This window comes from Pseudomonas sp. GW821-FHT10B02, from assembly GCF_059415665.1.
Genome location: NZ_JBWKNR010000008.1, coordinates 54,525 through 109,680, shown reverse-complemented (window position 1 = coordinate 109,680; position 55,156 = coordinate 54,525). Strand labels below are relative to the sequence as shown.

The 55,156-nt window shown below is 59.8% G+C and carries 58 protein-coding genes, 1 tRNA gene and 3 pseudogenes (2 of these 62 only partly in view); 32 read left to right on the top strand and 30 right to left on the bottom strand.

Annotated elements, in window-relative coordinates:
* The 4 genes from AC07OF_RS13995 to AC07OF_RS13980 all read left to right on the top strand — a co-directional run.
* Positions 1-1,453, top strand: partial view of a DUF5666 domain-containing protein gene (locus tag AC07OF_RS13995; protein ID WP_495073018.1) — the 3' portion only. The gene continues 257 nt to the left of window position 1, outside the view; the window shows 1,453 of its 1,710 coding nt (coding positions 258-1,710); the start codon falls outside the window, past its left edge; it ends in the stop codon at positions 1,451-1,453.
* A 91-nt stretch (positions 1,454-1,544) separates the two neighbouring features.
* Positions 1,545-2,294 (top strand): hypothetical protein, encoded by a 750-nt coding sequence (locus AC07OF_RS13990; protein WP_157194194.1) that lies wholly within the window; start codon positions 1,545-1,547, stop codon positions 2,292-2,294.
* Between the two features lie 112 nt (positions 2,295-2,406).
* On the top strand, positions 2,407-3,051 hold the full coding sequence (locus AC07OF_RS13985; protein ID WP_157194192.1) for an MBL fold metallo-hydrolase: 645 nt from the start codon (positions 2,407-2,409) through the stop codon (positions 3,049-3,051).
* A gap of 96 nt (positions 3,052-3,147) precedes the next feature.
* Positions 3,148-3,840 (top strand): YiaD family glycine zipper/OmpA-like lipoprotein, encoded by a 693-nt coding sequence (locus tag AC07OF_RS13980; protein ID WP_157194190.1) that lies wholly within the window; start codon positions 3,148-3,150, stop codon positions 3,838-3,840.
* 81 nt (positions 3,841-3,921) lie between these two features.
* On the opposite strand, the gene AC07OF_RS13975 is transcribed toward AC07OF_RS13980, so the two are convergent.
* From AC07OF_RS13975 to AC07OF_RS13960, 4 genes and pseudogenes are all read right to left on the bottom strand, one after another.
* Positions 3,922-4,506 carry a hypothetical protein gene (locus tag AC07OF_RS13975; protein WP_157194188.1) on the bottom strand — a complete coding sequence of 195 codons (585 nt, stop codon included), beginning with the start codon at positions 4,504-4,506 and terminating at the stop codon, positions 3,922-3,924.
* 153 nt (positions 4,507-4,659) lie between these two features.
* Positions 4,660-5,562, bottom strand: coding sequence for a 1-acylglycerol-3-phosphate O-acyltransferase, YihG family (yihG, locus tag AC07OF_RS13970; protein ID WP_157194186.1), 903 nt, complete (start codon positions 5,560-5,562; stop codon positions 4,660-4,662).
* 2 nt (positions 5,563-5,564) lie between these two features.
* Positions 5,565-7,661 (bottom strand): phosphate acetyltransferase, encoded by a 2,097-nt coding sequence (gene pta / locus AC07OF_RS13965; RefSeq protein WP_191833643.1) that lies wholly within the window; start codon positions 7,659-7,661, stop codon positions 5,565-5,567.
* Between the two features lie 111 nt (positions 7,662-7,772).
* Positions 7,773-7,895: pseudogene (locus AC07OF_RS13960) on the bottom strand (DUF3565 domain-containing protein); the annotation flags it as partial.
* On the opposite strand from AC07OF_RS13960, the gene AC07OF_RS13955 reads away from it, so the two are divergent.
* The 3 genes from AC07OF_RS13955 to AC07OF_RS13945 all read left to right on the top strand — a co-directional run bounded on the left by AC07OF_RS13955 (position 7,864) and on the right by AC07OF_RS13945 (position 10,246).
* Positions 7,864-8,349: an FKBP-type peptidyl-prolyl cis-trans isomerase gene (locus AC07OF_RS13955; protein ID WP_128322723.1), complete on the top strand. Its 486-nt coding sequence runs from the start codon at positions 7,864-7,866 to the stop codon at positions 8,347-8,349. The pseudogene AC07OF_RS13960 and the gene AC07OF_RS13955 sit on opposite strands and share 32 nt — an antisense overlap.
* Positions 8,350-8,503: 154 nt before the next feature.
* Positions 8,504-8,986, top strand: coding sequence for a glutathione peroxidase (locus AC07OF_RS13950; protein WP_157194182.1), 483 nt, complete (start codon positions 8,504-8,506; stop codon positions 8,984-8,986).
* Between the two features lie 156 nt (positions 8,987-9,142).
* On the top strand, positions 9,143-10,246 hold the full coding sequence (locus AC07OF_RS13945) for an NADH:flavin oxidoreductase (protein WP_157194181.1): 1,104 nt from the start codon (positions 9,143-9,145) through the stop codon (positions 10,244-10,246).
* On the opposite strand, the gene AC07OF_RS13940 is transcribed toward AC07OF_RS13945, so the two are convergent.
* A complete protein-coding gene (locus AC07OF_RS13940) occupies positions 10,215-11,432 on the bottom strand; it encodes a glycosyltransferase family 4 protein (RefSeq protein WP_157194179.1) in 1,218 nt (405 codons plus the stop codon). The two genes, AC07OF_RS13945 and AC07OF_RS13940, sit on opposite strands and share 32 nt — an antisense overlap.
* Positions 11,433-11,610: 178 nt before the next feature.
* On the opposite strand from AC07OF_RS13940, the pseudogene AC07OF_RS13935 reads away from it, so the two are divergent.
* Both AC07OF_RS13935 and AC07OF_RS13930 read left to right on the top strand, forming a co-directional pair.
* Positions 11,611-12,381, top strand: a pseudogene (locus tag AC07OF_RS13935) (PAS domain-containing protein); the annotation flags it as partial.
* A gap of 12 nt (positions 12,382-12,393) precedes the next feature.
* The gene (locus AC07OF_RS13930; RefSeq protein WP_371262010.1) at positions 12,394-12,927 is read left to right on the top strand and encodes a methyl-accepting chemotaxis protein; all 534 of its coding nucleotides are present in this window, start codon (positions 12,394-12,396) and stop codon (positions 12,925-12,927) included.
* Between the two features lie 23 nt (positions 12,928-12,950).
* Here the strand turns inward: AC07OF_RS13930 and AC07OF_RS13925 are convergent, their stop codons facing one another.
* Entirely contained in the window at positions 12,951-14,291 is a 1,341-nt protein-coding gene (locus AC07OF_RS13925) for an amidohydrolase (RefSeq protein ID WP_495073017.1), read from the bottom strand.
* 116 nt (positions 14,292-14,407) lie between these two features.
* Between AC07OF_RS13925 and AC07OF_RS13920 the strand changes: the two genes are divergently transcribed.
* The gene (locus AC07OF_RS13920; protein ID WP_495073016.1) at positions 14,408-15,349 is read left to right on the top strand and encodes a LysR family transcriptional regulator; all 942 of its coding nucleotides are present in this window, start codon (positions 14,408-14,410) and stop codon (positions 15,347-15,349) included.
* A 2-nt stretch (positions 15,350-15,351) separates the two neighbouring features.
* On the opposite strand, the gene cysZ is transcribed toward AC07OF_RS13920, so the two are convergent.
* A complete protein-coding gene (gene cysZ, locus AC07OF_RS13915) occupies positions 15,352-16,077 on the bottom strand; it encodes a sulfate transporter CysZ (protein ID WP_342623255.1) in 726 nt (241 codons plus the stop codon).
* Between the two features lie 266 nt (positions 16,078-16,343).
* Here cysZ and AC07OF_RS13910 point away from each other — a divergent pair, with 266 nt between their 5' ends.
* Both AC07OF_RS13910 and trxB read left to right on the top strand, forming a co-directional pair.
* On the top strand, positions 16,344-16,943 hold the full coding sequence (locus AC07OF_RS13910; RefSeq protein ID WP_010223549.1) for a peroxiredoxin: 600 nt from the start codon (positions 16,344-16,346) through the stop codon (positions 16,941-16,943).
* A gap of 135 nt (positions 16,944-17,078) precedes the next feature.
* A complete protein-coding gene (gene trxB, locus AC07OF_RS13905; protein WP_133216765.1) occupies positions 17,079-18,035 on the top strand; it encodes a thioredoxin-disulfide reductase in 957 nt (318 codons plus the stop codon).
* 142 nt (positions 18,036-18,177) lie between these two features.
* Here trxB and hpaA read toward each other — a convergent pair whose 3' ends face one another.
* Both hpaA and hpaR read right to left on the bottom strand, forming a co-directional pair.
* Entirely contained in the window at positions 18,178-19,077 is a 900-nt protein-coding gene (gene hpaA, locus AC07OF_RS13900; protein WP_157192058.1) for a 4-hydroxyphenylacetate catabolism regulatory protein HpaA, read from the bottom strand.
* Positions 19,078-19,103: 26 nt separating this feature from the next.
* Entirely contained in the window at positions 19,104-19,526 is a 423-nt protein-coding gene (gene hpaR / locus AC07OF_RS13895) for a homoprotocatechuate degradation operon regulator HpaR (protein ID WP_157192057.1), read from the bottom strand.
* Between the two features lie 232 nt (positions 19,527-19,758).
* Here hpaR and AC07OF_RS13890 point away from each other — a divergent pair, with 232 nt between their 5' ends.
* The 11 genes from AC07OF_RS13890 to AC07OF_RS13840 all read left to right on the top strand — a co-directional run bounded on the left by AC07OF_RS13890 (position 19,759) and on the right by AC07OF_RS13840 (position 31,545).
* Positions 19,759-20,415 carry a fumarylacetoacetate hydrolase family protein gene (locus AC07OF_RS13890; RefSeq protein ID WP_495073015.1) on the top strand — a complete coding sequence of 219 codons (657 nt, stop codon included), beginning with the start codon at positions 19,759-19,761 and terminating at the stop codon, positions 20,413-20,415.
* A gap of 10 nt (positions 20,416-20,425) precedes the next feature.
* Positions 20,426-21,190 (top strand): fumarylacetoacetate hydrolase family protein, encoded by a 765-nt coding sequence (locus AC07OF_RS13885; RefSeq protein ID WP_157192055.1) that lies wholly within the window; start codon positions 20,426-20,428, stop codon positions 21,188-21,190.
* Between the two features lie 24 nt (positions 21,191-21,214).
* Complete coding sequence (gene hpaE / locus AC07OF_RS13880; protein WP_157192054.1) at positions 21,215-22,675, top strand: 5-carboxymethyl-2-hydroxymuconate semialdehyde dehydrogenase; 1,461 nt, start codon at positions 21,215-21,217, stop codon at positions 22,673-22,675.
* A gap of 117 nt (positions 22,676-22,792) precedes the next feature.
* Positions 22,793-23,716, top strand: coding sequence for a 3,4-dihydroxyphenylacetate 2,3-dioxygenase (gene hpaD, locus AC07OF_RS13875; RefSeq protein ID WP_157192053.1), 924 nt, complete (start codon positions 22,793-22,795; stop codon positions 23,714-23,716).
* Positions 23,717-23,788: 72 nt separating this feature from the next.
* Positions 23,789-24,199 (top strand): 5-carboxymethyl-2-hydroxymuconate isomerase, encoded by a 411-nt coding sequence (locus AC07OF_RS13870; RefSeq protein WP_495073014.1) that lies wholly within the window; start codon positions 23,789-23,791, stop codon positions 24,197-24,199.
* Between the two features lie 8 nt (positions 24,200-24,207).
* Complete coding sequence (gene hpaH / locus AC07OF_RS13865) at positions 24,208-25,011, top strand: 2-oxo-hept-4-ene-1,7-dioate hydratase (protein WP_495073013.1); 804 nt, start codon at positions 24,208-24,210, stop codon at positions 25,009-25,011.
* Positions 25,012-25,034: 23 nt separating this feature from the next.
* Positions 25,035-25,838 carry a 4-hydroxy-2-oxoheptanedioate aldolase gene (hpaI, locus tag AC07OF_RS13860; RefSeq protein ID WP_495073012.1) on the top strand — a complete coding sequence of 268 codons (804 nt, stop codon included), beginning with the start codon at positions 25,035-25,037 and terminating at the stop codon, positions 25,836-25,838.
* Between the two features lie 232 nt (positions 25,839-26,070).
* Complete coding sequence (locus tag AC07OF_RS13855) at positions 26,071-27,006, top strand: cyclase family protein (protein WP_495073011.1); 936 nt, start codon at positions 26,071-26,073, stop codon at positions 27,004-27,006.
* Between the two features lie 230 nt (positions 27,007-27,236).
* Positions 27,237-28,781: a CHASE2 domain-containing protein gene (locus AC07OF_RS13850; RefSeq protein WP_495073010.1), complete on the top strand. Its 1,545-nt coding sequence runs from the start codon at positions 27,237-27,239 to the stop codon at positions 28,779-28,781.
* Between the two features lie 14 nt (positions 28,782-28,795).
* A complete protein-coding gene (locus tag AC07OF_RS13845) occupies positions 28,796-29,725 on the top strand; it encodes a hypothetical protein (RefSeq protein WP_495073009.1) in 930 nt (309 codons plus the stop codon).
* The gene (locus AC07OF_RS13840) at positions 29,722-31,545 is read left to right on the top strand and encodes a caspase family protein (RefSeq protein ID WP_495073008.1); all 1,824 of its coding nucleotides are present in this window, start codon (positions 29,722-29,724) and stop codon (positions 31,543-31,545) included. Before AC07OF_RS13845 ends, AC07OF_RS13840 begins: the two co-directional genes overlap by 4 nt.
* Before the next feature lie 75 nt (positions 31,546-31,620).
* Here the strand turns inward: AC07OF_RS13840 and AC07OF_RS13835 are convergent, their stop codons facing one another.
* Genes AC07OF_RS13835 through AC07OF_RS13825 form a run of 3 tightly spaced genes read right to left on the bottom strand, consistent with a single transcriptional unit; the run spans position 31,621 to position 35,743 of the window.
* On the bottom strand, positions 31,621-32,973 hold the full coding sequence (locus AC07OF_RS13835) for an MFS transporter (protein WP_495073007.1): 1,353 nt from the start codon (positions 32,971-32,973) through the stop codon (positions 31,621-31,623).
* Between the two features lie 53 nt (positions 32,974-33,026).
* Complete coding sequence (locus AC07OF_RS13830) at positions 33,027-34,562, bottom strand: class I adenylate-forming enzyme family protein (RefSeq protein WP_495073006.1); 1,536 nt, start codon at positions 34,560-34,562, stop codon at positions 33,027-33,029.
* Between the two features lie 2 nt (positions 34,563-34,564).
* Complete coding sequence (locus AC07OF_RS13825) at positions 34,565-35,743, bottom strand: acetyl-CoA acetyltransferase (RefSeq protein WP_495073005.1); 1,179 nt, start codon at positions 35,741-35,743, stop codon at positions 34,565-34,567.
* A 149-nt stretch (positions 35,744-35,892) separates the two neighbouring features.
* Here AC07OF_RS13825 and AC07OF_RS13820 point away from each other — a divergent pair, with 149 nt between their 5' ends.
* A complete protein-coding gene (locus AC07OF_RS13820; protein WP_400172364.1) occupies positions 35,893-36,465 on the top strand; it encodes a LuxR C-terminal-related transcriptional regulator in 573 nt (190 codons plus the stop codon).
* A 110-nt stretch (positions 36,466-36,575) separates the two neighbouring features.
* The gene (locus tag AC07OF_RS13815) at positions 36,576-37,256 is read left to right on the top strand and encodes a tetratricopeptide repeat protein (RefSeq protein ID WP_495073004.1); all 681 of its coding nucleotides are present in this window, start codon (positions 36,576-36,578) and stop codon (positions 37,254-37,256) included.
* A 16-nt stretch (positions 37,257-37,272) separates the two neighbouring features.
* On the opposite strand, the gene AC07OF_RS13810 is transcribed toward AC07OF_RS13815, so the two are convergent.
* A complete protein-coding gene (locus AC07OF_RS13810; RefSeq protein ID WP_495073042.1) occupies positions 37,273-37,563 on the bottom strand; it encodes a YdcA family protein in 291 nt (96 codons plus the stop codon).
* 243 nt (positions 37,564-37,806) lie between these two features.
* Between AC07OF_RS13810 and AC07OF_RS13805 the strand changes: the two genes are divergently transcribed.
* The 3 genes from AC07OF_RS13805 to AC07OF_RS13795 all read left to right on the top strand — a co-directional run bounded on the left by AC07OF_RS13805 (position 37,807) and on the right by AC07OF_RS13795 (position 39,833).
* The gene (locus AC07OF_RS13805) at positions 37,807-38,892 is read left to right on the top strand and encodes a PD-(D/E)XK nuclease family protein (RefSeq protein ID WP_495073003.1); all 1,086 of its coding nucleotides are present in this window, start codon (positions 37,807-37,809) and stop codon (positions 38,890-38,892) included.
* 55 nt (positions 38,893-38,947) lie between these two features.
* Positions 38,948-39,370, top strand: a complete 423-nt coding sequence (locus AC07OF_RS13800; RefSeq protein ID WP_495073002.1) for a hypothetical protein — start codon at positions 38,948-38,950, stop codon at positions 39,368-39,370.
* Positions 39,371-39,629: 259 nt separating this feature from the next.
* A complete protein-coding gene (locus AC07OF_RS13795; protein ID WP_495073001.1) occupies positions 39,630-39,833 on the top strand; it encodes a hypothetical protein in 204 nt (67 codons plus the stop codon).
* Here the strand turns inward: AC07OF_RS13795 and AC07OF_RS13790 are convergent.
* Positions 39,784-39,963 (bottom strand): annotated as a pseudogene (locus AC07OF_RS13790) (DUF3077 domain-containing protein); the annotation flags it as partial. The gene AC07OF_RS13795 and the pseudogene AC07OF_RS13790 sit on opposite strands and share 50 nt — an antisense overlap.
* 42 nt (positions 39,964-40,005) lie before the next feature.
* A complete protein-coding gene (locus tag AC07OF_RS13785; protein ID WP_495073000.1) occupies positions 40,006-40,215 on the bottom strand; it encodes a hypothetical protein in 210 nt (69 codons plus the stop codon).
* A gap of 243 nt (positions 40,216-40,458) precedes the next feature.
* Here AC07OF_RS13785 and AC07OF_RS13780 point away from each other — a divergent pair, with 243 nt between their 5' ends.
* Complete coding sequence (locus AC07OF_RS13780; RefSeq protein WP_495072999.1) at positions 40,459-41,421, top strand: bifunctional GNAT family N-acetyltransferase/nucleoside diphosphate kinase regulator; 963 nt, start codon at positions 40,459-40,461, stop codon at positions 41,419-41,421.
* A 114-nt stretch (positions 41,422-41,535) separates the two neighbouring features.
* Here AC07OF_RS13780 and AC07OF_RS13775 read toward each other — a convergent pair whose 3' ends face one another.
* Positions 41,536-41,838 (bottom strand): DUF3077 domain-containing protein, encoded by a 303-nt coding sequence (locus AC07OF_RS13775; RefSeq protein WP_495072998.1) that lies wholly within the window; start codon positions 41,836-41,838, stop codon positions 41,536-41,538.
* 151 nt (positions 41,839-41,989) lie between these two features.
* Positions 41,990-42,217 (bottom strand): hypothetical protein, encoded by a 228-nt coding sequence (locus AC07OF_RS13770; RefSeq protein WP_038609710.1) that lies wholly within the window; start codon positions 42,215-42,217, stop codon positions 41,990-41,992.
* A gap of 546 nt (positions 42,218-42,763) precedes the next feature.
* Here AC07OF_RS13770 and AC07OF_RS13765 point away from each other — a divergent pair.
* Positions 42,764-43,663, top strand: a complete 900-nt coding sequence (locus AC07OF_RS13765) for an HNH endonuclease (RefSeq protein WP_342625019.1) — start codon at positions 42,764-42,766, stop codon at positions 43,661-43,663.
* A gap of 160 nt (positions 43,664-43,823) precedes the next feature.
* Here AC07OF_RS13765 and AC07OF_RS13760 read toward each other — a convergent pair whose 3' ends face one another.
* From AC07OF_RS13760 to thrS, 11 genes are all read right to left on the bottom strand, one after another.
* The gene (locus tag AC07OF_RS13760) at positions 43,824-44,786 is read right to left on the bottom strand and encodes a DNA-processing protein DprA (RefSeq protein ID WP_342625018.1); all 963 of its coding nucleotides are present in this window, start codon (positions 44,784-44,786) and stop codon (positions 43,824-43,826) included.
* A 1-nt stretch (position 44,787) separates the two neighbouring features.
* A complete protein-coding gene (locus AC07OF_RS13755) occupies positions 44,788-45,387 on the bottom strand; it encodes a phosphoribosyltransferase (protein ID WP_495072997.1) in 600 nt (199 codons plus the stop codon).
* Between the two features lie 433 nt (positions 45,388-45,820).
* Positions 45,821-45,897: transfer RNA gene (locus tag AC07OF_RS13750), tRNA-Pro, on the bottom strand.
* 106 nt (positions 45,898-46,003) lie between these two features.
* Positions 46,004-46,360 carry a MerR family transcriptional regulator gene (locus AC07OF_RS13745; protein ID WP_010222411.1) on the bottom strand — a complete coding sequence of 119 codons (357 nt, stop codon included), beginning with the start codon at positions 46,358-46,360 and terminating at the stop codon, positions 46,004-46,006.
* Positions 46,341-46,643: an integration host factor subunit alpha gene (gene ihfA, locus AC07OF_RS13740; protein ID WP_002553164.1), complete on the bottom strand. Its 303-nt coding sequence runs from the start codon at positions 46,641-46,643 to the stop codon at positions 46,341-46,343. Before ihfA ends, AC07OF_RS13745 begins: the two co-directional genes overlap by 20 nt.
* A 3-nt stretch (positions 46,644-46,646) precedes the next feature.
* The gene (gene pheT, locus AC07OF_RS13735; RefSeq protein WP_495072996.1) at positions 46,647-49,022 is read right to left on the bottom strand and encodes a phenylalanine--tRNA ligase subunit beta; all 2,376 of its coding nucleotides are present in this window, start codon (positions 49,020-49,022) and stop codon (positions 46,647-46,649) included.
* A 36-nt stretch (positions 49,023-49,058) separates the two neighbouring features.
* Positions 49,059-50,075 (bottom strand): phenylalanine--tRNA ligase subunit alpha, encoded by a 1,017-nt coding sequence (gene pheS, locus AC07OF_RS13730; RefSeq protein ID WP_038609632.1) that lies wholly within the window; start codon positions 50,073-50,075, stop codon positions 49,059-49,061.
* A 102-nt stretch (positions 50,076-50,177) separates the two neighbouring features.
* Positions 50,178-50,534 (bottom strand): 50S ribosomal protein L20, encoded by a 357-nt coding sequence (rplT, locus tag AC07OF_RS13725; RefSeq protein ID WP_010222414.1) that lies wholly within the window; start codon positions 50,532-50,534, stop codon positions 50,178-50,180.
* Positions 50,535-50,563: 29 nt separating this feature from the next.
* Positions 50,564-50,758, bottom strand: coding sequence for a 50S ribosomal protein L35 (rpmI, locus tag AC07OF_RS13720; protein ID WP_027620572.1), 195 nt, complete (start codon positions 50,756-50,758; stop codon positions 50,564-50,566).
* A gap of 60 nt (positions 50,759-50,818) precedes the next feature.
* Entirely contained in the window at positions 50,819-51,370 is a 552-nt protein-coding gene (infC, locus tag AC07OF_RS13715; protein ID WP_174446961.1) for a translation initiation factor IF-3, read from the bottom strand.
* Entirely contained in the window at positions 51,370-53,292 is a 1,923-nt protein-coding gene (gene thrS / locus AC07OF_RS13710; RefSeq protein WP_495072995.1) for a threonine--tRNA ligase, read from the bottom strand. Before thrS ends, infC begins: the two co-directional genes overlap by 1 nt.
* Positions 53,293-53,610: 318 nt before the next feature.
* Between thrS and AC07OF_RS13705 the strand changes: the two genes are divergently transcribed.
* Together AC07OF_RS13705 and AC07OF_RS13700 are read left to right on the top strand one after the other, a co-directional pair.
* Entirely contained in the window at positions 53,611-53,910 is a 300-nt protein-coding gene (locus AC07OF_RS13705; RefSeq protein ID WP_038609621.1) for a hypothetical protein, read from the top strand.
* Between the two features lie 160 nt (positions 53,911-54,070).
* Positions 54,071-54,283, top strand: a complete 213-nt coding sequence (locus tag AC07OF_RS13700) for a cold-shock protein (protein ID WP_007956027.1) — start codon at positions 54,071-54,073, stop codon at positions 54,281-54,283.
* 150 nt (positions 54,284-54,433) lie between these two features.
* Here AC07OF_RS13700 and AC07OF_RS13695 read toward each other — a convergent pair whose 3' ends face one another.
* Both AC07OF_RS13695 and AC07OF_RS13690 read right to left on the bottom strand, forming a co-directional pair.
* Positions 54,434-54,745 carry an I78 family peptidase inhibitor gene (locus AC07OF_RS13695; protein WP_476445500.1) on the bottom strand — a complete coding sequence of 104 codons (312 nt, stop codon included), beginning with the start codon at positions 54,743-54,745 and terminating at the stop codon, positions 54,434-54,436.
* A gap of 145 nt (positions 54,746-54,890) precedes the next feature.
* Positions 54,891-55,156 carry the 3' portion of a hypothetical protein gene (locus tag AC07OF_RS13690; protein WP_157192033.1) on the bottom strand. 37 nt of this gene lie beyond the right edge of the window, so only the last 266 of its 303 coding nucleotides appear in the window; its start codon lies off the right edge, out of view; its stop codon occupies positions 54,891-54,893.

The window sequence follows — 55,156 nt, the reverse complement described above, 5'->3', positions numbered from 1 at the left end:
CGGTGGAACCGGCGGTACGGGCGCGCCGACCAGAGCGCCGGGCGGTACCGGTGGCACCGGTATCGTCGGCACCATCACCGGGTTTGCCTCGATCTGTGTCAATGGCATGGAAGTGCATTTCGGCAAAGACGTCCCCGTGAGCGAAAACGGCGTTGCCGCCAGCAGCGAGCATCTGGCAATCGGGCAAGTGGTTGCCGTGGAGTCTTACCCCAGCAAGCGAGGCCTGGAAGCCGGGCGTATCGCGATCCTGAACGTCTATGAAGGGCCGCTGACAGCGCTGGCAAATGCCGCGTCGCCACTGCGGGTCATGGGCCAACCGGTGCATCTGGCCAAGGACGCGCGGGTTGCCACAGGGCTGCGCCCGGGCGAACCGGTCAGGGTCAGCGGGCTACGCAACGCCAGTGGTGAGGTGGTGGCCAGCCGCATCGAGCGGGCACCGGAGCTCAAGCAGGCTAGCGCCATTGGTGCGATCGACCGCAGCGGCAGTCTGCAGGGCTTGAAACTGGGGAGCCGGGTGGCGCCTGCGCAGGAAGTGCTTGTCCGTGGTCAGTGGTCCGGTCGCCAGTTGGAAGTCGCCCAGAGCCGGCCTGACCCGAGCCTGCCATTCGCCGGCCGGGTGCGCGAGGTGGTGATCGAAGGCCTGGTGCAAGGCCGGCAGAATCAGCGCCTGGTGGTCGGCGGCTTCAATGTGACGGTGGCGCGCGACACGGTGATTGTCGGCGAGCAGCCTTCCAGGCTGGCACTGGATCAACGCGTACGGGTAAGCGGGGTCCTCAGTGGTGCACGAGAGGTGCGGGCGACCCGGGTCGAACTTCACAGCGAGCGCGTCGATACCTCTGGCAGGGACCATTCAGGACGCAAGAGTGGCTCGCACAATGACAGTGAACTGCGTGAGCACACCTCTGGTAGCTCCAGCGACGACAACAGCGGTCACGGTGGTGAGGTGCGCCGTGACGAGAGCCACGGTGGCGGTCGTGAAGATAGCGGCAAGTCTGAGGCTGTGGATAACTCAGGCAAGTCGGAGCGCGTTGAGAACGTCGAGCAACCCGAGAAAGAGGACAACAGTGGGCGTCCCGATAAGGTCGAGAAAGTAGAGAAAGACGAACGGCCAGAGAAAGTAGAAAAGGCCGAGAAAGCCGAAAAGCCTGAAAAGGTGGAGAAGACCGAGAAAGTCGAAAAGCCTGAAAAAGTGGAGAAGGTCGAGAAAGTCGAACGGCCTGAAAAAGTGGAGAAGGTCGAGAAAGTCGAAAGGCCTGAAAAAGTAGAGAAGGTCGAGAAAGTCGAACGACCTGAAAAAGTGGAGAAGGTCGAGAAAGTCGAAAGGCTTGAAAAAGTGGAGAAGGTCGAGAAAGTCGAAAGGCCTGAGAAAGTAGAGAAGGCCGAGAAAGTGGAAAAGCCTGAGAAAGCAGAGAAGACCGAGAAGGTGGAGCGCCCGGAACGATCCGGTCGTTAGCCGCAAGCCGTGAGGCCAGCCTGCATCCCGCGAATAAACAACTAGGCTGGGAAAGTCCGACAGCGTTTGCCTCCGAGACCTTGAGGTGAAGATGAGACCCACGCTCACTCTGTTTACCGGCCTGCTTGCCAGCCTCTGCGTACCGGCGGTGGCCGACACCTTCAGCACGGCCATTGGCCTCGATTACTCAAGCGGTGACTATGGCACCGGGACCACCTCGGAAATCTGGTACGTGCCAGTGGTGGGCAAGTACGAAACCGGCCCCATGACTTACAAAGTCACCGTGCCCTGGCTGCGCATCACCAACCCTGAAGTCGGGCCGGATGGCGATCCTTTGCCTGGCGGTTGCCGGGATGTGGAAAGCGGCCTGGGCGATACGGTCGCCAGCGCAGGTTATGCGTTGCTCGACGGCAGTGAGGGCGGCGTATTGGTGGATCTGATCGGTAAGGTCAAATTTCCTACCGCGGACGAAGACCAGTGCCTGGGCACCGGCGAAACCGACTATTCCGCCCAGGTTGACCTCGCCAGGACGTTTGGCCCGGTGACCGGTTTCGCTACCCTGGGCTGGAAAAAGTTCGGCGATCCGCCCGATAGCGATTTCGACGACCCGGTATTTGCCAGCCTCGGCTTTGCTACCCCTGTAGCAATACGTACCACGGCAGGTGCGTCCTACGACTGGCGGCAGAAAGTTGTCTCCACTGGATCGCAAATCCAGGAACTCACGCTGTTTGTCACCCATAGGCTCAACCAGCAATGGAAAGTCCAGCTGTACGCGGTCAAGGGCTTTTCCGACGCCAGCCCGGATGCCGAGGGTGGGCTGATGGTCTTTCACGCGTTTTGATCGAATGCAAAGCAAGGATCCACATTGATCTGCGTCAGTTCGCTCGTCGTACTATGCTCGCCCACGTTTACCTGTTGCGCCAGAATGGGCCATCAATCGTCAAGGAACCTCCATGGAACCCGGAAAACCCTCGCTCATCCGCGAAACCTTCCCCGTCGGCCCGTTGCAGTGCAATTGCACCATCATCGGCGACCCGATCAGCAAAAAGGCCATCGTCGTCGATCCGGGTGGTAACCATGAGCAGATCCTCGCCCGCCTGGACGCGCATGGCCTGAAGGTGGTGAGCATCATCCACACCCATGCGCACCTGGATCATTTCCTGGCCTCCGGGCAACTGAAGGAAAAGACCGGTGCCACGCTGCACCTGCACAAGGACGATCAGTTCCTCTGGGACAACCTGGAAATGCAATGCCAGATGTTCGGCGTGCCTTACACGCCTGTACCCTCGCCAGACCGCTGGCTGGCCGATGACGAAGAGCTGGCCTGTGGCTGCGGGGTTGCGCTGCACACGCCGGGGCACACGCCGGGCTCGATGAGCTTCTGGTTTGCCGATGCCAAGCTGCTGATCGCCGGTGACACCCTGTTCCGTCGTGGCATTGGCCGCACTGATTTGTGGGGCGGGGATCAAGCGACCATCGTACGTTCGATCAAACAGCGCCTGTACAGCCTGGATGAAGACGCTACCGTGGTCACCGGGCATGGCCCGGATACCCGTCTGGGCGATGAGATGCGCCAGAACCCCTTCGTGCGCGCCTGAAATTTCAGGGAATTATTTTGCTTTTATGCAATCCAAGCCTGGCACAGAACCGCAGTCGGTCTGCCTGCACTTTCGAATTACAGTAGGAGCTTGTCCATGTTCACCATGCGTCGTTTGATTATCGTCGCTACCGTTGCCACCCTGATGACCGGTTGCGCGGGCCAGAGCCCGTACGACAGCCAGGGCCAGGCGCAACAAGGCTCCACCGGGATGAGCAAAACCGCCAAGTACGGCGGTCTGGGTGCGCTGGCCGGTGCCATTGCCGGTGCGGCCATCGATCACGACAACCGTGGCAAAGGCGCACTGATCGGTGCCGCCGCCGTCGGTGCCGCTGCTGCCGGTTACGGCTACTACGCCGACAAACAGGAAGCCGCCCTGCGTGCGAGCATGGCCAACACCGGTGTCGAAGTACAGCGTGAGGGTGACCAGATCAAGCTGATCATGCCGGGCAACATTACCTTCGCCACCGACTCGGCGAACATCGCCCCAAGCTTCTACTCGCCGCTGAACAACCTGGCCAACTCCTTCAAACAGTACAACCAGAACACCATTGAAGTGGTCGGCTACACCGACAGCACCGGCAGCCGTCAGCACAACATGGACCTGTCGCAGCGTCGTGCACAGTCGGTGGTCTCTTACCTGACTTCCCAGGGCGTCGATGCCAGCCGTGTGAGCGCCCGTGGCCTGGGCCCGGATCAACCGATTGCCAGCAACGCCGATGCCAACGGCCGCGCGCAGAACCGTCGGGTAGAGGTCAACCTCAAGCCGATTCCAGGTCAGCAGTACTGATACGTTTCGACCTACGTTTCGACCGATGTGAAAAGGGGAGCCAGCTGGCTCCCCTTTTTTTGTCGGTTACAACCGGCAGGCTCAGCCTTCGTGGCTGGTAGTGATTTTCAGCACGTCGGTGTAGATCAGATCGACCGTCTGGCCTTCCTTTAGTTTATCCATCTTCTTCTGCAGCTCTGGATCTTCAACCTTCACCACCTTTTGCGGGCCTTCTGGCGGCAGCAGGGTGACTTCGTGGGTTTTCAGGTCGATCTTGGTGATTTTCGAGGTGATCTTGATCTGGCGGAACGCTTCGCCGCCCGGATTGGGGTTGTCTTTGGTGGCGCGAATAACGCCGGCTTCCTTGCTGGCACCCGGTTCACCACCGACGGTGGTATCGAGCACGGTCGCCACCGAGCGGGTGACATGCACGTTGACCCGATCGCCGACTTTCAGGTTATCGAGGGCTTTGGCCTGTTCGGACAGCTGGATAGGCACCTGACTGTCTTTGGGACCGGCGACGGTTACCACGCGCTTGTCTTTATCGATGGCGAGGACGTTGGTGACCACGTCGTCTTCAATGGCGGTGCCACCGATCAGAATGTCTTGCGCCTGTGCCGAGAAACTGGCTGCAGTCATAAGCGAGGCAAGGGTGAAGGCGTGGGTCAGGGTGCGCAGCGGTTTCATAGGCATTCATTCCGTGTGATGACTGATGAGAAACATCGTGGGGAAGAGCATAGATGCTGGCGGGGGATTCGGGGGGCGCTAGGTGATTTTCTGTTGATCTGACTCAGTCCCAAGGAGAAGAAAGTTTCCCCTTGGGTAGAGTTTTTGCATCGATCAGGCCGGCGTGTTGTGTTCAAGACGCTCGAGCAGGGCGTCCTTGTCTTGCCACAACTGGTTGATCCATTGCTGGAAGGCCAGGCGATAGGCTTCATCCTGGTCGTAGTTCTTGCCCAGAAACTCTTGCGGAATCGCCAGTTCTTCCAGGTGCACAACGATGTGCTTCACCCGCCCGCAGAGCAAATCCCAGAACCCTGGCGCACCCGCCGGGTAGTGAAGGGTGACATTGACGATCGACTGCAATTGCTCGCCCATCGCATCAAGTACAAAGGCAATGCCCCCGGCCTTGGGTTTAAGCAGGTGCTTGTAGGGCGATTGCTGCTGGCGATGCTTGGCCGGGGTGAAGCGCGTGCCTTCGGCGAAGTTGAAGATGGCCGTGGGCTTGCCGCGAAACTTCGCACAGGTGCGACGGGTGGTTTCCAGGTCTTTACCGGCTTTTTCCGGGTGTTTGGCCAGGTACGCCTTGGAGTAGCGTTTCATGAACGGAAAGCCCAGCGCCCACCAGGCCAGGCCGATCACCGGTACCCAGATCAGCACCTGCTTGAGGAAGAACTTCAGCGGACGGATACGGCGGTTGAGCACGTACTGCAACACCAGGATATCGACCCAGCTCTGGTGATTGCTGGTGATCAGGTAGCTGTGCTGGTAATCCAGCCCGGCCAGGCCTTCGACCTGCCAGCGCGCCTTGCCCAGCAGGTTGATCCAGGCGTTGTTGTTGCTGATCCAGGCTTCGTGGATATGGCGCATCAGTTCATCGGTGATCCGCTGCGCCGCCGCGAACGGCAGGCACAGCTTGAACAGGCTGACGATGAACAACGGGGTGCAGCAGACAATGGTGTTGAGCCCCAGCAGCAGCGAGGCAATCACCCCGCGCAGTGGCGCGGGTAGCAATCCGAGCATGTTCAGCTATCCAGTGAGCGGTTGGCCTGAATCGCGGTCAGGGCAATGGTGTAGACGATGTCGTCGACCTGGGCGCCGCGCGGCAGGTCGTTGACCGGTTTGCGCAGGCCTTGCAGCATCGGCCCAAGGCTCACGCAATCTGCGCTGCGTTGCACCGCCTTGTGGGTGGTGTTGCCGGTGTTCAGGTCGGGGAATACATAGACGGTCGCGCGCCCTGCCACCTGGCTGTTGGGCGCCAGTTGCCGGGCGATTTCCAGGTTGGCGGCGGTGTCGTACTGCAACGGGCCGTCGATCTGCAGGCTGCGTTGGCTTTCCTGGGCCAGCAGGGTGGCTTCGCGGACTTTCTCCACCTCTTCGCCGCTGGCCGAATCACCGCTGGAATAGCTGATCATCGCCACCCGTGGGGCGATGCCGAAGGCTTCGGCGGAGTCGGCACTTTGCAGGGCGATTTCCGCCAGTTCGCTGGCGGTAGGGTGCGGGTTCATCACGCAGTCGCCGTACACCAGTACCTGTTCGGGGAACAGCATGAAGAACACCGACGACACCAGGCTGCAGCCCGGCGCGGTCTTGATCAGCTGCAGGGCCGGGCGGATGGTGTTGGCAGTGGAGTGGACCAGACCGGAGACCAGGCCATCGACCTCGTCCAGGGCCAGCATCATGGTGCCGATCACCACCGGGTCTTCCAGTTGCTGTTCGGCCATGGGGGCGTTGAGGCTCTTGCTCTTGCGCAGGCTGACCATCGGCTCGACATATCGCTCACGGATCAGGTCCGGATCAAGAATCTCCAGGCCTTCGGGCAAGCTGATGCCCTGGGCGCGGGCCACGGCCTGAACGTCGTCGGGCTTGGCCAGCAGCACACAACGGGCGATGCCGCGGGCCTGGCAGATGGCGGCGGCCTGCACGGTCATCGGCTCGGCGCCTTCAGGCAGGACAATGCGCTTGTTGGCTTGCTGGGCACGCTGGATCAACTGATAGCGGAATACGGCTGGCGACAGGCGCAGCTCGCGCGGGGTACCGCAGCGCTGGTGCAGCCAATCGGCATCCAGGTAGCTGGCGACGAAGTCGGTAATGATTTCCGCGCGTTCGCGGTCATCCACCGGGATTTCCTTGTTCAGCTGGTTCAACTGGTTGGCGGTGTCGTAGGAACCGGTGCTCACCGACAGGATAGGCAAGCCGGCCAGCAACGCGCCTTGGCACAGTTCGAGAATGCGCGGGTCAGGCTTGCTGTCGCTGGTCAGCAGCAGCCCGGCCAGCGGTACGCCATTGATCGCCGCCAGACTCACGGCAAGGATGATGTCGTCGCGGTCGCCCGGGGTTACCACCAGGGTGCCGGGTTTGAGCAGCGGCACGGTGTTGGCCACGGTACGGGCACAGATGATGATCTTGTTCATCCGCCGCTGTTCGTAATCACCGGCGTTGAGCACCTGGGCACCGAGCAGCTCGGCCACATCGCGAGTACGCGGGGCGTTGAGGTCGGCCTGATAGGGGATACAGCCGAGCAGGCGGAAGTCATCGCCGCGCAGCAATGGCGAGTGTTCTTTCAGGCGCTCGGCGAACACGCTCATGCTCTCGTCGGTGCGCACCTTGTTGAGGATCACACCGAGCACTTTCGGGTCTTTCGGGCCGCCGAACAGCTGGGCCTGCAACTCGACCCGGCCGGAGAGCTCGGTGAGCACTTCGTTTTCCGGTGCCGATACCAGGATCACCTCGGCATCCAGGCTCTTGGCCAGGTGCAGGTTGACCCGGGCGGCATAGCTGGCGTGACGGGTCGGGACCATGCCTTCGACAACCACCACGTCTTTGCCGATGCACGCTTGCTGGTACAGGGTGATGATTTCTTCGAGCAGCTCATCGAGCTGGCCATCGCCGAGCATGCGCTCGACATGGGCCAGGCTCAACGGCTTGGGCGGCTTGAGGCCATGGGTGCGGGCGATCAGCTCGGTGGAGCGCTCGGGGCCGGTATCGCCGGGGTGCGGCTGGGCAATCGGCTTGAAGAAGCCGACTTTCAGCCCAGCGCGCTCAAGGGTGCGCACCAGGCCCAGGCTGATGGAGGTCAGGCCGACACCAAAGTCGGTCGGCGCAATGAAAAATGTCTGCATGCGAGCTTCTCGAAATGAGCGGTGCACAAAGAATCAATTGCCAAGGGTATCGCTATCGGCACCCCGAGCGCATCCGCCACAGGTAAAAGCCGGTTTCGGGCAGGCTGGCAAACTGCCCCGTTTGTCCGGGTTGCGTTCGCTTTCAGGCGATGCGTTGGTTACACTTACGGGCTCTACATTCTTATGCAAAAGGTCTCGCCCCATGCTGATCGCCGCCAACAAGGCTGTCTCCATCGACTATACCCTGACCAACGACGCTGGTGAGGTCATCGACAGCTCCGCCGGCGGCGCTCCGCTGGTCTACCTGCATGGCGCAGGCAACATCATTCCAGGCCTGGAAAAAGCCCTGGAAGGCAAAGCTGCCGGCGACGAGCTGGAAGTTGCCATCGAGCCGGAAGACGCTTACGGCGAATACCTGGCCGAACTGGTCAGCACCCTGAACCGCAGCATGTTCGAAGGCGTCGATCAGCTGGAAGTGGGCATGCAGTTCCACGCTTCCGCGCCTGATGGCCAGATGCAGATCGTGACCATCCGCGATCTGGACGGCGACGACGTGACTGTCGACGGCAACCACCCGCTGGCCGGTCAGCGCCTGAACTTCAAGGTCAAGGTCGTCAACATCCGTGACGCCAGCGAAGAAGAAGTAGCCCATGGCCACGTCCATGGCGAAGGTGGCCATCACCACTGATTTTCTGCGCTAAGCTCAGAAAGTCGCGAAGGCGCCCGGGCAAGACCGTCGCATTCCAGTAGGGGAGGACGGCTTGGCAGGGCGCCTTTTTAATGGGCTGGTGTAACTGATTGCAGCCCGCAGCGGCAACCGGGATCTGGAGAGGGAATACGTCATGAGTGCATTTCACGACCTGAAGTTGCAGGCGCTGAATGGCCAGGAGTTGCCTCTGGCGCCGTTCAAGGGCCAGGTGGTGCTGGTGGTCAATGTCGCCTCCAAGTGTGGCCTGACCCCGCAATACGCGGCACTGGAAAATCTGTATCAGCAGTACAAAGGCAAAGGCTTCAGTGTCCTGGGCCTGCCGTGCAATCAGTTTGCCGGGCAGGAGCCGGGCACTGAAGTTGAAATCCAGCAGTTCTGCAGCCTGAACTACGGTGTGACCTTCCCGCTCAGTAGCAAGCTGGAGGTCAACGGTGCCGAGCGTCATCAGCTGTATCGCTTGCTGGCCGGGGAGGGCGCGGAGTTTCCTGGCGACATCACCTGGAACTTCGAGAAGTTTCTGGTCGGCAAGGATGGCCGGGTGCTGGCGCGCTTCTCGCCACGTACTGCGCCGGATGATTCGACCGTGGTGACGGCGATCGAAAAAGCGTTGGCTTGATGGATCTATCGCGGGGCAAGCCCGCTCCCACAGGGTGACCCTGGTGGGAGCGGGCTTGCCCCGCGATGCTGTTAAATCACTCAAATCAATAGTGCTGGGCCACGCTAACGGCTCACCCTATCCTCAGGCGCATTCCTAACTTCCCTGGAGCGCCGCATGTCCGCCACCGCACTGTTCACCCCATTTCAACTGGGCTCCCTTGAGCTGCCAAGCCGTGTGGTCATGGCACCGATGACCCGGACCTTCTGCCCCGGCGGTGTACCGCATGCCAAGGTCGTCGAGTACTACCGTCGCCGTGCCGCCGCAGGTGTCGGCCTGATCATCACCGAAGGCACCACAGTCGATCACAAGGCCGCCAACGGCTATCCGAACGTACCGCGCTTCCATGGCGAAGACGCCCTGGCCGGCTGGAAAAAGGTCGTTGATGCCGTGCATGCCGAAGGCGGTCGCATCGTTCCGCAACTCTGGCATGTCGGCAGCGTGCGCCGCCTGGGTACCGAGCCGGACGCCAGCGTGCCGGGCTATGGTCCCAGCGAGAAGATCAAGGATGGCCAGGTGGCGGTCCACGGCATGAGCCGCGACGATATTCGTGAGGTGATCGAAGCTTTCGCCCAGGCCGCCCGCGATGCTCAGGCGATTGGCATGGATGGGGTGGAGATCCACGGTGCCCACGGTTACCTGATCGATCAGTTCTTCTGGGCGGCCAGCAACCAGCGTACTGACGAATACGGTGGCGATCTGGCCGGACGTTCGCGTTTTGCCATTGAGCTGATCCAGGCTGTGCGCGCCGCGGTCGGCCCGGACTTTCCGATCATCTTCCGCTTCTCACAGTGGAAGCAGCAGGATTACAGCGCTCGTCTGGTGGAGAGTGCCGAGGCGCTGGGCGCGTTCCTGCAGCCGCTGGCCGACGCGGGTGTGGATATCTTCCACTGCTCCACCCGCCGCTTCTGGGAGCCGGAGTTTGAAGGTTCCGAGCTGAACCTGGCCGGCTGGACCCGCCAGCTCACCGGCAAGCCGACCATCACCGTCGGTAGCGTCGGCTTGGACGGGGAGTTCCTGCAGTTCATGGTTGCCACCGACAAGGTGGCGCAGCCGGCCAGCCTGGAGAACCTGCTGACGCGCCTGAACAATGATGAGTTCGATCTGGTGGCCGTGGGCCGCGCGCTGCTGGTCGATGCGGATTGGGCGGCCAAGGTTCGCGATGGTCGTGAACAGGACATCCTGCCGTTCAGCCGCGAGGCGTTGACGACTCTGGTTTGATCGTCAGGGCCGCCGGGGGAAGGCGCGCGATGTTGCTCTGGCCCTGGCGGCAGGCATCCAGCAGGTGGTCTTCGAACTGCTCGACAATCGCTGGCCAGCCTTGGCGGCTGGCGTGTTGACGAGCATTCAGGCGTACCCGCCGCAGCGCCTCGGCGTCTTCCACCAGCCAGTTGCAGGCGTCGATAAACGCGTCCTGGTCACCCGGCATGGCCAGCGCACCGCTGTGACCGTGGCGGATATGCTGGGCCGCGGCGGCTTGATCGTAGGCCACCACGCCCAGCCCTGAGGCCAGTGCTTCGAGCACTACACTGCCGAAGGTTTCGGTCAGGCTGGGGAACAGGAAAATGTCTCCCGAGGCGTAGTGTTCGGCCAGGGCTTCACCCCGTTGCGCACCGCAGAACAGGGCGTCAGGTAACTGTTGCTGGAGTGCGCTGCGCTGTGGGCCGTCGCCGACCACAATCAATTTGATCCGTCGCTGTGGATAGTTTTGTTGCGCAGCCTGCAGACATTGCTGGAGCACGCCGAGGTTCTTTTCCGGCGCCAGGCGTCCGACATGCAGCAGAGCGATATCATCATTTTCCAGCCCCCACTGTTCTCGTAGCGTCTGGCTTCGTCTACCCGGGTTGAACAGTTGACTGTCAACGCCGTGGCCCAGCAGTGTCAGGTTGTCGAACCCGCGCCGTTGCAGTTCAAGGCGCTGGCTGACGCTGGGCACCAGCGTGGTGTGCGTGCGTCGATGAAACCAGCGCAGGTAATGCGTGAGCATCCGAGCCAGCAGCCCGAAGCCGTAGTCGCTGGCGTACTGATGAAAGTTGGTGTGAAAGCCGCTGACCACGGCAATGCCCAATCTGCGTGCTGCCCGCAGCGCGCTCAAGCCCAACGGCCCTTCGGTGGCGATGTACAGCACATCCGGGCGCTGCCGGCGCCAGCGGCGGATCAGCTTGTGCATCGACACCTGCCCCCACTGCAATCCCGGATAACCGGGCAACGGCCAGCCGCGGCACAGCAGCTGCCATTGATTACCGGCACCCAGCGGATCACCAGCCTGACGCGGGCGTACCAGTTCGACCCGATGGCCACGCTGGAGCAAGCCTTCGCTCAAGCGGCCAAGAGTATTGGCCACGCCATTGATCTCGGGTGGAAAGGTATCGCTGATCAGCGTGACATGCAGGGTGGGTGCGCTCATGAACAGCAGTTTCAGCGCCTGCGATTGCGCTGCTGTGACGCATTCGTGACTGATTTGTGACGCCCGATTTACGGCGTCTCTGGATGAAAAATATTTCCCAGGGATGCGCTCAAGAATGTCTGACAATCAGCCGATGCAGAAGCATTCGAATGATTGATTCCGCTCCAGGAGAGCGTTGATGTTCAACAGCAAACTGAAACAAGAAAACCTCCGTCTGCGCGAAGAGCTGCTGTCCATGGAGCAGGTCAAGAGCAGCCTGGACAGCGAGATGCTGGTATTGCAGCTCGACCCCCAGGGGCGGGTCGAATCGGTCAACAGCAACTTCGAAAAGGAGATGCTGTACAGCAGCCATCAATTGATCGGGCGCAATATCGAAGAGATCGTGCCGGCCCACGTCAAACAGCTGGATTTCTACCAGCGCATGAAGACGGCCATCACCCGGGGCGAGCATCTCAACGGGGCGTTTCGTCTGCTCCGTGGCAATGGCGAAGAGGCCTGGCTGCGCTCGATTCTGCAGCCGGTCAAGAGCAGCGAAGGGCGTCTGAAATACTTCACCCTGCATTCCAGCGACCTGACGCGCACCATCGAAACTTCGCGTGAACATGAAAGCCTGATCAAGGCACTGATGCGTTCCACCGCAGTGATCGAGTTCAACCTGCAGGGCGAAGTGCTGACCGCCAACGATCGCTTCCTGCAGACCATGGGTTATCGCCTGGAGCAGGTCGTCGGCAAGCACCACCGTCTGTTCTGTGATCCGGAGGAGTACAACTCCCCGGCCTACCAGGGGTTCTGGGACCAGCTGCGCCGTGGGGAGTTTGTTGCCGCGCGCTTCAAACGGGTGGATGCCCATGGTCGCGTGGTGTGGCTGGAGGCCTCTTACAACCCGATCATCGACGCCCATGACGTGCTCTACAAAGTGGTCAAGTTCGCCACCGTGATTACTGATCAGGTCAATCAGGAAATGGCCGTGGCCGAGGCTGCGGATATTGCCTACAGCACTTCGCTGGAAACCGACAGCAGCGCACGCAGCGCCACCGCAGTGGTGACCCAGACCGTGGAGGTGATGCGCGGCCTGGAGACTTCCATGCAGGAGGCGGCCAACGGCATCGAGGCGCTGGACAAGCAGTCGCAGGTGATTGGTTCGATCATCAAGACCATCAGCGACATTGCCGGCCAGACCAACCTGCTGGCCCTGAACGCCGCTATTGAAGCGGCCCGTGCCGGTGAGCAGGGCCGTGGGTTTGCCGTGGTTGCCGACGAAGTTCGCCAGCTGGCCTCGCGTACCAGCACCGCCACCGAGGAAATCGCCCGCGTGGTGCAGCAGAACGAACAACTGGCCAAGGCCGCTGTGGATATTATCGACAGCAGCAAGCGTCAGGCCGAACAGGGCCTGACCCTGGCCGGACAGACTGGCACGGTGATCGTCGAAATCCAGGACGGGGCGAAGAAAGTGGTCAATGCCGTGGGGCAGTTCTCCAGCAAGTTGGGTAGCTGATAGCTGTTCTTACACGGCCGCTCTCACAGCGGCTTGTTGAAGAACGCGCTTAGTGTCGCAGTGACTGCCCGCGCACCGGTGGTGATAGCGGGCAGCTCAACGACAAAGCCGGGTGTATGGTTCATCGCCGCCGGCAGTTGTTTCTTTTCGACCAGGTTCTTGTACACATCGGGCTTGCCCGAACCCACCTCAAGGAACAGCACCTTGGTATCCGGGTAAGGACTGGCCAGCATATGGAAGTCCTCCGAGCCCATCAGCGGCGGCATGCCAGGCAGCACCTTGTCGGCACCGAGCTGCTGCACCAGTGCCGCATGGGCCAGCTCGGTCTGCGCCTTGCCGTTGAATACCGGGGTGGCATAGCCCTTCATGGTGTATTTGGCCTGGTAATCGGCCGGCATGTCGTTCATCACCAGCACGCCGCGGGTCACCGATTTGATGCCTTCTATCATCCGCTCGCGAACCTGTGCGTCGTACCAGCGCAGGTTGAGTTTGAGCGTGGCACTGACCGGGATGATGTTGTTATTGACCCCGGCCTGAAAGGCGCCGACGGTGAGTACCGCAGGTTTGGACTGATCGACCATGCGGCTGATGATGGTCTGGTAGCCCATGACCGCCATGGCTCCCATCACCACCGGGTCCTTGGTCACATGCGGGGTCGATCCGTGCCCGCCGATGCCGGGCAGCTCGACGTCGATCTGGTCGGTGCCGGCCAGGCGCGGCCCTTCGCGCAGGCCGACGCTGTCCGCCGGGTAGACCGGCGACACATGCGCGGCCAGCAGTACGTCAGGCTTGGGGGCAAAGTCGTAGAGGCCGTTATTGACCATGGCGGTGGCGCCTTCAAGGATCTCCTCCGCCGGCTGTGCGACCAGTACCAGGGTGCCTGACCATTGGTCCTTGAGCTGGCTCATGACCTTGGCGACCTCGATCAACCAGGTGGTATGCGCATCATGGCCACAGGCATGCATCACCGCCTGGCTGGGGTTGCCGAGCCAGGGTGTGACCTTGCTGCTCTGATAGGGCAGGCCGGTGGCCTCTTTGATCGGCAGGGCATCCATGTCGGCGCGGTACATCACCACCGGCCCCGGGCCGTTGCGCAGGATACCCACCACGCCGGTGGTGCCTATCGCCGTCTTCACTTCAAAACCCTGCGCTTGCAGGGCCTTGGCCACCAGCGCGGCGGTTTCCTTCTCCTGGAAGGCCAGCTCCGGGTTGCGGTGCAGCTGTTTGAACAGCTCGATCATCTGCCCTTCATCCTGTTTTACCAGGGTGTCGATGCGGGTGTTCAGGTCGGTTGGCGCAGCGTGTACCGAGAGGGCACTGAAACAGGCAAGGGCAAGAATGCTCGGGCGAAGAGGCAAAGGCATGGCGTAAATCCTTGTACGGATAATTATTGTTCTGAAGGTGCTGTGTTGCATGGGCAATCAAGTCTGTGTATCTATGCCTGGTGCGTCCAATGCAAAAATAATCAAGGATTGATGCAGTGACTGAATCAATAGATTTGAAGCGAATCCGCCATCTGGTGTTGCTCAGCGAGGAGTTGCACTTCTCCCGTGCGGCCGAGCGAGCCAACCTGTCGCAGACCGCCTTCAGCCGCAGCATTCAGTCGCTGGAAACCGATCTCGGGGTACGCCTGTTCGACCGTGACACCCGTTCGGTGATGCTCACCGCCGCCGGAAGGCAATTGTTGGCCAGCGGGCGGGAATTGCTCGGTTGTGCCGGGCGGCTGGTTGCCGAGGCGAATCACATTGCCCAGGCAGAAGGTGGCGAGTTGAATTTCGGCGCCGGCATGATGGCGGCCAATCTGTACCTGCTGGATGCGCTGACCGTGCTGCGCAAGCGTCTTCCCAAGCTGGTGATGAAGGTCGAGGTCAATCACTGGAATCAGCTGGTGCAGCGTCTGGAGCAGGATCAGATCGAATTCTTCGTCGCCTATACCTGCGACCCGGCGCGCCAGTCCGATCCGCGATTCGATATCACCCCGTTGCCGGCGGTGCCTGCTTCAGTGTTCTGCCGCGGCGATCACCCACTGATTCAGCACAGGTCAGCACCCAGCCGCCAGCAGCTTCTGGACTATCCGTGGAGCTCGGTGCTTTTCGATGAGATCGCGCCGGCGCGCTTGCGTGAACTGTTGGGGTTGGCCGAAGGCACGGTCGCGCCACTGGACCTGGGTTGCAATGACTTGCAGTTGTTGCGCGGGACGACGCTGGGCAGCGACGCGTTGCTGTTTACCTGGCGAGCCTGGCTTGAAGAGGATCTGCGCACGGGGGCGATCCGTGATCTGGGAGCGTTGCTGCAGCCCGGTTTTCCCGGTGGCCGCTGCAGCATCGCCAGTGCCATTGTCTGTCACGCCGGACGAACCTTGTCGCCGATTGCGCGGCAGGCCATCGAGCTGATCAAGGCGGCGGCCGATAGGCCGCAGTGAGGTCAGCGCTCGCGCACCCAGAACAACGTGGCGCCCGCCACCGCAGCCGGCATCATCAGGATGTTGACGAAGGGAATCATCAACGCCAGGTAGGTGATGCCGCCAAAACCCAGGCTCTGCCAGCGCTTTTCGCGCAGCCAGGCGAGCATGTCTTGCCAGCTCATCTTGTGGTTGTCAGCCGGGTAGTCGATGTACTGGATGGCCATCATCCAGATGCCGAACAGCAGCCACAACGGGGCGGCGATAATGTTGATCACCGGGATCAGCGAGAGAACGAACAGCGCTAGCGCGCGGGGCAGGAAATACCCCAGCTTGCGCATTTCGCGGCCCAGGGTGCGCGGCACCATGGCCATCAGTTCGGCCCAGCTGAACGCCGGGAAGTCATCGGTGCCACGCACCACCACTTCGACCTTTTCCGCCAGAAAACCATTGAACGGCGCGGCAATGATGTTGGCGAGCATGGTGAAGGTGAAGAACACCATCAGCGCTACCAGCGCCACGAACAGCGGCCACAGCACATAATTGAGAAAACTCAGCCAGCTCGGCAGGCTGGGCATCAGCGAATCGACCCAGAGGCTGAACTGATGACCGGCAAAATAGATCAGGCCGACGAACAGCAGCAGGTTGACTGCCAGCGGCAGCAACACGAACAGGCGCAGGCTCGGGCTCAGGACCAGTTTCAGTCCTTCGCGCAGGTACTGAGGGCCAGAGAGGACAGGGGCTTGCATAGAGGGCTCCGGGTAAAGGCAAACGCGCTGACCTTACCGAGTTTGAGCGCCTGACGAAAGCGCGGCGCAAGCCGGGACACGGGCTGTAACAAAAGCTCGGCAGGCTGCGAGGCATACCTTCATAGACAAACGGCCGTCGTCCCGGGAGATGAATAGAGGCGGCCTATAAGGTGGATTGTCTAAGGATATTTCCTTAATCTCTGCGGCCTCGCTAAAGTGCGCACATCTTTTCAACGCCTTCGAATTCTAATCTTCAAGGAGTTTTCATGAGCATTCTGGTCAACAAGCAAGCCCCTGATTTCGATGCGGCGGCGGTACTGGGCGACGGTTCGATCGTCGACAGCTTCAAGCTTTCTTCGCTGCGCGGCAAATATGTCGTGCTGTTCTTCTGGCCGCTGGACTTCACCTTTGTCTGCCCGTCGGAAATCATTGCCCACAACAACCGCATGGACAAATTCCGTGAGCTGGGTGTGGAAGTGGTCGGCGTCTCGATCGACTCGCAGTTCACCCACCACGCCTGGCGCAGCACGCCGGTCGAGAAGGGCGGGATCGGCGCAGTCGAGTTCACCATGGTTGCCGACGTCAAGCACGAGATCACCCGTGCCTACGGTATCGAGCACGATGACGGCGTAGCACTGCGTGCCTCGTTCCTGATCGACCAGCAAGGCGTGGTTCAGCATCAGGTGGTCAACAACCTGCCGCTGGGTCGTGAAGTCGACGAGATGATCCGTCTGGTCGAAGCCCTGCAGTTCACCGAACAGCACGGTGAAGTCTGCCCGGCCGGCTGGCGCCCAGGCCAGAAAGGCATGAAGGCTGACGCCAAGGGCGTTGCCGACTACCTGGCGGAAAACGCTGCCAGCCTGTAAGGCTCAGGCTTAACGATTTTCAGAACCTGCGGCCAAAAGCCTTCCCCAAGTGCTTCGCAGGTTCTTTTTTATTCCAGCCGGCGATCCCGGCGTTACCGGACTGGCCAGTGAGTGCCAGCCCGAGAGGAGTGTGACATGTCTGAAGTACGTCATTCGCGAGTGATTATCCTCGGTTCCGGCCCTGCCGGTTACAGCGCTGCGGTCTACGCTGCGCGTGCCAACCTCAAGCCGCTGCTGATCACCGGCATGCAGGCTGGCGGTCAGCTGACCACCACCACCGAAGTCGACAACTGGCCGGGCGATGCCCACGGCCTGACCGGCCCGGCGCTGATGCAACGTATGCAGGAACACGCCGAGCGCTTCGAGACCGAAGTGGTGTTCGACCACATCAACGCCGTTGACCTGGCCAGCAAGCCGTACACCCTCAAAGGCGACAGCGCCACCTACACCTGCGATGCGCTGATCATCGCCACCGGTGCCAGCGCTCGTTACCTGGGCCTGCCGTCGGAAGAAGCGTTCATGGGCAAAGGCGTTTCCGCTTGCGCCACCTGCGACGGCTTCTTCTATCGCAACAAGCCGGTGGCAGTCGTTGGTGGTGGTAACACTGCCGTCGAAGAGGCGCTGTATCTGGCCAACATCGCCAGCAAGGTCACCCTGGTGCACCGCCGCGAGACCTTCCGCGCCGAGAAGATCCTGATCGACAAGCTCAACGCCCGTGTGGCTGAGGGCAAGATCGAGCTGAAACTCAACGCTACTCTGGACGAAGTACTGGGCGACGACATGGGCGTCACCGGTGCACGCCTGAAGAACAACGACGGCAGCTTCGATGAAATCAAGGTTGACGGTGTGTTCATCGCCATCGGCCACACCCCGAACACTTCGCTGTTCGAAGGCCAGCTGACCCTCAAGGACGGCTACCTGGTGGTCAACGGCGGCCGTGACGGCAACGCCACCGCCACCAACGTTGAAGGTGTGTTTGCCGCAGGCGACGTGGCTGACCACGTTTACCGTCAGGCCATCACCTCGGCCGGTGCCGGCTGCATGGCGGCGCTGGATGTCGAGCGTTACCTGGATGGTCTGCAGAACGCCTGATTCTGATAGACCCTATCGCGGGGCAAGCCCGCTCCCACAGGCGCTATGTACCCTGTGGGAGCGGGCTTGCCCCGCGATGGCGGACGGTCAGCCGCATCGCATCGCGGGGCAAGCCCGCTCCCACCGGGTGGGTGAGTATTCTTTAGCTGGCGCGGCTACGCAGCCGATATTCCCCCGGCGTCACCCCTGCATGGCGGGTAAAAAATCGGCTGAAATAAGCCGGGTCCTTGAACCCGAGCTGGTAGCAGATCTCATTCACCGTACTCCCGGTGAACAGCAAAAGCCGCTTGGCCTCCTGCATCAGCCGCTCGAACACCAGGCGTTTGGACGGCATATCGGCAATACGCCGGCAAACATCATTCAGGCGCGCCTCGGTAACCCCCAGCAATTGCGCATAACGGCTCAGCGGCAAATGCTCGAGGTAATGCGCCTCGATGTGCAGATTGAAGCGCTGGAAAATGTGCAAGTCTTCGCTGCGTGACGACTGCGCCGTCAACGACCGCGCCGACAAGCGCAGCAAGCTGATAAAAATCAGCCGAGTCAGCGCTTCCAGGCTCAAGGCGCGCCCGGGCTGGCTGCCCGCGAATTCACTGCGCAATTGATCGAACAGCAGATTCAGGCGTGCCACCTCATCGGCATACGCCTCATCCAGATCCCCCACCGCCACGCAGATCGGCGCAATACGCGCGCCAGCGGCCAGCCCCACGCTTTCTTCCAGCAGCGGCCAGACCAACTGCTGACTGACCGTCAGCACATGGCCGTCACTGTGCGCATCGGTGACAAAGGCGTGAGGAATGGTCGGCGGCGTGAGGAAGAACATCGGCCCTTCCTGCAGGTAGCGCTGATCATCGAGGTACACCCGCACCGTGCCGCTCTTGACGTAATGCACCTGGAAAAAGCGGTCATGGCGGTGCACCGGCATGTTACGGCCGAAGAAATCCGCCAGCTTGCCCAACGCCTCGTAGTGCACCTGGGCATCGGCATAACGCTGATCGTAGGCCTGGCCAATATGGATGTTGGGGATGGGCGGCCGCACTGCCATCAGCACTACTCACTCTAGGTTGGCGGTCAGTACTTGAGCTGCTTCAACTCATTGAGCAAGCCAAGCAGCAGCTGCAGCTTGTCTTCGCCGAACTGCTCAAGAATACGCTGGTAATTGCGCTCCATATCCTCGCTCATCGACACGAAGCACTGCTGGCCCTTCTCCGTCAGCCCCACATGCACGCGGCGCTGGTCTTGCGGCGAACGCCAGCGACGCACCAGGCCGTCACGCTCCATACGCGTCAACACACCGGTCATGCTCGGCTTGAGGATGCAGGCCTGCTCGGCCAGCTGATAGCTCTCCAGCTCACCGTTCTGGCGCAGGATGCGGATGATCCGCCATTGCTGCTCGGTCAGGCCGTGCTGATTGAGCGATGGACGAAAAAAACCCATGGCCGCTTCACGGGCCTGCAGCAGGGTCAATGTCAGTGAGGGACGAGGTACAGGCATAGGGAAAACGGCGCTCCGGCCAAATAAAGAAAACACTGAACGATTTAAGCAACAACGTTGAGCCGACGCAAACCGGCGTTCTCAAGTCATGTGAGGGGATCCATGGCTTGACCATCGTTAACATATTAATTATAACATTAGCATGTTAACAATTTCCCGGCGATTGCCCTCCCCACAGAGCATCGTCACCGCTATCAACTGGGGACTGCCCAGCCTGATCCAGGAGTGAAGCATGCGTCGCGCCACCAGCGAAATCGCCACAGGCAGCCTGTTCGGCATTGCCTTGAACTACCAAGGCCTGCTGCAAAGCCGTCTGGCCGAGTTCAATCAGCCACCCTATCAGCAACCACCGCTCAAGCCGGTGCTGTTCATCAAGACCCCCAACACCCGTAACGGCGATGGCCAACCGGTAGTCATGCCAAGCGGCGAACGCTTGCAACCAGGCCCGGCGCTGGGTGTGGTAATCGGCAAAGACGCCAGCCGCGTCAGTGCCGAGCAGGCCTTCGAGTACGTGGCCGGTTATGTGATCGTCAACGAGTTCAGCCTGCCGGAAGACAGCTACTACCGCCCTGCGGTGAAAGCCAAATGCCGTGACGGTTTCTGCGCGTTGAGCAGCGAAGTGGTTGCCGTCAGCGAAGTGGCCGACCCGCACAACCTGACCCTGAGCTTGCTGGTCAACGGCCAGCTGCGCCAGGAAAACACCACCGCCAACTTCGTGCGCAGCATCCCCCAGCTGATCGCCGAACTCAGCGAATTCATGACCCTGCACGCCGGCGATGTGCTGATCACCGGCACCCCGGAAGGCCGCGTCGATGTGCAGCCAGGCGACCAGGTGGTCGTCGAAATCAGCGGCCTGGGCCGCCTGACCAACACCGTTGTGGCGGAATAAGGAGACAGTCATGAAACACGCCCGCATCCGCTACGAGAATCAGGTTCACCGCGTCACCGTTGAAGCCGACAACGCCGTGCGCCTGGCAGACGGCCGCTTGCTCGCTGAAAACGCCGTGCAATGGCTGCCGCCTGCCGAAGGCAGCATGTTCGCCCTCGGCCTGAACTACGCCGACCACGCCGCCGAACTGGCCTTCAAGGCGCCGACCGAGCCGCTGGCATTCATCAAGTCGCCCGGCACCTACACCGGCCACAACCAGGTCACCTGGCGCCCGGACAACGTCAAATACATGCACTACGAGTGCGAACTGGTGGCGGTGATCGGCAAGCCGGCACGCAACGTCAAGCGCGAGGATGCCCTGAGCTACCTGGCCGGCTACACGGTGTGCAACGACTACGCCATCCGCGACTACCTGGAAAACTACTACCGCCCCAACCTGCGGGTGAAGAACCGCGACTGCACCACGCCGGTCGGCCCGTGGATCGTCGATGCCGCCGATGTACCCGATCCCTCGCAACTCAAGCTGCGCACCTGGATCAATGGCGAGCTGAAGCAGGAAGGCAGCACCGCCGACATGATCTTCGACATCCCCTACCTGATCGAATACTTCTCCAGCTTCATGACCCTGCAGCCGGGCGACATGATCGCCACCGGTACGCCCGAGGGCCTGGCCGACGTCGTCCCGGGCGATGAAGTGGTGGTGGAAGTGGAAGGCGTTGGCCGCCTGGTCAACCGCATCGTCAGCGAAAGCGAATTCTTTGCCGCCCGCGGCTAACCCGGAACAACAGAGGCAAGCAAGATGATCAAGCATTGGATCAACGGTCAGGAAGTCGAAAGCCAGGACGTCTTCACCAACTACAACCCGGCCACCGGCGAAGCCATCGGTGAAGTGGCCAGCGGCGGCGCCGAGGAAATCAACCTGGCCGTGGCAGCCGCCAAGGAAGCCTTCCCGAAGTGGGCCAACACCCCGGCCAAGGAACGCGCCAAACTGATGCGCAAACTCGGCGAGCTGATCGAGCAGAACGTGCCGCAGCTGGCCGAGCTGGAAACCCTCGACACCGGCCTGCCGATCCACCAGACCCGCAATGTGCTGATCCCGCGCGCCTCGCACAACTTCGACTTTTTCGCCGAGGTCTGCACACGCATGGACGGCCACAGCTATCCGGTCGACGACCAGATGCTCAACTACACCCTGTACCAGCCGGTTGGCGTGTGTGGCCTGGTGTCGCCATGGAACGTGCCGTTCATGACCGCCACCTGGAAGACCGCGCCGTGCCTGGCCCTGGGCAACACTGCGGTGCTGAAGATGAGCGAACTGTCGCCGCTGACCGCCAACGAGCTGGGACGTCTGGCACTGGAAGCCGGGATTCCACCGGGCGTACTCAACGTAGTGCAAGGTTACGGCGCCACCGCTGGTGATGCCCTGGTACGCCACCCGGATGTTCGCGCCATCTCGTTCACCGGCGGCACCGCTACCGGGCGCAAGATCATGCAGACTGCTGGCCTGAAAAAATACTCGATGGAACTGGGCGGCAAGTCGCCGGTGCTGATCTTCGATGATGCCGACCTCGATCGTGCCCTCGATGCCGCGCTGTTCACCATCTTCTCGCTGAACGGCGAACGCTGCACCGCCGGCAGCCGCATCTTCATCCAGGAAACCGTCTACGACCAGTTCGTCGCCGAATTCGCCGCCCGCGCCAAACGCCTGATTGTCGGCGACCCGACCGACCCGAAAACGCAAGTCGGCTCGATGATCACCCAGGCGCACTACGACAAGGTCACCGGCTACATCAAGATCGGCATCGAAGAAGGCGCCAGCCTGCTCGCCGGTGGCCTGGAGCGCCCGGCCAACCTGCCGACGCACTTGGCCAAAGGCCAGTTCATCCAGCCGACGGTGTTCGCCAACGTCGACAACAAGATGCGCATCGCCCAGGAAGAAATCTTCGGCCCGGTGGTGTGCCTGATCAAATTCAAGGACGAAGCCGAAGCCCTGCGCCTGGCCAACGACACCGAATACGGCCTGGCCTCGTACATCTGGACCCAGGACATCGGCAAGGCACATCGCCTGGCCCGCGGCATCGAAGCCGGCATGGTGTTCATCAACAGCCAGAACGTACGCGACCTGCGTCAGCCGTTCGGTGGTGTGAAAGGCTCGGGCACCGGTCGTGAAGGCGGCGAATACAGCTTCGAGGTGTTCGCCGAAATCAAGAACGTGTGCATTTCCATGGGCAGCCACCACATCCCGCGCTGGGGCGTGTGACGTACGGCTCGCAAGAGTGACCCGACCGGGTTTATAACCCGGTAAGGGTCGCCAGTTTCCTGCGTGCAGACCAATCACAAGAATCAGGCCCCTGCGGGCCACGCGAGGAGAAGTACCATGGGCAAAGTTGCTCTGGCCGCCAAAGTCACCCACGTACCGTCGATGTACCTGTCCGAACTGCCTGGCCCGCGCCAGGGCTTTCGCAAAGCAGCCATCGACGGCCATATCGAGATCAGCCGCCGTTGCCGCGAGCTGGGCGTGGACACCATTGTCGTGTTCGACACCCACTGGCTGGTGAACGCCAACTACCACATCAACTGCGGCCCGCACTTCAAGGGGCTGTACACCAGCAACGAGCTGCCGCACTTCATCAGCAACATGGAATACGAGTTCCCCGGCAACCCGGCGCTGGGCAAGATCCTCGCCGAGGCGTGCAATGCCTTCGGGGTGGAAACCATGGCCCACGATGCCACTACCCTGGCGCCGGAGTACGGCACCCTGGTACCGATGCGCTATATGAACGCCGACCAGCATTTCAAGGTCATCTCGGTGTCGTCGCTGTGCACCTCGCACTACCTGAACGACAGCGCCCGCCTCGGCTGGGCCATGCGCAAGGCGGTCGAGGAACAGTACGACGGCACCGTGGCCTTCCTCGCCAGCGGCTCGCTGTCGCACCGTTTTGCCCAGAACGGCCAGGCGCCGGAGTTTGCCACCAAGATCTGGAGCCCGTTCCTGCAGAACCTCGACGAACGCGTGATCCAGATGTGGGAAAACGCCGAGTGGGAGGACTTCTGCGCGATGTTGCCGGAGTACGCGGCCAAAGGGCATGGCGAAGGTTTCATGCATGACACCGCCATGTTGCTGGGCGCGTTGGGCTGGTCGAAGTATGACGCCAAGGCCGAAGTGCTGACCCCCTACTTCGCCGCCTCCGGTACCGGGCAAATCAACGCCGTGTTCCCGGTAACGCCACAGGATGGCTCGAGCCTGCCGCCAGCCCAGGCGTCCAACCCGGCCGACGTGGTGTCTACCAGCCGGCTCTGATCAACGCTTCGCACAGGTGCCGCCTCCGCCTGGGAGCGGCCCTGCTGCGGGTCATCACGCAGGATAACCACCATGCCTCACCTGGTACTGCTCTACACCCCCGAACTCGAACAGCAAGCGGATATGCCCGGCCTGTGCCGGGCCCTGGCCGACAGCATGCTGCAGCAGCGTGACGAAAGCGGCAAAGCCGTGTTTCCCATCGGCGGCACCCGTGTTCTGGCCTATCCCGCAGCGCACTGCGCGGTGGCCGATGGCAAGGGTGACTACGGTTTTCTCTACGCCAACCTGCGCATGGGCGCGGGACGCAGCGCGGCCGTGCACAAGACGGTCGGCGACAGCCTGCTCGCGGTGCTACGCGCCTACCTCGACGACATCCTGCAGCAACGTCCGCTGGGCATCACCCTGCAGATCGACGAAAGCCCCGGCCAGGTCTACGACGGCAAGCACAGCAGTCTACACCCCCTGTTCAACAAGACTTCCTGAGGTTTCACATGCTTGACGCCACTCTCATCCAGCAGGCCGCTGCCCGTCTCGACGCTGCCGAACGCTCACGTGAACAGGTACGCCAGTTCTCCCTCGACTACCCCGCCATCACCATCGAAGACGCCTACGCCATCCAGCGCGCCTGGGTGGCCGCGAAGATCAACAGCGGGCGCAAACTGGTCGGCCACAAGATCGGCCTGACCTCGCGTGCCATGCAGGTGTCGTCGAACATCACCGAGCCCGACTACGGCGCCCTGCTCGATGACATGCTGTTCGACGAAGGCAGCGACATTCCGTTTGAGCGCTTCATCGTGCCACGGGTGGAAGTCGAGCTGGCGTTCATCCTCGGCAAACCGCTGAAAGGGCCGAACGTGACGGTCTTCGACGTGCTCGATGCCACGGAATGGGTGATCCCGGCGCTGGAAATCATCGACGCGCGCATCCAGCAGATCGACCCGCACACCAAGGCCACCCGCAAGGTGTTCGACACCATCTCCGACAACGCCGCCAATGCCGGTGTGGTCATGGGCGGTCGTGCTGTACGGCCGACCGAAATCGATCTACGCAAAGTACCGGCGGTGCTCTATCGCAATGGCGTGATCGAAGAGTCCGGGGTTTCCGCCGCCGTCCTCAACCACCCGGCCAAGGGGGTAGCGTGGCTGGCGAACAAGCTGGCGCCTTACGACGTCACTCTTGAGCCGGGCCAGATCATCCTCGGCGGCTCCTTCACCCGCCCGGTCGCTGCCAATCCCGGTGACACCTTCCACGTCGACTACGACATGCTCGGCAGCATCGCCTGCCGTTTCGTCTGAGCCCACTTGCGAGAAGCACTGCTATGGATATGCCCGTCAACACCTTCAAACAACGGCTGCAATCAGGCGAGGCACAGATTGGTTTGTGGCTTGGCCTGGCCGACCCTTATTGCGCAGAACTGGCGGCCAATGCCGGTTTCGACTGGCTGCTGATCGACGGCGAACACGCGCCCAACGACCTGCGCGGCCTGCTCGGTCAGTTGCAGGCGGTGGCGCCCTACGCTTCGCAAGCGATCATCCGCCCGGTGATCGGCGATACCGCGCTGATCAAACAGATCCTCGACATCGGCGCCCAGACCTTGCTGGTACCGATGGTGGAAAGCGCCGAGCAAGCCCGCGAGCTGGTGCGCGCCATTCACTATCCACCGAGCGGTGTGCGTGGGGTCGGCAGCGCCCTGGCCCGCGCCTCGCGCTGGAACAGCATCCCCGGGTACCTGGATCAGGCTGACGAGCAGATGTGTTTGCTGGTGCAGATCGAAAACCTTGAAGGCCTGGCCAGGCTGGATGAGATTGCCGCGGTCGAAGGGGTGGATGGTGTGTTCATCGGCCCCGCCGACCTCAGCGCCGCCATGGGTCATCGCGGCAACCCCGGCCACCCGCAGGTACAGGCCGTCATTGAAGATGCCATTGTGCGGATTCAAAAGGCGGGTAAAGCGGCGGGCATCCTCAGTGCTGATCAGAAGCTGGCACGTCGTTACATTGAGCTGGGTGCCAGATTCGTTGCCGTCGGCGTTGACACCACGGTGCTGATGCGTGGCCTGCAGACCCTGGCCGCCGACTTCAAGGACAAAGCGCCACCGCCTACCAGTGGTGGTGGCGTGTACTGATCGCCTGTAGGAGCGGATTTATCCGCGATGGGGCGCGTAGCGGCCCTAAAGATGGGCCTGCTACGCAGTCCATCGCGGCGGTCCGGCGCCCCGGTGAATCCGCTCCTACACCAGCGCATCCGGTCGAAACGCGTCATCCGTGCTGCCCAGGCAAAACTCATTGTCTGCCAGGCCGCTTTTTCCCCTCCTTCACCTTGTCCAGAATCGGCCCACCCTTTTTCAGGAACGACCGATGAAACAGCTCAAGCCCCTGCTCCTGGCCACCGCCCTCGCCGCCATCACCCACACCGCCCTCGCCTCTGACTGGTACCCTTCCGCTTACGGCGCCAACGACGAAATCGGCGCCGCCAACCTGCTCACCGCGGACGTGGTAAAAAAAGCCATCGGCCTGGTCAACACCGGCAAGACCTACTCCCTGGGCGTCGCCGTCAGCAAAGACCTGCCCGCCTTCCGCCACCGCAGCTTCCACCTCTACAACGTCCAGCCGGGTGAACAGGCCGGGCAGACCATGGGGACAAACAAGTTCAGCTTCAACGACGAACTGGTCAACGGCTGGACCGGCGTCGGCACCCAGCTCAACGGCATCGGCCATATCGGCATCGACAACGTCTACTACAACGGCAACAAGGCCGCCGACTTCGTCACGGTCGAAGGGGTAACCAAGCTCGGCATCGAAAAAGTCCCGCCCATGGTCACCCGCGGCGTGGTCCTGGACATGACTGCGCACTACGGCAAAGCCATCGTCCCCGGCGGCACGGCATTCAGCGTCGATGACGTCAAGGCGGTGCTGAAGAAACAAGGCATCACCCTGCGTAAAGGCGACGTGGTGCTGTTCAACACCGGTTGGCTGGAGTTGATCGGCAAAGACAATCAGCAGTTCCTTGCCACCGAGCCTGGCATCGATATGCCGGCGGCGCAGTGGCTGGCAGATCAGGGGATTGTCGCCTTTGGCGGTGATACCTGGGCGTCGGAGGTTTACCCGAATCCGTCAGGGGAAGAGTTTCCGGTGAACCAGTTCATGCTGGCCAAGCGCGGGATCTACAACCTGGAGCTGATCGATACGCGAGCGTTGGTGCGGGACAAGGCTTTCGAGTTTCTGTTTGTGTTGGGGCAGCCGTTGTACAAAGGGTCGACCCAGGTGAATGTGAATCCGGTGGCGATTCGCTGAGCTGATGGCGATTCGGCGCCATTCGCGCCCGACCCACGCTGACCGCCCGTCGGTCGAGAAAATGGCTGGCATACAGCCATGAGCCATACTCAGGCATGGCTGTAGTTGCTCGCAAGAGCATCGCCAACACCGCTTAGGCAAGGTGCGGACTGGATTGGCGAATGGCTCTCCTTGCGAGCATTCGCACCTCGTTCGCCCCTGGAAACCCGTTGGCTAGCCTGGGGCTCACGATGAAAAGGCTGAGCATTTCTGACCCGCGTGATGCGCTCGCACATGTTCTTCCACGCTGGTTCAGGCATGCGCTGGTCAAGGCCCTGACGGGCCTGTGCCTTGGGCTCATCACTGCGGTGACGCTGGTGTATCTCAGTCAACAGGTGTTCCCGGGGGTCCAGGCCTACGGCGAAGACCTGGGTTTGCGGGTGAGCCTGTATTTCGAGCGCGTGGCCAGTAGTACCTCCGGTGTGGTGCCACCCAGAAGCGACAGCGACCGCTATGGCTATGTCTTCCTTGACGTCGATCCCGAGCCGACTAACGTGGGGCTCACTGCTGCGCAGCACCCTTCGCCTTCAGAGCACGCCTGCGCGGCATATACCGAGGCGCGGCACTCTCGTATCACGGACACGACGCCCCCCGAACAACCGCTCGACTGCAGCTCGGCACGGCCTCTGAACCGCCACCTTCTAGCAGCCATCGTCCGAGAGTTGCAACGGCGCCAGGCCAGGCTGGTGATTCTCGACCTGGTGCTGGCGCGGGAGTCCGGGATTGTCAACGCAGACGAAGATCAGGCGCTACAGACCGCGCTGAAACAGGTCGGCACCTCAATGCCCGTACTCTTCGCCGGCCCCTATGAGATGCAACCGACGACAGCAACCGGGCAGCCCGGTCCCGTTCAGTTGGTCATGCCCTTGTTGATCGAAGACAACCAGGCCGCCAACCTGCACCCGGCGGTCGCCCTGCCTGTGCCGGGTCAGCCTTTGCGTCGCTACCCAAAATGTCTGCGTCAGGCAGGCCTGACAGCGTCGTTGCCGAGCCTGCCCTACCTGGCAGCCATGGTCCTGGTGGCCGACGGCGCTACATGCGAGCAGAGCGCCGCAAGCCGACGTGACAACGCACCGCGCATTGTCTTCAGCCTGCCCTCGCAAAGCAGTCATCTGGATGATCTGAATGCACCAGGTCGGGCACATCAGGCAATTTATCGCGGGCGTTACGACCGTTGCCTGGCGACGCACTTCTGGAACAGCGAGACCTCACTCTGCGCTCAAGCCGCGACCTACCACGACAAAGTGGTGGTCATCGGCGTGTCCAATCCCTTGCGCCGGGACCGGCACTACACCCCGCTGGGCGACATGGCCGGCCCGGAGGTGGTCATCAATGCGGTGCGCAGCTTCGTGGCTTACCCGCAACAACACGACAAGAGCCTAGCTCAGCTGATCAGCAAAAAATGCCTGATCGTGGCGGCCTGCTTCGTGCTCTGGCTCCTGTACTTCAGCGTTCGCTGTCGCTGCTTCCCCGAGCAAGGCCGCGAGTCGCGATCGCTGCTGGCCGTCGGTTGGCGCGCATTGCTGGTGGGCCTGGCCTTTATCGCGACACTGTTACTGGTGCTGCTGCTGGCGTTCTCACTCTCATTCGACAGTGACGCGCCGACGCCCTCGCTGGACGTGCTGATACCGGTACTGGCCATTGCCATCGACGAATACGTCGAGCAGGTGCATCGCCTCGTCCGCGGGGTCGAGCACCAGCTGGAAAAGCTGCTTTGCCTCTCCCCCCACCCCTGACCCGGAGGCCCGCCATGCACAAATCCCTGCCTGTGTCCCGTCTCAGTCTGCTGTGCCTGTTGATCGCCCCGGTGCCGCTTCAAGCCGAGCCGTTACCCTGCCCGGATGGCTGGCTGAGCGTCAGATCACGGATCAACCACCTGACCCCGGCCAACGCCCAACTGAGCGTCTACCGGGCAGGGAGCCAGACGACACAGCCCGCCACGGTTGGCAGCGTACTGTGTGAAGGCGATAGCCTGCTGTTTGCGCCAGGCAGCGAAGCGGCTCAAGTGGAACTGTTCGAAGCCGGAAAGCTGCTGATCTGGGACGCACGCCGCGGCCCCTACAACGTACCCGCCGGGGCCAAGGCCAGTCTGGGCGCGGCAGCGGCCTATCTGAATGCCCTGTTCGAGGGCGCCAGCGACATGGGGCCGACACTGCAAAGAGCGGACCCGACCCACGGTCGCGGCACGGAAGAGGTTGTCGCAGTAGGCCTCAGAGCCATCATGCCGTTGTACGGCTTGCCGCGCCAAGCACTGGTCGCCGGTACCGAACCTGTGCTCGCCTGGCACAACGGTGTCGGCCCCTGGCGCTGCAACTGGCTGTCGTTTGACGGCGAACTATTGCTGCGCGGCGAAGCGGTCGACACCGTTCAATGCACTGTGCCACCAACCCCCAACGCCGCGGCGGCCCTGGAGGTCCTCGACGCGCGCGGCACCAGTCTGATCTGGCAGATCGACCTGGTGCCCCAGACCAGGCTGCCCCGCCCAGACTGGGTGTCGACCGGCACACCCGTTCTAGACCTCGAGCACCGTGCCGCCTGGGCCATCTGGCTGTGGCGCGAAGGCGGCCCGGCCTGGCGCTTGCAGGCGCTGGCCATGCTCAACGAAACGCGGCAGAACTGGCTGGCCGGCTGGTTACTCGCCGGCATCCTCGCCGAAACCCCTCAGGTGGCCGCCAAATGAAAATCACGACCCTGCTGATGCTGGCCTTGCTCCTGCTCTGCGCCGGCGCTCGGGGCGATCCTGCGGCACCAAGCAGCAAGCGGGTGGCGATGATCGTCGCCAACGCCAACTACACCAATCCGCTTGATCGTCTGACCGGCCCATTACGTGACGCCGAAACCCTGCGCCAGACACTGAGTCAACTGGGCTTCACCCTCGAACTACGGGAAAACGTCGATCTCGAAGGGCTGAACAACGCGCGCAAAGACTTCCAGAGCCAACTTCTGCAAGCCGGTCCAAATGCACTCGGACTGTTCTACTACGCCGGCCACGGCGGCGCCCCGGCGAGCGGCAACGACAACTACCTGATACCGGTGGAGGTGGCCTCCATCAGCACACTGGACTTCCAGCAACAAGCCTTGAGCCTTGGCGACCTGCTCAAGCCACTGCGCATCACTCGACCGCCAGGTGCTACCGTGATTGTCGTCATCGACGCCTGTCGCACCCTGGAAGCCCCCACCGGTCGCGGCGCCCCGGGCCAGTCAGCGCCCGGCGGGACTGCGGTGGTCCCACAAACGGCGGCACTGAGCGAGCCCGATTCCGGCTTCCTGGTAGCCCTGTCCACCAGTCAGGGCCTACCGGCCTCCGACGACGGCACCTATGCCCGCACCTTGGCCGCCAAATTGTCGACGCCGGGGCTGACCGTGTCGCAAGTGTTCGACGAGGTGCGCTACAGCTTTCAGGCCAGCACCACCAATACGCAACTGCCGGTGGCGGTGTCCAAGCTAGAAAAAATCTGCCTGGTCAGTTGTGACGCAACCCTCAAGTCCGATCACCTCAATGTGCTGTTGGAGGCTTCGCGCAGTTTCTCCCGTGGCGAGATCGGCCAGAGCGCCGCACTGACGGCGTTAATCAGCGAGGGGCGGACCTTCGAACGATCAGAGTTTTTCCAGGGCATGACCTTTGGCAAGGGCGCTCAGTTGTCGAAACTCAAGGCCAGCGGCGCCAACTTCAAGGCCGCGGACATCTCCGCCAGCAACTTGTCCGATGCGGACCTCAGCGGTGCCCGCCTGCAGGCGGCTACAGCAAAAGGGAGCACATTCAATAACAGCCTGCTCGACGGCGCCTACCTGCCAATCGTCGATGCCACCGGCGCCAGCTTCGACAAGGCCAGTCTCAAGCGCACTGCCTGGCTCGGTGCCGACCTGCGTGGTGCCTCATTTCGCAACGCCGACCTGCACGGGGCGAGCTTTCGTCTGGCCGACCTGCGCGGCGCAGACTTCTCTGAAGCCCAGTTGAACGATGTTTCGTTCAACGGCGCAGACTTGCGCGGCAGTCACTTCGACGGTGCAACCTTCGCCAATACCAACCTCCACGGGGCGCTGGCCGAACCCGGTGCCCTTGCTCCGGCCCAACGTCAAGCCAGTTGCGCCACAGCAGATGGCCATGGTGGTATTCAACTGGTCATGGTGGTCAAGGACGTCGGCGCCTATGGACGCAAATTCCTCGAACTGGATTACCGACAACCCGGAATCGGTTGGAAGGTTCCCGACCAATCCCTTCCCCCTTGCGCAAAAATCGATTCCCAGTCGTTGCCTGACAATTATGAAAGCCGCAACGATGGCACGCCGCTTTTCAGTATCCGCTTTCCGGAGGACATGCTGGAACAGTCCGACAACAAGAGTGAGCTCTATGCACGCCTCAAACAGAGGCTGTTCAGCAGCATCCTGGAACGCATGCGCGCCGCACATGAAATGGGCTGGTCTCTGCATTGTCCGTTTGCCTACGACTTCAGCGGCGACTGCAAGGCCATGGAAGCTCAGGGGATGAAGTTCGAGTGAAGGCAGCGTCAGGTTTCCGGTAGGGTCCAGGACGCCGCCCTGACGCCGCCCTGGTTGGTGTGATGCCGCACCCGCTCAGTTGTGAATAGGTCGAGCTACAACACCCAGGTTCGAGTTCTGTGATGCGGGCTCCACCTCCCCCGCACCACGGCACGCCACAAAATCCTCCTTACGCAACACCACCAAGGCAATCAGCGAAACGATCCCGGTACCGATGTAGAAGTACCACGGCGAGGTAATATCCCCCGTCTGCTGAATCAGCCAGGTCGAAATCAACGGTGCACTGCCGCCAAACACCGCCACCGGAATGTTGTACGCCACGGCAATCCCGGTAGAGCGAATCCGCGTAGGCAACAGCTCACTCATGGTCGCGTAGGTCGACGACGCGTACAGCCCGAACAGAATCGCCACCGCCATCAGCGGCCAGAAGAACGAGGCCGGCGTGGCAGTCGGTGCAGCTTTGAAGAACCAGTACATCGCCAGCGTCGCCAACACCCCCACCACCATCAGGAAGGGTTTGCGCCCGTAACGGTCGGTGAACATCCCACCAAAGGGCATGACGAACGCTGCCGAGAGGCTGGCGATGAACACGTAGAGCAGCGTGGTGCCACTGTCGAACTTGAGGATGCGCGACATGTAGGTCGAGGCGAAAGTCAGCACCAGATAGAAGATCGAGCTGTGCAGGGTAATGATGAAGAACACCAGGGCAATCGCCCGCTTCCACTGCCAGACTTCACGCAGCGGCGCCTTGGAGGTTTCCCCTGCTTTCTGCAGGGCAAGGAACTCCGGGCTGTCTTCCAGCTTGAGGCGGATGTACATGGAGATCAGGCCCATGGGGCCGGCCACCAGGAAGGGAATGCGCCAGCCCCAGTCCTGCATCATCTCGGCACCCAGCGCCCAGGTCATACCATTGGCAACCACGCCGCCGAGCACCAACCCCAACACCGCAGTGACCATCAGCCAGCAGGTGGAAAAACCCCGGCGCCCCGGCCCTGCGTACTCGGAAATAAAGCTGGTGATGGTGCCGATCTCGCCACCGGCAGAAAAGCCCTGCACGCAGCGAATCAACACCAGCAGGATCGGTGCGGCAATGCCGATGGAGGCATAGGTCGGCAACATGCCCAACAAGCAGGTGGACCCCGCCATCATCACCAGCACGGTGATCAGGGTTTTGCGCCGGCCGATCTTGTCAGCCAATGGCCCGAAGAACAGCCCGCCCAAGGGACGGATAAAGAAGCTCAAGGCAAACGCGGCAAAGCTGCTGAGCAGGCTGGTGGTCGGGTCATCGGAGACGAAGAACGCCTGACCGATATACACCGCCAGAAAGCCGTACACGCCATAGTCGTACCATTCGATAAGGTGCCCGGAAGTTGCGCCAATAAACGCGCGCCGCCGTTGCCGGGCCGGGTTGTGCTGATGAGTTGCCATAGCAGTATTCCTGTCTTGTTCTTATTGATGGAAAACAGTCCTGGGGACGCGCTTCACGAAACAGCGGCAGTGCTTGCGGCCTCCTTGAGCCAGTGACGCAGTTCGGTCTTGAGGACCTTGCCGTAACTGTTTTTCGGCAGCTCGGCGAGGAACACATACTTCTTCGGTTTCTTGAACGAGGCCATGCGCTCGAGGAACCAGGCGGTCAGGGCGCGCTCATCGAGCAGGCGGTCGTCACGGACAACCACAAAGGCCACCACCGACTCGCCCCACTCGGCATCGGCCTCTCCGACCACGCACACTTCGAACACTTCGGGGTGCAGGGCCAGCACTTCCTCCACCTCACGCGGGTACACGTTGCTGCCGCCGGAGATGATCACGTCCTTGCAGCGGTCAGTGAGGGTCAGGTAACCCTGATCATCGAGGTAGCCGATGTCGCCGGTGAGCAGCCAGCCATCGACCAACGCCTCGCGGCTGGCCGCTTCGTTACGCCAGTAACCGTGCATCACCGTCGGGCCGCGCACGGCGATCTGGCCGGGCTGCCCGACTGCCAACGGACGCCGTTCGGCATCGAGCACGCGCACATCCACAGCGGAATGCGCCAGCCCCACCGAGGAGGCAATACGTGTCCAGTCCGCGCGCTGACGATCGGCAATCACTTCACGCGGCAAGGCGCTGATGGTCATCGGGCTTTCGCCCTGGCCGTAGATCTGCACCAGACGCGGGCCGAAGGTGTCCAGCGCATCCTGCAGATCCGCCAGGTACATCGGCGCGCCGCCGTAGACAATGGTCTTGATCCCCTCACCGGCATACCCCGTCACCCGCGCCTGCTCGACCATGCGTTTGACCATGGTCGGCGCAGCGAACATCGAGACATCACCGAGCCGGGTGGCAAGCTCGAACACTTCCTCAGCCTTGAAGCCACGCGACTCCGGCACCACATGGCGAGCGCCGCAACGCACATGAATGAAGTTGTACAGCCCGGCGCCGTGGGACATCGGCGCGGCATACAGCACCGCCTCGTTGCCGCTGAGCGCATCGACATCCAGCGGATAACACAGCGACATCGCCACCAGGTTGCCGTGGGACAGCATCACCCCCTTGGAGCGCCCGGTAGTGCCGGAGGTATAGAACAGCCAGGCCAGGTGATCGGCGTTGCAGGTGTACGGCGTTGCCAGTGCGTCACCGACGCGCTCCAGCACTCGCCCAAGGCCGGCCTGCTCGCGGCAGTTGTCAGCCAGCTCACCGGGGGCAAACGCCTGGCCGTCATCGGTGAACACCAGCCGCGCCTGGGCGTTATCGACAATCCAGCCGGCCTCACTGCGGTGCAGCTTGCAGTTGATCGGCACCACCACGGCACCGATCCACCACACGGCGTACATCAGCTCCAGGTACTCGCAGCAGTTCTTCATGAACAGCGCCACGCGATCACCCGGTTCAACCCCGTGCTCATGGATCAGTTGATAGGCCAGGCCACACACGTTGGCGGCGAAGGTCTGGTAGTCGGCAATCTGCTGTTGTCCAGCAAACAGCGCCGGGCGTTCAGGCCAACGCTGGGCGGCGGCTTGCAACCAGTTGGCAATATTCAAACTTACGCCCTCCGCGCCTGAAGCACCGAGGCGTAGTTGGCCACCGCCATGCCGCCCATGTTGAACAGCAGCCCGAATTCGGCGTTCGGCGCTGCCAGCCCGATCGGCTTGCCGGTCAGTTGGCCGAACGCCAGGGCATGCATCGACACCCCCGTCGCGCCCACCGGATGCCCTTTGGCCTTGAGCCCGCCGGAGAGGTTCACCGGCAACTTGCCGCCATGCTGGACAATTCCCTCCTCCAGCGCGCGATGGCCCTGCCCTTGCGGGGCCAGGCCCATGGCTTCATAGATCAGCAACTCGGCGATGGTGAAGCAGTCATGCACCTCGGCAAAATCCAGGTCGTCCAACGTTACCTGAGCTTTGCCCAAGGCTGACTGGATCGCCCGCTGCGGCCCTTCAAAGGCAAGCAGGTTGCGCTGCGACAGCGGCAGAAAATCGTTGACCTGGACCATGCCCTTGATCGCCACTTCTCGACGGAACTGGCGGGCACGCTTGGCCGACGCCAGCACAATCGCCGCCGCACCATCGGTAACCAGCGAACAGTCGGTCAATCGCAGTGGCTTGGCGATATAGGGATTGCTCTCGGACACCGTATTGCAGTGCTCGAAACTCATCACCTTGTGCATCTGCGCCAAAGGGTTGGCCATGGCATTAGCGTGGTTCTTCGCGGCAATTGCGGCCATGGCCGACAGCGGGCTCTGGTACAGCTGCTCGTACTGCGCGGCCGCCAGCCCGAACAACTGCGGAAAACTCAGCCCGGCTTCTTCCGCATCATGCTGATACCCCGCCCCGGCCAAAGCCTTGGTCACTTGTACGGTGGAGTTAGAGGTCATCTTCTCCGCCCCGACTACCAGCACCAGCTCGGCGCTGCCGGACAAAATCGCATTGATCCCCGCCTGAATCGCCGCCGAGCCTGAAGCACAAGCATTCTCGCAGCGAGTGGCCGGCTTGAAGCGCAACGCGGGATCGGCCTGCAGCATCAACGAGGCCGGAAAGCCGTCTGGCACCAGCCCCGAGTTGAACTGCCCGAGAAACAGCGCATCGATTTCCGACGCGGCCACCTGCGCATCGGCCAGTGCGGCGCGGGTAACATCGACAATCAGGTCTTCGAGGGTGGCATCGGTCAAGCGGCCAAAGCGCGAATGCGCGGCGGCGACGATGCTGACGGAGTCGGTAGCCATGGTTTTTATCCTTCTGGTTGAACAGGCGTTCCTTACAATGGCCCCAACCCGGAAGCCCTCGCTATTCGTGCAACTACGTATAGGGATGAGTAGCCCGAGTGATGGATACTGCGAGGCAACACATCATCAGCACGCGGGAGGCCTGCGCCATGACCGACCCAGCCCGACAACTGCAAGACCTCGAGCGCCTGGCCTTCCAGGTATCGCCAGCGCCGCAAGTGATCACCGGCAACCGCCGCATGCTCGACCTCAACGAAGCCTTCCAGAGCCTGTTCGGCTACCAGCGCGACGACCTGCTGGGCGAACTGATCCTCAAGCTCTACCCCTCACAGGCCGACTTCAACATCATCGGCGAACGCAGCCTGAGCTGGCTGCGCCATGCCAAAAACGGTGCCTACTCGGATGAGCGCTTCATGCAGCACCGCAGCGGCGAAGTGTTCTGGGCGCGGGCCAACGGCTACACCCTGACCCCGGAAGATCCGTTTCAGTTGATGGTGTGGCACTTCGAACGCATGGACCGGGTGTTCCGGCCTACGGTCAACCTCACGCCCAGAGAGCGGGAAATCTCGGCGCATATCGTCAACGGTCTGACCTGCAAGGAGATCGGGCGCAAGCTGGACATCTCGCACCGCACGGTGGAGGTGCATCGGGCGCGGTTGATGAAGAAGTTGCAGGCGAAGAACAGTGCGGAGCTGGTGTCGAAAATCATCGTATTGAACTGACGACGCCCGCCGGTTTCGGGGCTGTAGCAGCGGGAACTTCAGGTCACTGACCCAGTCTATAAAGCGCCCGAACCACCCCAGCCGAACAGCGTTTCAGCCGAGTCCCCCTGATGCCCACCAAGAATCTTCTGCCAGGTCTTGTCCTGGCGTTCTGCGCTGTCGCATCGCTTTGCTCGGTTGCTGCCGAGCGCAGCGCTTCCGCGCACAGCAACAACGCCTCAACCACCCTGATTGAAACCGCCTCGCAGCAGTATGCCGATGGCCAGCTGGACCAAGCCGCTGCGACGCTGGAGCGAGCGCTGCATATCCAGCCGAACAATCCCGCGACGCTGCATTATCTGGGGGTGCTGCGACTTCAGCAGGGCGACTACCAGCAAGCCGAAACGCTGGCGGCGCGCTCCAATCTGCGGGTTGGTCGCAACGTCCAGCTACGCAACCGCAACATGCAACTGATCCAGGCGGCGCAGCAGGCGCAGATTACCGGTACCCCGCCCAATGCCGAACAGGATCGGGTAGCGGTACAGCAAGGGCTGAAAGAGCAAGCACAGGCAGAGCGGGAATCAGCACCGCAGAGGGTTGCAAGGCCGCAACCTGGCGGCGATTTTCAAATGACTTCCTCCGCGCCACAACCCGCGTTCGACGCGACGGATATCCCCCGCGGCCATTGGCCACCTCCAGGCAAATGCCGAATCTGGTTTGCTGATCGCCCGCCCGGGCATCAGCCGGCTCCCGGTAGCTGCAAGAAGCTCAAACGTCAGGTTCCGTTCGGCGCCTATCTGGTGGGTGGTTGAGCTTCTATGGTCAGCATCACTGACGCCGGTAACTCTTCTTGCCGCTCGGCGTCAGGCAATAAACGCCGCCCCGTGGTCCGGTGCAGAAGGTGCCGGTTCCGCAGCCACAGCTGTTGTTTGCGCCTTGCAGCGGTTGCACTGCTGGTCGCGCAGGGCTGACGCCAACGTAGGCGCTGCAGCTTTTTTTCGAGCCACTGATTGAGCCGTCATTGCACAGAAACAGGTCGCCATCACAACCGGCAATACCGCCCTTGCGCCCGGAGCAAGGCGTGTTGGCAGCCAGGACACTGGACGTGCCGAGCATCATGATCAGGGCCAAGCCCAACAAACGGGGAACAACTCGCATCACGACAAGGCCTCCAGAGAAGTGGCCAGATGCTATCAATGTTCGAGGCTATTTTAAACATCGCCGCCGCCCACTGTGGAAGCGAGCTTACCCATGACAAGCCATCAGCCCGAAACAACGCCTACCCATCCTTGATACCATAAAGCCATCACGTCAATATGACTTGCCTGAGCCATCTTCAGGCGATCACAAAGGACCAATGCCATGGATCTGGAGCATGCTCGCGCTTTGCTTGCGCAGGCCGAACAACACCGTCAGCCACCCTACGAACCCAGCATCTTCGCCCTTGGTGGGCGCGGCTACTACGAAAACCCCACGACCGACCTGCTGGCGTTCTTCCTCGATCCCGCGCAGATTCATGGGTTTGGCGATTGTTTCCTTCGCGCCCTGCTGAGTTGCCTACCGGGCACGGAGCAGTTCGACACTCAACTTCGGCTACCACCGCAGCGAGAGGTCAATACCGTCAATGGCAATCGTATCGACCTGATTCTGCACGGTGAAACCTGGAATCTGCTACTGGAAAACAAGATATTCCACAGCCAGGTGAACCCGTTTGCTGATTATGAAAAGCACGCCGCAGGCTTGCTCGATGAAGCGCGGCGGCAACCAAAATTTGTAGTGCTTTCCCCTTCCGGACAAAGTGTCAGCAATGCCTGGACGGGCCTGAGCTATAGCAAATTCACCACCGCCTTACGCACGCAGCTATCCCATCACACCGAGCTCAAGCCCCTGGATAAATGGCAGGTATTGGCTGGGGAGTTTCTGCTGCATCTGGAAAACGTCACGGTAGAGCGCGCCATGGACAGCAAAACCATAGATTTTATCTTCGAGCATTTGCCGCAAATCAATGACCTGAACAAGCTTCGCGACAAAGCCATCGAAGCCTTGAATAGCAAAGTACTTGAACGGCTTGCAGACATACCAGGCTACGCGCCCTTCACACGTCGGCATAACTGGAAAAACGGACCCGCGCTGCGCTACGCCTGCAACGACTGGGGTTCGTGGTCGGATGTGGTGCTGTATTTGAACTGTAAACAAAGCCCGTTGCGGCCATTCGTACGGGTTTATCTGTGTGACGTTAACGATGCACTGATGCAGCAAGGCCGCGAGATGTTCACCAACACCACAAAGCAACCCTGGACTGAAGGCAAGTCAATCATCGGCTTCGAATGGAAGCTGGCATCCTTTGATGAACAGACCGTGATCGATGAAATTACGCAGAAGATGATAGTGCTGATGCAATTCGAGAATGAAGTCAGGCCAGGTGGCGCCAAACTGAAATCACGCTAAAACCAGACCCCATCGACAACTGATGTAACCCACGACACAGGAACGCAAACGACTCATGCACCCTATTACTCAAGTCGATAGCACGCTTTGGGCGCTGATCAACCGATTGGCTGATCAAACATTGCAAACGCCGTACACCCCGAGAAATTGCGAGTTCCGGATAGATACCATCGCGAATGATCGTCTGCACATCACCACCGGTGAGGGCGACACACCGATCCAGATTTCCCGTGAGGCTATTCAACGGACCTTGGACTACCTTGTCCAGCATGAACACATTGGTCAACCCAGTGCCATCCAAATCAAATCGAGCCACCAACCGGCAGATGCGGGCCCCTTGTGCCTGGCAGCCCGTACACAACCGGACGGTACCGTGGGCGTATGCGTAATCACCTACATACTGCCAATTCTTGAGCGCTGCCATGCGGTAGGAATTAGCCGCATGCAAAAGCCAACCAGCACCTGGCTGTTGTCTTGAGACCTCGATACGCGAGTTAACACCCTGCTTAAACTGGCGATGAGCTGCAAAACAGCCCATCGCCAGTTACAGCCCCTACCAAACTAATCACCATTCGTCGCATTCAAAACCCGACAGCAAATTTCCGTCACTGCCTGGCTTGGCTATTGCACAAGCCCGCCTCAGCGGCCCCGAAAAGACGTAATTCTGACGCGGCAGCGGCCAAAATTATCCTTTACGGGCGCCTAAGAGACGCCTGCTCAGTTATCGGAGATGTAACGTGTCAACGCTCAACGAAATCGCAATGAACCACGCGAGAATGGTCAAACGGCTGGCGGAGGAATCGATAGTACTGGAACAGCGGCAGCCCCTGGTCGTGGGCGGTTTCGAGGTTACCTCCATTGACACGCCACACCCCATGCCGCTGCCCTTCATCATTGATGCTCAAGACAGAAGCATCGACCTGATTGCCGTAGCGATCTGATCGCCCCCGCTGCAACCACTGGACCGGCTACCCGCAAACCGGTCCGGCCCTGGGTTGATACCGGCAGGCCATGGGCCAAGTCCTCGACCAGGGCCTTGGCCATCCCAACCAGATAATGCGCTGCCCAAACAGATCACCACCCTGGCCCGATCTCGGAAACTCAGCGCAGCCGTTACTGAGGCTGAACGCCGGTAATTTTCTCTAAACGGATTGGGTAGCCCTGCCCGGGCTGAACGACGGTTTCAGTTTCCACCGTTTGCACCACACGACCGGCAGCGTCCTTGGTAACAGCCACTGATTTACTGTAAGTACTCTGCACCACACAACCAGTGAGTGACGTCGCGGCGGCAATGGTGAGCATCAATACTTGCGCAAGCTTCATACGGGATCTCCTTCCCAAAGTGACAGCGGCGCGCACTTTACCAGCTCTATTAGCATGCAGCACTCGAATAGTGGCATTTTTACATCATCCGTAGATTTACAGTCTGCAGTCGGCCTACTCGCGGCAGGGGACCTCTGGCCAGTCAACCACTTCGAGGTAACCCAACAGGTCAGGCACAGGGCGACTGCTATTCGGCATTACTCGCGTTATGTCGTAAAATAGCCGGTTGCCGAAAGAACCGTCATGGCCATAGCCATGAAGGGCTTTCATCCTTTACATATAACTGTGGTGAAGATGAACAAGCCTTTCATTTCGCTGTGCCCGGAAATTACTCGGGCACACGCACTGACACTGATGGATTGGTTGGAAGATGAGCGCGTTACCTGCTACCTGAGCGATTCGCGTCATGTCTCCCGCTCCATCGAGCAAGTCATCGATCGGACTCAATTGCCGATCCTGACCCACCTATTCAACCGCGGCGGCCGATTCTTCATGGCCTATGACCGGCATGACGCCCCGGTGGGCTTTGTCCGTCTGATCAAGACCGGCCCGAATTGCGAGATCGTCCTGGTCATCGGAGACAGCGACAAATGGGGCCGAAACCTTGGCGCCCGCACCATCCGCGAAGGCATGAAACTGGCCTTCCTCGACATGCGGGCCGAGAAGCTCATCGCCAAGATCCACCCGGACAACGTGCGCTCGCTGAAAGCCTTTCTGCGCAGCGGCTTTCTGCTTGAGAGCGAAACACCGAAATTGAAGTCATTTGCCATGACGGCGGGGCGCTATCTCCAGTGCTTGCGCGAAGGTACCGTTGCCGACGCCACTGAGATCTACATCACTGAAATCGACAAGGCCAGGCTCGAGAGCCTGATCGCGCTCGAGCAAGGCCCGGCCGTTGTTGAACTCGAACATGAGCTTGAGCGAGCCATTGTCGTCACGCCGCAGCAGGTGGCGCGCAATGTCGTCACGATGAACTCCAGGGCCTTGCTGCAGCTGGACGACGAAGAGATCGAAGTGGCCCTGGTCTACCCTGAAGACGCGGACAGCAGCGCCGGGAAGTATTCCGTGTGCTCCGACATCGGCGCCGCCATCCTCGGCTATCAGGAGGGGGACGCCATCGACTGGCGAGTTTCTGACCGGACCCGCCGGATCGGGATCAGGAAAGTGCTTTACCAGCCGGAAGCCGCAGGCGACTTCCACCTGTAATTGCGACTTTAGCTAAGTGTTCGACCATCAGGCGCGAAAGCTCCCCAAGGCTTTCCGTGCCTGATGTGGACCCTCGTACTGACCGCAGGACTGCGCAGCGTGCTACTCGCGAGATCAACCTGCGCCCTGTCCGGCCCCCGACTCAACGAGCATGGCATGGGCCACATCCTCAACCAGCGCCTTGGCCATCCCCACCAGATAATGCGCTGCCCACGCCGACGTACCGTCCTGCTCAAGGCCGGCTTGCAGCGTCAGGTGGTGCGCACAGCCCATCATGACCGAAACCTGCTCCAGCACAAACGCCGCACCGTGCCCTGGTTCGACCCGAAACAACCGCTCAGCGCCTACCCCGCCCTCGCCTTCAGCGAACGTGCCGACGCCTACCGTCTTGAGACCTGACCGCGAACCCTCATCCATCCCAACCTCCCTAGCCGCCACCGCAATTAAAGCGCGACCCTAAATAAATCTGTGGGAGCGGGCGTTGCCCGCGATCGAGCGCAAAGCGCTCGCCTATACCAGACCAGCCACCTGCACCCGACCACGGAACCCCGCGGTTACCGCCGCCAAATCAATGCCGCAACTGAACCTTACTCAACGCCACTTCAACCAAAGCGCGGGCATGGTCGATTTCATGCATGGTCGCCAAGGTCAGCACCTGGCCTGGAGAGCTGGAATGAAGCAGGACAGTCTGCTGTGCCACGGTCATGGCGCAGACCAGGTATTCGGAGATTTGGACGAGGATGTCTTCGAGGGATTGGTTGGGGTTGAGGGGTGGGTCGGGGACGATTTTTAACATAGTGGAACTCCTTGCTGGTGGAGCCGCCACAGACCTGCTGTCAAACAGAAAGGTGGCAGCTATACGCGGGTTGACAGACCGAGAGCAAGGGAACCCGGCGCACACGAATGTGCCCCACGTACAGCCGCCATAAAGCGTGCCGAAGGGTACTTGCTAATCGGTCTGTCAAAACCGGTCGTTGAATTGGCAACGACTGGGGGAGACTAGAGCTCGATTGGAAGCACCGCAATGGCTAGAAAGCTGCGGAAGTATGATTCGGAAATGGACTACAGGGAATCGGGGAATTCTGAAGAAACGCGCTGCTAGCACCTTTCAACCCTTGGCTCAATCCGGTACCTGCCAAGACCTTGGCCCAATCGCCTGGAACGAGAAAGACCGTACAAGCGTCTGGGCCTACTCAGCCCCACCAATACACTGTACCGACTCGGGCAAATTTTCAGACATCTACCAGAAGCAACGACCGGAAATGTCGTAGGGCAACTCCTTTTATTTTGTAGGATCTCACGCTAAAGTTGATGGCTATCTGCCAGACATTAGGGACGCGGAATGCAGTTTTTTTGGGTGAACCTTGGCACGACTCACAGGGAAGCAAAAAACTGTAAATTTCTCTGGGCCCCGTTGAACTCGCAAACCTCAAATGGCAACACACACCGTCGCACCCATTGGGAAAACGTCGGAAAGGTCAAAGCTGGCGACTTAATTTTCTGCTACCACAATAACTATGTACGAGCTATCGCACGCGCAGAACGCGACGCGTACCGGTCAGAACGCCCTTCTACTCGCGCATTTAATGAATGGAACCACGAGGGCTTTCGAGTGGACATCACGCTCGAAACCCTAAATCGCCCTTTACTGAGCAAAAGTATCAGCGCTGCCTACCAAACGCAGTTCGATTCGCGAACGACTCCTACGCTGTTCAACAGCACAGGCGGCGTGAATCAGATTTATATGGCTCAATTGCCAGCGGACGCAGCGTACTTTCTTATGGAGCAAGCTGAGGTAATTACTAAATACGAAGACCTACTGATTAATGCTGGAGCGGTCTCTAGAGTCAACGAGACTACTCGAGAAGCGTTGATCAGGGCACGTCTAGGACAAGGGACTTTTCGTGCTGAGGTGATGAAACGCTGGGAAGGTAAATGCGCCTTAACCGGGGTGCGAAACCCTAATCTCTTAGTTGCCTCTCACATTCATGCTTGGAGCTTAGCTAATAACCATGCGAGGCTCGATGCTGATAATGGGTTATTGCTGGCCACTCACATTGATCGCTTATTTGATTGCGGACTTATATCCTTCCATGAGTGTGGACAGCTGATCATCAGCGACTCCCTTACAGCTGAAGAGCAAAAAGTTTTCGGACTGACCACTTTTACATCGATTGATACCCTGAACGCCGGAAACAGACTGTATTTAGCAAAACATCGCGAGCGCTTCAAACTCTCATAAACCAATTTTAACTTTAGGCTCATGACCTAAAACCACAAAACCTTCTATTGCGCCGCAAGCGATAAGCGATACCAGCTTGCGATATAACAGCACGTCCGACGAACAGCAATAACCGGTGTAATATCACAACCCACAACCCAACTATGGAAAAAGGAAAATATTAGATAAGCTGAGCACTGCCTCGACCAAACAAACCAAGCCCTTCAACTAAATTTTTTTTACTTTCCTCAAGCAACCGTTGCACCAAAAAATAATCAGCCTTACTTTTAATGGGAATAGCCCCTAGCTCTTCAACCATATGCAACGTACCTTCTGAGTTTAGCCCAAGTGGATTATCCGAAGAACTTGGCACTACTGAAAACAGAGGACGATTTTCATTGACACAAAATCTTGCCTGAGTAATTGAACCACTTCGCATCTTTGCTTCGACAATTATTGATCCAGCAGAAAGCCCTACCTGAATTCGATTGCGCGGCACAAAATGATGTTTTCTGGGTGGTGTTCCTACTGGGTGTTCCGAAACCCATGCCCCTCCCGCCTCCAAAATACTATGACCCAGCTTGATGTTGGCAGCCGGATTCGGCTTATCTACGCCACCAGCCAAAACAGCAATTGTTATCCCCCCTGCATCCAAAGCTCCTTGATGGGCAGCTGCATCGATACCCAGCGCAAGACCACTCACAACAGGCCAACCGCTCTCAGACATAAATTTCGCTATTCGCCGAGCGATTTCCTTTCCTGGTTCCGTGGCTTCTCTAGCACCAACAATAGCTACTCCAGGAAGCGAAGTAAGCGCGCTAAAACTACCTTTTAAAAACAATACTGGCGGGGCATCAGTAAGAGATGCTAAATAGTGAGGATATCGTTCATCTCCAAAGCAAAGCATGCTTATGCCATGCGCAGTATTTTTCTCATGACTGCGCCTAGCATCATCCCACTCTTGACTGGATAAAGGCGGAAGATTCACAAAAAAACTAGAAAATATATCTGAAACCTCAGGAAATCCATTAGCGACAGACAGATCAGACAAATTGGCTTTAAGAAAACTAGAAATGCGATCGTTCGGAATCGATTGCTTTTTCAAAACCAAAGCCATCAATTGAGAAAAATACTCAGCTCGCATTTTAATATTCCATGTAAGTTCGCCCCAGCGCAATCATTGCTACGCGTGAAGCACCCGCCTTCAAAAGTAGCTCCTTACACGCCAACAAACTGCACCCGGTACTAGCGACATCATCGAAAAGAAATACTGTTTTACCGTTAATCTCTTCTGTAACTCTTATTGAGTCTGAATGTACTTTTACGCATCTAACCCCACCAGCTGCAGCCTTCTGAACACCATTATATCTTAAAAGGATGTTGTTCGCATTAACAAAATTGAAATCCTTTATCAAATTACGCATAAGCGACATCAAACCTTCGGAAACATTCCCTTTTGTGTGCGAAGGTACGACTGCAAAAAAACATGGATCACCATCAACCAACTTGGATAGTCCTCCTGGAGGGGTAGTCAACACCTTGGTAAAGTAATTAACAGCAGCTCTTCTCCTAGCCTGAGCCCGAGCCTCATTTGATTGATTTTTAATATTAAGTATTGTATGCGTTATGTTATCAATATTTGGATTTGTTCCATCCCCCCAAGGATGATAATCATACAAATGCATAACATCATTGTAATTTATATTCGGATATTTTTTTGTATGCTGGTTGACTACATTGGACATGAGTAAGGTCTTCCAAAACCAAAACAAGAAGTAAGTCAAAAGCAATCTCAAGCAGTTGCTCAAGATATGGCCGCAACACAAAAATGGCGAGGCCTCTCCAATCTTTTAGCGGCTTCAGTCATAAAGTAATGGCAAAGCGCCACCCAGAACGCTAACCCGAGGCGGAAAATTCGTAAACAAGATAATCGTTCATATCGAAAAAAAAGCTACAAACACAATAATTTAGCAAAAAACAGCCTAAAAACTAGATGCATTAAAGGTTTTAACAGCTCTTCCTCGTCAAAGTTATAACGAACTTGACTACCAGGAAGATCTGATAATTAGGCTGAACTAGAGGGAGGTATCGGCTTGAGTGCACCGAGATAAATACTGCAGACACAAAAAAGCCGATCAGATTGATCGGCTTTGTTGTCTGAGCTAACTCAGTAAATAATGGTCGGGACGGAGTGATTCGAACACTCGACCCCTTGCACCCCATGCAAGTGCGCTACCGGGCTGCGCTACGCCCCGACTGGGCTTGAAGCATGTTCCCCTAGTTACTGAGAACGTTGAAGAATGTACCCTAACCTTTTGAATTATGGAAGCATTTTTTCCAAAATTCCCGGCCCGATACGGGCTACTTCTTCAGCACCACCAACACGTCTTCCAACTCGACAATCATCTGCCGGATCAGCTGTTTGTATTGAGTGGTGTCGTCCTTGGCTTCATCGCCAGAGAGGCGCAAACGCGCCCCGCCGATGGTGAAGCCCTGGTCGTACAGCAGCGCGCGGATCTGGCGGATCATCAGCACGTCCTGGCGCTGATAGTACCGCCGGTTACCGCGGCGCTTCACCGGGTTGAGTTGCGGGAATTCCTGCTCCCAGTAGCGGAGCACGTGCGGTTTTACCGCACAAAGCTCGCTCACTTCACCAATGGTGAAGTAGCGTTTGCCTGGAATCGGCGGAAGCTCGTCGTTATGACTTGGTTCCAGCATAGGCCTCAACTCGGGCTTTCAACTTCTGCCCTGGACGAAAGGTGACGACTCGACGCGCCGTGATCGGGATCTCTTCCCCTGTCTTGGGGTTGCGGCCCGGCCGCTGGCGTTTGTCACGCAGGTCAAAATTGCCGAATCCGGACAATTTGACCTGCTCGTTGTCTTCCAGAGCGTGCCTGATTTCCTCAAAGAACAGTTCAACCAATTCCTTGGCTTCACGTTTGTTCAGGCCCAGCTCCTCGTACAGCCGTTCGGCCATCTCAGCTTTCGTCAGAGCACCCATACGCTATTTCCTTAACGTGGTGTTCAACCTTTGTTCGAGCGAGGTGAGGATGTTTTGTGTCGCGGTATTCACCTCTTCATCATTAAGAGTGCGCGACGGATGCTGCCAGGTCAAGCCTACGGCAAGGCTTTTTCTATCAGGATCAATGCCTTTACCCTGATAAACATCAAACAGCCTGAGGTCCGTGAGCCATTCGCCTGCATTGTCACGAATTACTTCAAGCACCGAGCTCGAAGCAACATCACGTCCTGCCACCAAGGCCAGGTCACGACGCACTTCCGGGAATTTCGACAGTTCGCTGAACTTCGGCAGGCGGCCATCGGCCACTTCACCCAGGACCAGCTCAAAGACGAACACCGGACGATCGAGGCCGAGGGTCTTGGCCAGTTCCGGGTGGATGGCACCCAGGTAGCCGACTTCGCGACCATTACGCTCGATGCGTGCGGTTTGGCCCGGATGCAGCGCCGGGTGTTTGCCCGGTACGAAGCTGAACTCGGCGAGCGAGCCGGAGAAGCCCAGCACCGCTTCTACGTCGGCTTTCACGTCGAAGAAGTCGATGGTGTCACGGCCGTTGGCCCAACCTTCCGGCAGGCGGCTGCCGCAGACGACACCGGCAAGCATTGGCTCTTGCTTGAGGTCGCCCAGCTGGCCGACGAAGCGCAGGCCGCTTTCGAACATGCGTACGCGGTCTTGCTGGCGGTTGAGGTTGTGCTGCAGCGATTTGACCAGGCCCGGCCACAGGGAGGCACGCATGGCCGCCATGTCGCTGGAGATCGGGTTGGCCAGCAGCAGTGGCTCGACGCCAGGGCTGAACAGTTCGAAAAGTTTCGGGTCGATGAAGCTGTAGGTGATCGCTTCCTGATAGCCACGGGCAACCAGCAGACGGCGCAGGGCCGGCAGTTCGCCACGGGCTTCGGCCTTGGCCTGCGGAGCCAGGCGCGCTTGCGGGTAACGTACCGGCAGGCGGTTGTAGCCGTACAGGCGGGCCAGTTCTTCGATCAGGTCGACTTCCAGGCTGATGTCGAAGCGATGGCTTGGCACTTCGACCTGCCACTGGCCTTCACCAGCGGTGGTTTTCAGGCCCAGGCCGTTGAGCAGTTGCTCGACTTCGGCGCTGGCCATTTCCATGCCCAGCATCTGGGTCAGGCGCTCGGCACGCAGGGTGACCGGGGCAACCTTCGGCAGGTGCGCTTCGCTGGTGACGTCAACCACAGGGCCGGCTTCGCCGCCGACGATGTCCAGCAGCAGGCCAGTGGCACGCTCGATGGCTTCGCGGGCCAGCTCTGAGTCGACGCCACGCTCGTAGCGGTGCGAGGCATCGGTGTGCAGGCCGTAGGAACGGGCCTTGCCAGCAACCGAAATCGGCTCGAAGAAGGCGCTTTCGAGGAAGATGTCGCGAGTGGTAGCGGAAACACCGCTGTGCTCACCACCCATGACGCCGGCGATGGCCAGGGCGCGGGAGTGGTCGGCGATGACCAGGGTGTCGCTACGCAGCGCCACTTCCTGACCGTCGAGCAGCACGAGTTTCTCGCCCTCCTCGGCCATGCGCACGCGAATGCCGCCGTTGATCTCGGCGAGATCGAAGGCGTGCATCGGCTGGCCCAGTTCGAGCATCACGTAGTTGGTGATGTCGACGGCGGCGTCGATGCTGCGTACGTCGGAACGACGCAGACGCTCGACCATCCACAGCGGGGTCGGACGCGACAGGTCGACGTTACGGATAACGCGGCCCAGGTAACGTGGGCAGGCTGCTGGAGCCAGCACTTCAACCGGACGCACTTCGTCGTGGGCAGCAGCAACGGCCGGCACGGCTAGGCGGGTTACCGGTACGTCGTACAAGGCACCGACGTCACGCGCCAGACCTGCAACCGACAGGCAGTCGCCACGGTTCGGGGTCAGGCCGATTTCGATGCTGGCGTCGTCCAGGTCCAGGTACACGCGAATGTCTTCGCCTACCGGGGCGTCGGCCGCCAGTTCCAGCAGGCCGTCGTTCTCTTCGCTGATCTGCAGTTCGGCAGCCGAGCACAGCATGCCGTTGGACTCAACGCCACGCAGCTTGGCTTTCTTGATTTTGAAGTCGCCCGGCAGTTCGGCGCCGATCATGGCGAACGGGATCTTCAGGCCAGGGCGCACGTTTGGCGCGCCGCACACTACCTGGAAGGTCTCGCTGCCGCTGCTGACCTGGCACACGCGCAGTTTGTCGGCGTCGGGGTGCTGTTCGGTGCTCAGCACCTCACCGACGACGATGCCGCTGAACTGACCGGCAGCCGGGGTAACGCTGTCGACTTCAAGGCCGGCCATCGAAAGACGGGCAACCAGATCGTCGCGGGATACCTGCGGGTTGACCCAACCGCGCAGCCATTTTTCACTGAATTTCATCCTGCTCTCCTGAAAGATTCGTTACGGGTGCGCGACCTAGCGAAATTGCGCAAGGAACCGCAAGTCGTTGTCGAAGAACAGGCGCAAATCGTTGACGCCGTAACGCAGCATGGCCAGGCGCTCGGCGCCCATGCCGAAGGCAAAGCCCTGAAACTCTTCAGGATCGATGCCAGACATGCGCAGCACGTTCGGGTGAACCATGCCGCAACCCATGACTTCCAGCCAGCCGGTCTGCTTGCACACGCGGCAGCCTTTGCCGGAGCAGATCACGCACTGGATGTCGACTTCAGCCGATGGCTCGGTGAAGGGGAAGAAGGACGGACGGAAGCGAACCGCCAGTTCCTTTTCGAAGAACACCCGCAGGAATTCTTCGATGGTGCCTTTGAGGTCGGCGAAATTGATGTCGCGATCGATCAGCAGGCCTTCGACCTGGTGAAACATCGGCGAGTGGGTCAGGTCCGAGTCGCAGCGGTATACGCGGCCCGGGCAGACAATGCGGATTGGCGGCTGGCTGGACTCCATGGTCCGTACCTGCACCGGCGAGGTGTGGGTGCGCAGCAGCATGTTGGCATTGAAGTAGAAGGTGTCATGCATTGCCCGGGCCGGGTGGTGGCCGGGAATGTTGAGGGCTTCGAAGTTGTGGTAGTCGTCTTCGACCTCAGGGCCTTCGGCGATGCCGTAGCCGATGTGGGTGAAGAACTGCTCGATGCGCTCCAGGGTACGGGTGATCGGATGCAGACCACCGGAGGTCTGGCCACGGCCCGGCAGGGTCACATCAATGCACTCGGCGGCCAGACGGGCGCTGAGTTCGGCTTCTTCGAAAGCCGCCTTGCGCGCGTTGAGCACCTCGGTGACGCGTTCCTTGGCGTCGTTGATCAGCGCGCCAACTTTTGGCCGCTCTTCGGCAGGCATGTTGCCCAGGGTCTTCATCACCTGGGTCAGTTCGCCTTTCTTGCCAAGGAATTGAACCCGGATCTGTTCCAGGGCATTGATGTCTTCAGCGCGTTCCACGGCCTCCAGGGCTTGGGAGACCAGCGCGTCCAGGTTTTCCATGTACAGACTCCAGATACAAAATAGGGGAAGAGCGCAGGCTCTTCCCCTATTAAGACGTTAACACCTGGCGCCGGAAATGACGCCGGGTGATTGTCGGGGTACTTAAGCCAGCGAGGCTTTAGCTTTCTCGACAATCGCAGCAAACGCCGCTTTTTCGTTCACTGCCAGATCAGCCAGAACCTTACGGTCGATTTCGATCGACGCTTTTTTCAGGCCAGCGATCAGGCGGCTGTAGGACAGACCGTTGATACGCGCACCAGCGTTGATACGAGCGATCCACAGAGCGCGGAACTGACGTTTTTTCTGACGACGGTCGCGGTAGGCGTATTGGCCTGCCTTGATGACCGCTTGCTTGGCAACACGGAAAACGCGCGAGCGAGCGCCGTAGTAACCTTTAGCCAGTTTCAGAATTTTCTTGTGACGCTTACGAGCGATGACGCCACGCTTTACACGAGCCATGAGTAACTTCCTCTATCTAGAACCAAAAATTAACGAAGGCGCAGCATGCGCTCGACTTTTGCAACGTCCGACGCGTGCAGCAGGCTGCTACCGCGAAGTTGACGCTTACGCTTGGTCGACATTTTGGTCAGGATGTGGCTCTTAAAAGCGTGCTTGTGCTTGATGCCGTTAGCCGTTTTCAAGAAACGCTTGGCTGCACCGCTTTTGGTTTTCATTTTTGGCATGTTCGGATACTCCGCATTCAGTTGATAAACATAACCGCAAGGCCTGCCGTGCCCTGGTGGTTATTTCTTTTTCTTGGGGGCGATGACCATCAAAAGCTGGCGTCCTTCCATCTTCGGATGCTGTTCGACGGTCCCGTATTCGGCGAGATCAGCTTCGATCCGCTTCAACAGTTCCATACCCAGCTCCTGGTGGGCCATCTCACGACCACGGAATCTCAGAGAGATCTTGGTCTTGTCCCCATCACTAAGGAAACGTACCAGGTTGCGTAGTTTTACCTGGTAATCCCCTTCCTCCGTCCCTGGACGAAACTTGATTTCTTTGATCTGGATGATCTTCTGGTTCTTCTTCGCCGCAGCCTGCTGCTTTTTCTTCTCGAACAGGCTCTTGCCGTAGTCGAGGACTTTGCAGACAGGGGGTACAGCGTCAGCAGAAATTTCTACCAGATCCAGTTTCGCTTCTTCAGCGATACGAAGCGCTTCTTCAATCGAGACGATGCCTAACTGCTCGCCGTCAGCGCCAATTAACCGAACCTCACGTGCCGAGATATTCTCGTTGATCGGGGCTTTCGGTACAGCTCGTTTGTCTTGTCTCATATCACGCTTAATAGTAATTACTCCGAATCTTGGCGACCACGCCGGGAAACCGCTTGCGCGAGCAATTCCGTGAACTGGGCGACGGGCATCGAGCCCAGGTCTGCACCTTCACGGGTACGCACAGCGACAGTTTGCGTTTCGACTTCCCGATCCCCGATAACCAGGAGATAAGGAACCTTGAGCAAGGTATGCTCGCGGATCTTAAAGCCAATTTTCTCATTTCTCAAGTCGGACTTGGCACGGAAACCGCTTTCGGCCAGAGTTTTTTCCACTTGCTGAGCAAATTCAGCCTGTTTGTCGGTGATATTCATGATCACCGCCTGGGTTGGCGCCAGCCAAGCCGGGAACGCACCTTCGTAGTGCTCGATGAGAATTCCGACGAAGCGCTCGAACGATCCGAGGATCGCGCGGTGCAGCATCACAGGGTGCTTGCGGCCGTTGTCTTCGGAGACGAATTCGGCACCGAGACGGATCGGCAGGTTGAAGTCGAGCTGCAGGGTACCACATTGCCAGACACGACCCAGGCAATCCTTGAGCGAGAACTCGATCTTCGGACCGTAGAAGGCGCCCTCGCCCGGCTGCAGGTCGTACGGCAGGCCTGCGCTGTCGAGTGCGGCGGCCAGGGCTGCTTCGGCGCGATCCCACAGTTCATCGGAACCGACGCGCTTCTCAGGGCGGGTCGACAGCTTCATTTCGATGTCTTTGAAGCCGAAGTCGGCATAGACATCCATGGTCAGCTTGATGAACGCAGCGGATTCGGACTGCATCTGCTCTTCGGTGCAGAAGATGTGTGCGTCGTCCTGAGTGAAGCCACGCACGCGCATGATCCCGTGCAGGGCACCGGACGGCTCGTTACGGTGGCAAGCACCGAACTCGGCCAGACGCAGCGGCAGCTCGCGGTAGCTCTTCAGGCCCTGGTTGAACACCTGCACGTGGCAAGGGCAGTTCATTGGCTTGATGGCGTAGTCGCGGTTTTCCGACTGGGTGGTGAACATGTTGTCGGCGTAGTTGGCCCAGTGGCCAGACTTTTCCCACAGCGAACGGTCAACAACCTGCGGAGTCTTGATCTCCAGGTAGCCGTTCTCGCGCTGAACCTTGCGCATGTACTGTTCCAGTACCTGGTACAGGGTCCAGCCGTTCGGGTGCCAGAACACCATGCCCGGCGCTTCTTCCTGGAGGTGGAACAGGCCCAGGCGCTTGCCGATTTTACGGTGATCGCGTTTTTCCGCTTCTTCGATGCGCTGAATGTAAGCAGCCAGCTGCTTCTTGTCGGCCCAGGCAGTGCCGTAGACGCGCTGCAGCTGCTCGTTCTTGGCATCGCCGCGCCAGTAGGCGCCGGACAGCTTGGTCAGCTTGAACGATTTCAGGAAACGGGTGTTCGGCACGTGCGGACCGCGGCACATGTCGACGTATTCTTCGTGGTAGTACAGACCCATGGCCTGTTCATCCGGCATGTCTTCGACCAGGCGCAGCTTGTAGTCTTCGCCGCGGGCCTCGAACACTTCGATCACTTCGGCGCGCGGAGTGACCTTTTTGATGACGTCGTAATCGGTGTCGATCAGCTGCTGCATGCGCTGCTCGATGGCAGCCATGTCGTCAGGCGTGAAAGGACGCTCGTAGGCGATGTCGTAATAGAAGCCTTCGTCGATGACCGGACCGATGACCATTTTCGCCGTCGGGTACAGCTGCTTGACTGCGTGGCCGACCAGGTGGGCGCACGAGTGACGGATGATCTCCAGCCCCTCTTCGTCCTTGGGCGTGATGATTTGCAGTTTGGCGTCGTGTTCGATCAGGTCGCAGGCATCGACCAGCTTGCCGTCGACTTTACCGGCGACGGTGGCCTTGGCCAGGCCGGCACCAATGGATGCGGCGACTTCGGCTACGGATACGGCCTTGTCGAAGGAACGTTGACTGCCATCGGGAAGAGTAATAATGGGCATGGCGCCTCCTCTCCTAGTGGTGACCCCTACCAAAGGTCACGTGGGTTGGGATGAGCCAGTACGCGATCCGCCCCTGTCTTTGCACAAGCAAAGCCTGCCTCACAGTGGCAGAAGCCCGAAAGCCTGCCAGGGAACGAACCAGAGTGACTGGAATAAAAAAGTTGGGAGCTGCGCTACAGCAGGTGCTGGCGCGTTTCCGAGCTGAGCATGCTAGCACAAAGCTTTGCGGCGATTGAGGGGAACTTGAACGGAAATTTTCCGCTCAGAGCTTGTGAAGCGTCCTACTCTTGAAAGACCCAACCCAAGGAGTGTTTGGTTATGCGAGTTCAGTCACTTCTGGCCCTGGCGGCCACCTCTGCCCTGCTGTTGCCGCTGAGCGCCACTGCCGGCAAGCTGCCCGCCGACTACCAGGCGACCTGCGTGGCTCAGGCGCAGAAGCAGCAAGGCGTGACCAAGGACAAAGCCGAAGCGCACTGCAGCTGCGCCGCCAAGGTGCTGGAAAAAAACCTCAGCGATGAGCAGATCAAGGACCTCGACACCCTGCAGGATGGCGTAAATGCGACGCTGATGGAGAACACACGAAAACAGGTCGCAGCTGCCTGCGCCCCGAAAAAATAGGCCTTTGGCCAGGTAATCCATCGCTATTTTGCTCCAGATCAGCAATCTGCGAAGGTAAAAGGGGCTACAAGCCCATAATTAGACTATGATGGTCGGCGTGCACCCTGTTGGCCTCGGCAACACCGCACTACTGAAAATCATGTTTCTTGGAGATACACCCATGTCTAATCGCCAAACCGGCACCGTAAAATGGTTCAACGATGAGAAAGGCTTCGGCTTCATCACTCCACAAGGTGGCGGCGACGACCTGTTCGTTCACTTCAAGGCTATCGAAACCGACGGTTTCAAAAGCCTGAAGGAAGGCCAGACTGTCTCCTTCGTTGCCGAAAAAGGCCAGAAGGGCATGCAGGCTGCACAAGTTCGTCCAGAGTAAGCTCTGACCGAATAAAAAAACCCGTCCTTGTGGCGGGTTTTTTTGTGCCTGCAGTTCGGGGTCGCTGTGCGACCCATCGCTGGCAAGGCCAGCTCCCACAGGTGTGCGGCAGTGCTGCCATTGTGGGAGCCGGCCTTGCCGGCGATCGGATCAGCCGCAGTTGACGCTGGTGACCACGCCCTGGGCATCGGTGTGCAGGTTCAAACGCTCGGAGCGGTAATCCATTGTCATGACATCACGCGGCCCAAGGGCATGCGCCATTTGCGAGCCGCTGGCCTTGCGCGCCTGCTCGACCAACGCCGGAGTGGCCTGCTTGCCGATGGCGAACTGAGCGCCACGCGCCTCGCAGCGACCATCGTTGTTCGCCGCAGCCTCTGGCGCCTTCGACGACGAACCACCAGTGCTGCTGCAACCGGCCAGAACGGCAACCGCCAACAGGCTCATCAATGATGCACGGAACATGAATCCTCCTTTAAATACAGAAATACTGCTGCCTATCTGACAGTCTCGCTGGTTTTTTGTTGCAAAACCCGTCAAGTCTGCCTGAGCCAGCGCACTCAGGTAAAAGCGCAATCGTCACGGAATTTTGCACAAACGCCGTCGCAACTCAGTACAGGTCGATGTAATCGCTCGAGGGTTTCGGCCAGTTGGCCTGTAACACGTTGAACACCTGCAACACCCAGCGCTCGTCCGCCGCAGCCTGTTCACCGACGCAGCCGGAACCGGCTGCCCAGGTTTCCAGACGAAAGGCCAGGCCCTCCAGTTCGCGGCCACCGACCACCTGTGACAGCCAGGCAACACCGCTACGGTTGACCCGCAGCTGGTTGTGCACCGCATTGCTGCCCGCGCCAAGCATGCTGCGCACGGCCTCAA

Bases quoted from the DNA above. Each gene is read 5' to 3' on its own strand.
- AC07OF_RS13990 (WP_157194194.1), top strand. From the start codon at position 1,545: ATGAGACCCACGCTCACTCTGTTTACCGGCCTGCTTGCCAGCCTCTGC.
- AC07OF_RS13985 (WP_157194192.1), top strand. From the start codon at position 2,407: ATGGAACCCGGAAAACCCTCGCTCATCCGCGAAACCTTCCCCGTCGGC.
- AC07OF_RS13980 (WP_157194190.1), top strand. From the start codon at position 3,148: ATGTTCACCATGCGTCGTTTGATTATCGTCGCTACCGTTGCCACCCTG.
- AC07OF_RS13975 (WP_157194188.1), bottom strand. From the start codon at position 4,506: ATGAAACCGCTGCGCACCCTGACCCACGCCTTCACCCTTGCCTCGCTT.
- yihG (WP_157194186.1), bottom strand. From the start codon at position 5,562: ATGCTCGGATTGCTACCCGCGCCACTGCGCGGGGTGATTGCCTCGCTG.
- pta (WP_191833643.1), bottom strand. From the start codon at position 7,661: ATGCAGACATTTTTCATTGCGCCGACCGACTTTGGTGTCGGCCTGACC.
- AC07OF_RS13955 (WP_128322723.1), top strand. From the start codon at position 7,864: ATGCTGATCGCCGCCAACAAGGCTGTCTCCATCGACTATACCCTGACC.
- AC07OF_RS13950 (WP_157194182.1), top strand. From the start codon at position 8,504: ATGAGTGCATTTCACGACCTGAAGTTGCAGGCGCTGAATGGCCAGGAG.
- AC07OF_RS13945 (WP_157194181.1), top strand. From the start codon at position 9,143: ATGTCCGCCACCGCACTGTTCACCCCATTTCAACTGGGCTCCCTTGAG.
- AC07OF_RS13940 (WP_157194179.1), bottom strand. From the start codon at position 11,432: ATGAGCGCACCCACCCTGCATGTCACGCTGATCAGCGATACCTTTCCA.
- AC07OF_RS13930 (WP_371262010.1), top strand. From the start codon at position 12,394: ATGGCCGTGGCCGAGGCTGCGGATATTGCCTACAGCACTTCGCTGGAA.
- AC07OF_RS13925 (WP_495073017.1), bottom strand. From the start codon at position 14,291: ATGCCTTTGCCTCTTCGCCCGAGCATTCTTGCCCTTGCCTGTTTCAGT.
- cysZ (WP_342623255.1), bottom strand. From the start codon at position 16,077: ATGCAAGCCCCTGTCCTCTCTGGCCCTCAGTACCTGCGCGAAGGACTG.
- AC07OF_RS13910 (WP_010223549.1), top strand. From the start codon at position 16,344: ATGAGCATTCTGGTCAACAAGCAAGCCCCTGATTTCGATGCGGCGGCG.
- trxB (WP_133216765.1), top strand. From the start codon at position 17,079: ATGTCTGAAGTACGTCATTCGCGAGTGATTATCCTCGGTTCCGGCCCT.
- hpaA (WP_157192058.1), bottom strand. From the start codon at position 19,077: ATGGCAGTGCGGCCGCCCATCCCCAACATCCATATTGGCCAGGCCTAC.
- hpaR (WP_157192057.1), bottom strand. From the start codon at position 19,526: ATGCCTGTACCTCGTCCCTCACTGACATTGACCCTGCTGCAGGCCCGT.
- AC07OF_RS13890 (WP_495073015.1), top strand. From the start codon at position 19,759: ATGCGTCGCGCCACCAGCGAAATCGCCACAGGCAGCCTGTTCGGCATT.
- AC07OF_RS13885 (WP_157192055.1), top strand. From the start codon at position 20,426: ATGAAACACGCCCGCATCCGCTACGAGAATCAGGTTCACCGCGTCACC.
- hpaE (WP_157192054.1), top strand. From the start codon at position 21,215: ATGATCAAGCATTGGATCAACGGTCAGGAAGTCGAAAGCCAGGACGTC.
- hpaD (WP_157192053.1), top strand. From the start codon at position 22,793: ATGGGCAAAGTTGCTCTGGCCGCCAAAGTCACCCACGTACCGTCGATG.
- AC07OF_RS13870 (WP_495073014.1), top strand. From the start codon at position 23,789: ATGCCTCACCTGGTACTGCTCTACACCCCCGAACTCGAACAGCAAGCG.
- hpaH (WP_495073013.1), top strand. From the start codon at position 24,208: ATGCTTGACGCCACTCTCATCCAGCAGGCCGCTGCCCGTCTCGACGCT.
- hpaI (WP_495073012.1), top strand. From the start codon at position 25,035: ATGGATATGCCCGTCAACACCTTCAAACAACGGCTGCAATCAGGCGAG.
- AC07OF_RS13855 (WP_495073011.1), top strand. From the start codon at position 26,071: ATGAAACAGCTCAAGCCCCTGCTCCTGGCCACCGCCCTCGCCGCCATC.
- AC07OF_RS13850 (WP_495073010.1), top strand. From the start codon at position 27,237: ATGAAAAGGCTGAGCATTTCTGACCCGCGTGATGCGCTCGCACATGTT.
- AC07OF_RS13845 (WP_495073009.1), top strand. From the start codon at position 28,796: ATGCACAAATCCCTGCCTGTGTCCCGTCTCAGTCTGCTGTGCCTGTTG.
- AC07OF_RS13840 (WP_495073008.1), top strand. From the start codon at position 29,722: ATGAAAATCACGACCCTGCTGATGCTGGCCTTGCTCCTGCTCTGCGCC.
- AC07OF_RS13835 (WP_495073007.1), bottom strand. From the start codon at position 32,973: ATGGCAACTCATCAGCACAACCCGGCCCGGCAACGGCGGCGCGCGTTT.
- AC07OF_RS13825 (WP_495073005.1), bottom strand. From the start codon at position 35,743: ATGGCTACCGACTCCGTCAGCATCGTCGCCGCCGCGCATTCGCGCTTT.
- AC07OF_RS13820 (WP_400172364.1), top strand. From the start codon at position 35,893: ATGACCGACCCAGCCCGACAACTGCAAGACCTCGAGCGCCTGGCCTTC.
- AC07OF_RS13815 (WP_495073004.1), top strand. From the start codon at position 36,576: ATGCCCACCAAGAATCTTCTGCCAGGTCTTGTCCTGGCGTTCTGCGCT.
- AC07OF_RS13810 (WP_495073042.1), bottom strand. From the start codon at position 37,563: ATGATGCTCGGCACGTCCAGTGTCCTGGCTGCCAACACGCCTTGCTCC.
- AC07OF_RS13805 (WP_495073003.1), top strand. From the start codon at position 37,807: ATGGATCTGGAGCATGCTCGCGCTTTGCTTGCGCAGGCCGAACAACAC.
- AC07OF_RS13800 (WP_495073002.1), top strand. From the start codon at position 38,948: ATGCACCCTATTACTCAAGTCGATAGCACGCTTTGGGCGCTGATCAAC.
- AC07OF_RS13785 (WP_495073000.1), bottom strand. From the start codon at position 40,215: ATGAAGCTTGCGCAAGTATTGATGCTCACCATTGCCGCCGCGACGTCA.
- AC07OF_RS13780 (WP_495072999.1), top strand. From the start codon at position 40,459: ATGGCCATAGCCATGAAGGGCTTTCATCCTTTACATATAACTGTGGTG.
- AC07OF_RS13775 (WP_495072998.1), bottom strand. From the start codon at position 41,838: ATGGATGAGGGTTCGCGGTCAGGTCTCAAGACGGTAGGCGTCGGCACG.
- AC07OF_RS13770 (WP_038609710.1), bottom strand. From the start codon at position 42,217: ATGTTAAAAATCGTCCCCGACCCACCCCTCAACCCCAACCAATCCCTC.
- AC07OF_RS13765 (WP_342625019.1), top strand. From the start codon at position 42,764: ATGCAGTTTTTTTGGGTGAACCTTGGCACGACTCACAGGGAAGCAAAA.
- AC07OF_RS13760 (WP_342625018.1), bottom strand. From the start codon at position 44,786: ATGCGAGCTGAGTATTTTTCTCAATTGATGGCTTTGGTTTTGAAAAAG.
- AC07OF_RS13755 (WP_495072997.1), bottom strand. From the start codon at position 45,387: ATGTCCAATGTAGTCAACCAGCATACAAAAAAATATCCGAATATAAAT.
- AC07OF_RS13745 (WP_010222411.1), bottom strand. From the start codon at position 46,360: ATGCTGGAACCAAGTCATAACGACGAGCTTCCGCCGATTCCAGGCAAA.
- ihfA (WP_002553164.1), bottom strand. From the start codon at position 46,643: ATGGGTGCTCTGACGAAAGCTGAGATGGCCGAACGGCTGTACGAGGAG.
- pheT (WP_495072996.1), bottom strand. From the start codon at position 49,022: ATGAAATTCAGTGAAAAATGGCTGCGCGGTTGGGTCAACCCGCAGGTA.
- pheS (WP_038609632.1), bottom strand. From the start codon at position 50,075: ATGGAAAACCTGGACGCGCTGGTCTCCCAAGCCCTGGAGGCCGTGGAA.
- rplT (WP_010222414.1), bottom strand. From the start codon at position 50,534: ATGGCTCGTGTAAAGCGTGGCGTCATCGCTCGTAAGCGTCACAAGAAA.
- rpmI (WP_027620572.1), bottom strand. From the start codon at position 50,758: ATGCCAAAAATGAAAACCAAAAGCGGTGCAGCCAAGCGTTTCTTGAAA.
- thrS (WP_495072995.1), bottom strand. From the start codon at position 53,292: ATGCCCATTATTACTCTTCCCGATGGCAGTCAACGTTCCTTCGACAAG.
- AC07OF_RS13705 (WP_038609621.1), top strand. From the start codon at position 53,611: ATGCGAGTTCAGTCACTTCTGGCCCTGGCGGCCACCTCTGCCCTGCTG.
- AC07OF_RS13700 (WP_007956027.1), top strand. From the start codon at position 54,071: ATGTCTAATCGCCAAACCGGCACCGTAAAATGGTTCAACGATGAGAAA.
- AC07OF_RS13695 (WP_476445500.1), bottom strand. From the start codon at position 54,745: ATGTTCCGTGCATCATTGATGAGCCTGTTGGCGGTTGCCGTTCTGGCC.